Genomic DNA, 55,807 nt, shown 5'->3' on the forward strand with positions numbered 1-55,807 from the left:
CCGACGCCCGGACTTCCGACGCCCGGACTTCCGACGCCCGGACTTCCGACGCCCGGACTTCCGACGCCCGGACTTCTGACGCGCGGACTCCCGACATCCCGCCCGCGCCCGCCACGCCCCCCACGGCGCCCCCGCCCCCGGGCTTCCCGCCGACCGAGCACACCGCCCAGATCCCGGCGTACGCCATGACCGGTCACGGCTCATCCGGCGGCGGCTGGGGCCAGCCCCCGTACGGCAGCGGCGGCAGCAGTGGCGGTGGCGGCAACCCGTGGGCCGTCCCCGGTACCCCGTCCGCCCCCAAGAAGCGCAACGGCGGCCTGATCGCCGCCATCCTGGCCGCCGCGCTGGTCGCCGGCGGGGTCGGCGGCGGCATCGGCTACTGGGCCGCGGGCCGCGACGGCAGCTCCTCGACGACGGTCTCCGCCTCCGGTGACGCCGGCGCGCTCAACCGCAAGCCCACCTCGGTCGCAGGAATAGCGCAGAAGGCGCTGCCCAGCGTCGTGACCATCGAGGCACAGGGGGTCACCGGTGAGGGCGGTACGGGCACCGGCTTCGTCTACGACAAACAGGGCCACATCCTCACCAACAACCACGTCGTCGCCTCCGCGGCCGGCGGCGGGCGGCTCACCGCCACGTTCTCCAACGGCAAGAAGTACGACGTCGAGGTCATCGGCCGCGCCCAGGGCTACGACGTCGCCGTGATCAAGCTCAAGAACGCCTCCGACGCCACCCTCAACCCCCTCCCGCTCGGCAAGTCCTCCGCCGTCCAGGTCGGTGACGCCACGATCGCGATCGGCGCGCCCTTCGGCCTGTCCGGCACGGTCACCACCGGCATCGTCAGCGCCAAGGACCGCCCGGTGGCTTCCAGCGACGGCGGCGGCACCAGCGCCTCGTACATGAGCGCCCTGCAGACGGACGCGTCGATAAACCCCGGCAACTCGGGCGGCCCGCTGCTGGACGCCGCCGGTAACGTCATCGGCATCAACTCCGCCATCCAGTCGGCCGGCAACGGCGGAATGGGCCCCGAGTCCAGCCAGTCCGGCAGCATCGGCCTCGGCTTCGCCATCCCCATCGACCAGGCCAAGCGAGTCGCCCAGGATCTGATCAAGACGGGCAAGCCGGTCTACCCCCAGATCGGCGTCCAGGTCGCCATGAGGGACACCGGCGGCGGCGCGACCATCGCCCAGACCGGCAACAACGGCTCCGACGCGGTCGCCCCGAACGGCCCGGCCGACAAGGCGGGCCTCAAGCCCGGCGACACCATCACCAAGCTCGACAGCACCGTCATCGACAGCGGCCCCACCTTGATCAGCGAGATCTGGCGGCACAAGCCCGGCGACACCGTCACCCTCACCTTCGAGCGCGCCGGCAAGGAGCACACCACCCAGGTAACCCTGGGCCAGCGCACGGGCGACAAGTGACGCGCTAGTCTGATCCCCGCGGCACCCGCGCCACGGCGCGCCGGCGTCGCGGGGAGGCTTGCCCGAGCGGCCTAAGGGAACAGTCTTGAAAACTGTCGTGGCGGCGACGCCACCGTGGGTTCAAATCCCACAGCCTCCGCAGGCGGACGGCCCCTGACCAGGGATTTCCCGGTCGGGGGCCGTTTTTGTTCCCGCTCGCCGTGTATCCGTGGCCGACTGCTCTTGGCGGCGTCCGACCGTTCCTTGGCGGCATCCGACCGCCCTTGGCCGCGTCCGGCCGCCCTTTCCGGCACGGATCCGGCACGCGCAGAAGCCGTGACCCAGCGCTGCTCGGATATTGCAGTGCGCCCTGCTTGCCGGGCCGTTTTGGCTCCGCGAGGTAATTACACGACCTCTTGCTGGCCCTGGTGGGGCTGGTCGAGTTGTTGCTCGCGTTTGCGTTGTTCGATGGCGTCGGCGGTCTGCTGGAGGTTGAAGCCGCGCTCCTTGAATTTGAAGTAGCCCATCACCGAGGTGATGACGGAGACGGCGGCTGAGCAGAGGATGAGCGTCCACTGGAGCCAGTTGTGTCGGCGGCGGTAGGTTGCGCTCTCGGTGCGCAGCCGGTCGATTTCCCGGGGGATGGCGTCCCGGTAGGAGTACTGGCGTTCGCGGGGCTCCGATCCACGCGGTGAGGCACCGGCACCTTCGTCGTCGTTGCTCAGAGGTCCTCACAAAGGCTTGTGGAGGCCTGTGGGGGACTGTGGGGCCGCGTGAGGTCGTCAACTCCCGCTCATCAAGCGGTACATGCCGATCGAGTCATGTCCGGCGGTGTCGGCGAAGCCGAACTTCTCGTAGAGGAAGCGCGCAGGGCCGTCCGCGATCAGTGAGACGTAGGCGGTCGCCGGCGCCCGGCGCTCCAGTTCCTCGGTGAGCGCGGCCATGATGCGCTTGCCGAGGCCGCGGCCTTGGTGCGCGGGGTGCACGCAGATGTCGACGATCTGGAACGCGGTACCGCCGTCACCGATGATCCGTCCCATGCCGATGGGCTCGCCCTCGTGGTGGAGGACCACGCCGTGCCACGTGTTGGGCAGGGCGAGCGCGACTGCCTCGGGGGTCTTGTCGGAGAGACCGGCGTCCGTGCGCAGGCGGCGGAAAGTCTCGACGGAGGGCACGCCCACGCGCACCTCGTAAGGGTCATTTATCGAGTCCATGGATTACATGGTAAGGGGCTGGTCGAGGGCCGGCCCAGTGAAGTAGCTGGTCAGGAGGTCAGGAGGTCAGGAGGTCAGGAGCCAGGAGGTCAGGAGTCAGGAGGTCGGAAGGGGGTCGAATCGCCAGGCGAGGAGGGAGACGTTGGTGGGAAAAATCGCTGGCGGGGTGGAGGGGCTGCGGCGACCGTGGGGGTATGAGGCGATCGTTTGAGGAACTGGTGGCCGAGGCGGAGGCCGTGTCCGTCGCGGGGTGGGACTTCTCATGGCTGGAGGGGCGGGCCACGGAGGAGCGGCCCTCGTGGGGGTATCAGCGGGCGATGGCGGAGCGGCTGGCGCGGGCCTCGGCCGCACTGGACATCCAGACGGGAGGCGGGGAGGTGCTCGCCGGGGCGGCGAAGCTGCCGCCGGTGATGGTCGCCACCGAGTCCTGGCCGCCGAACGTCGCCAAGGCCACCGCGCTATTGCATCCGCTCGGCGCGGTGGTGGTGGCCGACGAGGATGAGCCGCCGCTGCCGTTCGGCGATGCGGCCTTCGATCTGGTGACGAGTCGCCATCCGGTGACGGTGTGGTGGGAGGAGATCGCTCGTGTGCTGCGGCCGGGCGGTACGTACTTCTCCCAGCAGGTCGGCCCGGCGAGCGTGTTCGAGCTGGTGGAGTTCTTCTTGGGGCCACAGCCGGAGGACGTACGGCGAGCCCGGCATCCCGACGATGCATGCCGGGCGGCGGAGGCGGCCGGGCTGGAGGTCGTCGATCTGCGTGCTGAGTCGCTGCGGACGGAGTTCTTCGATATCGGGGCGGTCATCTACTTTCTGCGGAAGGTGGTGTGGATGGTTCCGGGGTTCACCGTGGAGGAATACCGGGAGCAGTTGCGGGAGTTGGATGCCTTGATCCGGAGGGACGGGCTGTTCGTCGCGCATACGACACGGTTTTTGATCGAGGCGCGAAAGCCGGACGGTGTGTGACGTCCGGTGGTGTGTGACGTCCGGCGGTGTGTGAGGCGCGGCCTAGCGGTGGGCGGCTGAGGCGATGGTTGATCGTGCTTCGGCTTCGGGCAGGCCGGTGTGGTGGGCGGCGTCCAGGAGTCTGGCGGCCAGTTCCTGGCCCAGGCCGGATTCGTACGCCCGGCAGGCCGCCCAGAACAGGCGGGCATTGCGCTGGCCGTATGGGGAGGTGCGTACGAAGTGGACGAGTGCCGCGGCGGGATGTGGGGATAGGGGTGGGGGTGGCTGTGAGGCCAGGGGCGGCCGTGGCGGTGGGGGCGTCAGCAAGGTGAGTAGGGCGGTTGGTGCGGGTGCGGGTGCGGGTGCGGGTGCGGGTGCCGGGGCGCCCGGGGCGTCTGGTGCGAGGACGTAGCGTCCACGGGTGGTGAGCGAGCCGGGGCCGACGAGATAGCCGCCCAGGCCGCGGACGTCGATGCCCGGGGCGAGTCGACCGGCCGAGTTGGGGACGGGCGGGCAGGGCGGGCCGGTGAACCAGAGGTGGTGGCCGCCGCTCGGAGTGCGGACCACGATGGTCGGCGGGATCTCGAAGCCGTGCTGTTCGGCGAGGAGCCGGAGCGCGGTGAGGCCGTCGGCGCCGTTCTTGGTGTCGAGGTCGATGCCGATGAGGTGGTGCGGGGGCAGGCCGCACGCGATGCCGTAGCCGGTTGCCCAGGGCGCGGCGGCGAACAGCCGGCGGATCAGGAGCGGGTCGGTGCTCGCGTCGTGGACGCCGTGCCCGATACGGCCGCAGCCGCCGCGGCAGGGCGGGACCTCGGGGTGGCCGCGGTGCGGGGACCTTACGGCGGGGAGTTTGCTGCGGGTCAGCGGGATGACCGGGTAGCCGCGCGCGGCGGCGCACAGAGCGTGGGCGAGTGCGGCGAAGTGCATGTCGGCGGGATGCGTGTCGGCGGGGTGTGCGCAGGCTGGGTGTGCGGCGTCGGGGTGCGCTTCGGCATGGCGTCGGTGCGTGGCCATGACGCTATTTTCGTACGAATGTTCGATGGAGGGAAGGGGGAGCAGGAAGGGGAGCGGGGGCGTGGGGGGTGGTGTGCACGCCGGGGGGCGTGGGTGAGGGGGCACCTGCGAGGGGCGTGATGCGGCAGAGGTTTACCGCGGAGTCCTCATGCTTGCGGGGGAAACGCCCCTGCGCGGCGGATTCGCCGGGGATTCGGTGGGCAATCCTGGGGTCGCGACGTCGTGGCAAGCATCGCGGCAGTCGGCAGTCGAGCAGTCGGCATTCGGCAGGCCAACTGCGTGATGGTCAAGTGGAGTTCATGCAATCCGGAGTGAGATCGGATGGGTTGGATGGGTCGGGTGATGTGGATGGGCCGGACGGATCGGGCGCGTGGATCCGGCAGGCCGGATCCGGGTGATCGATCCAGGAGGCCCATGCGGGAGATCCGGAATTTGTGTTCCGTGGGAGGAATAGACATGGCAAATACCCGTACCGCCCGCGCCATCGCCGCGGCCGCCGCGCTGCCCTTCGCGGTCACGGTGCTTTCCGGTGTGGCGCAGGCCGATAACGGCGGCTTTGCGGATCATGGGTCGAACTCGCTGGTCACGAGCCAGGGCGGGACCGAAATCGGTGGCACCAACAACGGCAACTCGACCACCGGCCAGCTGGTCGCCAACGGTGCCGGTGCTGCCACTCCGAACAGCACCGCGAGCGTGAGTGGTGACGGATTCACCCACGTCTACCAGACCAATGCCACCCTCAACTTCGGGGGCGACAAGGGCTGACCGGGCGCCGCCAAGGGGAGCGGCCGACTGAAGGGTGATTGTCGGGGCGGCGCGGAGAGCGATGGGGTCGCTCTGGGGTTCATGGCGTCGGCCTTGACAGTGAGCGGGTTTCTGACGGACAGTCAGGAACCCGCTCACTCGTTTGTCGGTGCGTCGGGGCGGTGCGCTGGTGTGCGTCGGCAAGGCGGCGCGTGGTGGCGAGCGCGTCGGCGGTGCGGCTGGGGATGGAGGGGGCGACGGTGTGACGAAGTCGGACGGTCTCCGTGCTCCGGGTGAGCGTCATGAGCGGGATGATCTTTACGGGCGGTTGAAGGCGTTCGAGGGGGTGTCGGCCGCCACCACAGGCGTCGGCAAGGACCCGGTGAACGCCCCGATGATCCGGCACTGGTGCGAGGCGATGGGCGATGCCAACCCGGCGTACGACGGACCGGATGCCATCGCCCCGCCGACGATGCTCCAGGCCTGGACGATGGGCGGCCTCTCCGGGCACGCCGACCGCTCGCCCGCGTACGACGGACTGTTCGGGCTGCTCGACGGCGCGGGCTACACCTCCGTGGTCGCCACGGACTGCGAGCAGGAGTATCTGCGGCCGCTGCGGCCGGGTGACCGGATCACCTTCGACGCGGTGATCGAGTCGGTGTCGGAACGCAAGGCGACGAAGCTGGGGGCGGGGTACTTCGTCACCACGCGGATGGATATCCGGGCGAATGGGGAGCCGGCGGGGAAGCACCGCTTCCGTATCCTCAAGTACGCACCCGTGCAAAGGGGGTCGGAAGTCCAGGAGGCGGGCCACCCCGGAGCCGAGCGATCCCAGCCGCCGCTGCCGTCTCTGCCGCCCCCGCCGCCCCTGCCGCCCCTGCCGCCCCTGCCGTCCTCGTCACCCCCGCCGCCCCAGCAATTCCAGCAACCTCCGCGTCCCCGGCGGCCCCGCCCCGTGATCAACCGGGACAACGCCGGCTTCTGGGAGGGCGTGTCCCGGCACCGGCTGCTGATCCAGCGGTGCGGCGGCTGTGGCACCCTGCGCTTTCCCTGGCTGCCCGGCTGCCACGCCTGCGGGTCGCAGCGCTGGGACACGGTCGAGTCGTGCGGGGACGGCACGGTCTACTCGTACGTCGTCATGCACCACCCACCCTTCCCGGCCTTCGCCCCGCCCTACGCGGTGGGGCTGATCGAGCTCGCCGAGGGCGTGCGGATGGTCAGCGACGTGGTGGGGGTGCCGTACGGCGAGGTGCGGATCGGTATGCCGGTACGGCTGGAATTCCGGCAAGTGGATGAGGAGTTGGAGCTTCCGGTCTTCCGGGGCGTCGGTGGGGAGGGCGAGAGGTGCGGGGAAGGCGAGGGGCGTGGGGAGGGCGAGAGGTGTGGGGAGGAAGCGTGAACGTCGGAGACGTTCTGCCGCCGCTGGAGATCCCGGTCACCCGCACTCTGATCGTCTCGGGCGCCATCGCCTCCCGGGACTACCAGGACGTGCACCACGACGCCGAGCTCGCGCGCGCGAAGGGGGCACCGGACATCTTTATGAACATCCTGACGACCAACGGGCTCGTCGGGCGGTACGTCACCGACTGCCTCGGGCCGGCCACCGTCCTGCGCAAGGTCGCGATCCGTCTCGGCGCGCCCAACTATCCCGGGGACACCATGACTCTGCGCGGCACCGTCGTCGCCCGTGACGGGGACGTCATCGACATCCGCGTCGTCGGCACGAACGGCATCGGCCACCACGTCACCGGCACGGTCAGGGCAAAGACGGCACCGTCAGAGGGGACGGCGGGACGGATGCTGGAGCGGACGCCGGAGGGGACGACGGAGGCGACGGCGTGAGCCTGCGCAGTGCCGATGCCCTCTCCGGCCGAGCCGCCATCGCCGGTGTCGGCGCGACCGAGTTCTCCAAGGACTCCGGCCGCAGCGAGCTGAAGCTCGCCGTGGAGGCCGTACACGCCGCCCTCGACGACGCCGGTCTCGCCCCGCCCGACGTCGACGGCCTCGTCACCTTCACCATGGACACCACCCCCGAGATCACCCTCGCGCAAGCAGCCGGCATCGGCGAGCTGTCCTTCTTCTCCCGCGTCCACTACGGCGGCGGCGCGGCCTGCGCCACCGTCCAGCAGGCGGCGCTGGCCGTGGCCACCGGAATCGCCGAAGTCGTCGTCTGCTACCGCGCGTTCAATGAACGTTCGGGCCGCCGATTCGGTTCCGGCGTCCAGCACCGCGAGCCGACGGCCGAAGGCGCGGCGCTCGGCTGGTACCTCCCCTTCGGCCTGCTCACCCCCGCCTCCTGGGTCGCGATGGCGGCCCGGCGCTACCTCCACACCTACCGCCTGACGGCCGAGGCGTTCGGCCGGGTCGCCGTCACCGGCCGCCGCCACGCCGCCCGCAACCCGGCCGCGTACTTCCACGGCAAGCCCATCACCCTCGCCGACCACGCCGCCTCGCGCTGGATCGTCGAGCCGCTGCGCCTGCTGGACTGCTGCCAGGAGACGGACGGCGGCCAGGCGCTCGTCGTGACGACCCCCGAGCGGGCCCGGGGTCTCCGCCGTCCGCCGGTCCTGATCACCGCCGCGGCCCAGGGCGCCGGCCGCGCTCAGGAGCAGATGACCAGCTTCTACCGCGACGACCTGACCGGCCTGCCGGAGATGAACGTGGTCGCCCGCCAGCTCTGGCGCACCTCGCGCCTCACCCCGGCCGACATCGATGTCGCCATCCTCTACGACCACTTCACCCCGTTTGTTCTGATGCAGCTGGAAGAATTCGGCTTCTGCGCCCCCGGCGAGGCCGCCGACCTCGTCGCCGCGGACGGCCTCCCCCTCAACACCCACGGTGGCCAGCTCGGCGAGGCGTACCTGCACGGCATGAACGGCATCGCCGAGGCCGTACGCCAACTCCGCGGGACGTCCGTGAACCAGGTCCCGGACGCCGCCCATGCCCTGGTCACGGCGGGGACGGGAGTCCCGACGTCGGGGCTGATCCTCACCGCGAGCCGCTGACCCACGGCGTCCCCCACCCTGAGATGTCCCGCCCCCGCCCATCCCCCCAAAGGAGGTGGGGGCACCCCTACCCGTACGCCTTGAGACGGAGGCGGCTTCGGCACCTGGGGCCGATCCGTTGGGACCCCCCTCGCTTCTAGCGTGGAATCCATGACCACGCCTGTGTGCACCAGCGCTTCGACCGCCGCTGTGTTCCCGTCGTTCTCGTCCTATGTACGGGCCCGGGGGCCGGTTCTGCTGCGTGCCGCGCGGTCGCTGTCCGCCAACCCGAACGACGCCGAGGACCTCCTCCAGACGGCGCTGGCCAAGACCTTTGTGGCCTGGGAGCGCATCGAGGACCACCGCGCCCTGGACGGCTATGTCCGCCGCGCGCTGATCAACACCCGCACATCCCAGTGGCGCAAGCGGAAGGTCGATGAGTACGCCGTCGACGAGCTCCCCGAGCCGGATCCGCTGCCCGTGCCGGACCCGGCCGAGCTGCAGGGGCTGCGCGATGCGATGTGGCGAGCGGTGATGCGACTGCCCGCCCGTCAGCGGGCCATGGTCGTCCTCAGGTATTACGAGGATCTCAGCGAGGCCCAGACCGCCGAGATCATGGAAGTCTCGATCGGGACAGTCAAGAGCGCCGTCTCCCGCGCCCTGGCCAAGCTCCGGGAGGACCCGGAGCTGGCCATGATCGCCTAGGGTGCCGACAGGGCGGGCGGATCGTCTTGGGCTTCAACAGGGACGTGGTACCTAACGGGTGTGTACGGCCGGGGGGTTGAGGCGGGCGAATCCCTCCTGCCGCTCATAGGGGAAGTGGGGGTACGGGGCGTCCTTGGCGCTCGCGGCGTCGAGCCTCGCCACCTGTTCGTCGGTCAGGCTCCATCCGACCGCACCGAGGTTCTGCCGCAGCTGGGCCTCGTTGCGGGCGCCGATGAGGACGGACGAGACGGTCGGGCGCCGCAGTAGCCAGTTGATGGCGATCTGGGGCACGGTCTTTCCGGTCTCCTGCGCGATCTCATCCAGCACGTCCACCACCCGGTACAGCAGCTCGTCCGCCACCGGAGGGCCGTAGTCCGCGGTCTGGTGCAGTCGGCTGTCGGCCGGCAGCGGCTGCCCGCGGCGGATCTTGCCGGTCAGGCGTCCCCACCCCAGCGGGCTCCATACGACGGCCCCGACGCCCTGGTCCTGGGCGAGCGGCAGCAGATCCCACTCGTAGTCGCGGCCCACGAGGGAGTAATAGACCTGGTGGGCCACGTAGCGCTGATAGCCGTGCCGATCCGCCGCGGCGAGGGACTTCATCAGCTGCCAGCCTGAGAAGTTCGAGAGCCCGGTGTAGCGGAGCTTCCCGCTCCGGACGAGGTCGTCGAGTGTGGAGAGCACCTCCTCGACCGGCGTTCCGGCGTCGAAGGCGTGCAGCTGGAAGAGGTCTATGTAGTCCGTGCCGAGGCGGCGCAGCGCATCGTCGACCGCCCTGATGAGGCGCGAACGGGATGTCCCCGCGTCGCCCGGCCCGTCCCCCAGCGGCAGGCCGGCCTTCGTGGAGATGATGACCTGCTCACGGCGGCCCTTGATGGCGGCGCCGAGCACTTCTTCGGAGGCGCCGTTGGAGTAGACGTCCGCGGTGTCGAACATGGTGACCCCGGCCTCCAGGCAGATGTCCACCAGGCGGCGCGCCTCCGCCGCTTCGGTGGTGCCCCAGGCGCTGAAGAGCTCGCCCTGCCCGCCGAACGTGCCCGCACCGAAGCTCAGCGCGGGAACCATCAGACCCGACGCGCCCAGCCTTCTGTACTCCATGTGCTCCACAGCCGATCCCTTCCGCACGCCTTGCCTTGCCTTGCGTTGTCTTGCCTTGCGTTGCCTTGTCGGCATTGCCGTGCCTCGGCAGGCGGGCGCGACTCCCTTAACGGGATTGGGTTCCCGTTAATATGTGGTCTCAAGGTAGCAGAGGTGGACCTCTTAATGGAATAGGAGTCCCGTTATGGAGTCAGGAAGCATGCCGGAGCCGGAGGCGGTACGTCCGGGACGAGATCCGGGGGGCGTACGTCCGGGTGCTGTGCGCCCAGGAGGGCGGACGGCGCGTGTGCGCACCGCCGTGCTGCGAGCCGCTGGAGACATGCTCGCGGAGGGCGGTCTCGCCCAGCTCGACCTCGGGGAGGTGGCGCGCCGCGCCGAGGTCGGGAGAACGACGGTCTACCGCCGCTGGGGAACGCCGGCCAACCTGATCGCAGACCTGCTGGTGGATATGGCCGAGCAATCGCTGCCGCGCACCGAGACGGGGGCACTCCTCGGCGACCTGCGCGCGAACGCCCGCCTCGTACAGCGAACGCTCGCGGACCCGCGCCAGGGCGCACTCTTCAAGGCCGTGATCGCCGCCGCAACCTGCGACGACCAGACGGCCGCCGCCCTCCACCGCTTCTACGGGACCCGCGTCGAGGAGTGGGAACCCTGCGCTCGGCAGGCCGTTGAGCGCGGCGAACTGCCCGTGGGGACGGACACGCGCGAGGTGATCCGCGCCGTCTCCGCCCCCCTCTACTACCGCCTGCTGACCACTGGTGAACCGCTCGACGAAGCGAGCGCGGACCGTGCCGCCGAAGCCGCGGCCGCGGCGGCACGGGCGGGAGCCTTCGTCAGCCCGACGGCGACGGCTTGACGAGCTTCATTGGCTTCGTTCGGCTGTGTCGTCGGTCTCCGCCGCTCCAGTTGTCGCGTCGCCCGCCTCGGTCGCGCTCACTCCGTCGTCCGCTTCGGCCGTACCCGCCGCGTCGTCGGCGGTGCCTTCCGCGGCTGCCGCGGCTTCCGCCGCCAGCTTCTCCCGGCGCTTGCGCTCCGCCAGCTCGGCCGCGAACTGCTCGGACCGGAGTCGCATTTCCGCTTCCGCCTTGAGGTCGAAATTCTCCACGGTTGATCCCCTACTCCCCAGAGCCGCCTGGACTTCTGCCGACCTGCCGAATCTGCCGAATGTGTCGAATGTGTCGATCTGCTGATCCGCCGGTACCGCTCCTGTCAGGGTTCCCGCCACGTCCGCCCTGACCCGGCTCTTGCCGCGACGGAGGCCAGTAGCCGTTGCGCATGCGAGCCGCTACGCGCCGTTGCGCACGCTCCGGCGTGAAGGGCGCTCGGTGCATCCAGTATGTCCCACTTTGTCGCCAATTCGGCGCCCGTCTGGACCGTGCCGATCAGCTCCCCCGCAGTGCGTCGGCTCACCCGCACGGCGCAGTCGAGGCTGCCCTTCCGTCTGCGGGGTGCGTTCCTGGAAGCGCGAGTTTCTTCGACTGATGGAGGCAGTATGGCTGGCACGTTCGAGATGTATCAGGACAAAGCAGGCAAGCACCGCTTCCGGCTGAAGGCGAGCAATGGGGAGATCATCGCCGTCGGTGAGGCGTACAACTCCAAGGCCGCTTGCCAGAACGGCATCGACTCCGTGAAACGGAATGCGCCGACCGCACCGGTCAAGGAGGTGCGCAGCTCGGAGATGGCTTGAGTGCCGGCCGATTCCCCGGCGGGCCGGACTCTTCGACGTCGGCCCGTCGGGGGGCGCAAACAGGCCCCGTCGGGGGCGGTCGCATGCGGGGGTAGGGCGTTTCTCGCTCCTTGTCGGACTCGTTGGGCCGGATGCATGTCATCCGATAATCCGCATCCGACCACCTCGGGAGACCGACACGCCATGCGTCCGCAGATCATGTTCCATGTACTCGCGTCGGCGGCCGTCGCCGTAGGGGCCGCGCTCGTCCTGGCGCCGGCTGCCTCGGCTGCCTCCGTCCCTTCAGCCTCCTCGGTCGCTTTAGCTCCCTCCGCAGCCCCAGCCGCCCCAGCGGCGTCCGGGCGGGATGGGCATTACGGGCCCACGCCCGCGGAGTTCGTGGCGAGGGGAGGCGTTATCAAGGTCTGTACCCGGGGGACGCTCTTCGACGGGATGGCCAACCTGGGGTGCCGGGCGCCCCATGTGCTCGATGCCCGGACCACATGGCAGGACCTGCGGCAGGAGGAGGACGCGGTGGCGCCGATGCTCTGCAAGCCGTCCGTGGTGAACCGGGCCTTCGAGGCCACGGAGGTTGCCTGGCTGGGGGCCGGTGCCGCGTTCCAGTGCACTCCTGTGCCGGCCGCCTGGGGGCCGTGACGTAGCCGATGCGCCGATTCGGCGGCGGCGCCGGTTCCGTGTTGCGTAGTTCGTCCAGCAGGCGACCCGCTGGGCGCTACGCAACACGCGACCGGACAGCGGGAAGAAACCAGCCTCGTGCTTGTCGACTAGTGACGTACCACCGGATACGCCAGCAGAATCACCTGGCAGTTACGCCCGCTACCTCCGCGTAACAGCCGGGATCCATTCTGGCTCTATCTCTGGGAATCTCTGGGAGGCCCTGGTGTACAGCACGATGCAGGACGTACCGCTGCTGATCTCGCGGATTCTGGACCACGGTTCGACGGTCCACGGTCAGTCCCAGGTGACGACCTGGACGGGCGGCGACGGTGAGCCACATCGTCGCAGCTTCGCCGAGGTCGGCACCCGCGCCGCACAGCTCGCGCACGCTCTGCGCCACCTCGGAGTGGCGGAGGGGCAGGCCGTGGCGACGCTGATGTGGAACAACGCCGAGCACATGGAGGCCTACCTCGGCATCCCCTCCATGGGCGCGGTGTTGCACACCCTCAACCTGCGGCTGCCCGCCGAGCAGCTGGTGTGGATCGTCAATCACGCCGAGGACCGGATCGTACTGGTCAACGGGAGCCTGCTGCCGCTGCTGGCCCCCCTGCTGCCGCAGTTGCCGAAGATCGAGCACATCGTGGTCGTCGGTCCGGGGGACAGGTCCGTGCTGGAGGGCGCGCGGGCCCGGGTGCACGACTACGAGGAGCTGATCGCCGGGCGGCCGGAGAGCTATGCCTGGCCGGAGATCGACGAGCGGGAGGCCGCGGCGCTCTGTTACACCTCCGGGACCACCGGAGACCCCAAGGGCGTGCTCTACAGCCACCGTTCGCTCTATCTGCACTCGCTCCAGGTCAACAGCGCCGAGGCGTTCGCGCTCACCGCACGCGACATCACCCTCCCCGTAGTGCCCATGTTCCATGTGAATGCGTGGGGTCTGCCGCACGCCGCGTTCATGGCCGGGGCTTCGCTGCTGATGCCGGACCGTTTCCTGCAGCCCGCCCCGCTCGCCGAGATGATCGAGACCGTACGCCCCACCGTCGGCGCCGCCGTCCCCACCATCTGGCAGGGCCTGCTCGCCGAACTGGACGCCAAGCCACGCGATGTCGCCTGTCTCCGTACGGTCGTCATCGGCGGCTCGGCCTGCCCGCCGGCCCTGATGCGCGGCTTCGAGGAGCGGCACGGCATCCGCGTCGTACACGCCTGGGGCATGACCGAGACCTCCCCGCTGGGCACGATTTCGCACCCGCCGGCGGGCGTCGGCGAGGACGAGGAGTGGGGCTACCGGGCCACCCAGGGACGCTTCCCCGCCTCTGTCGAGGCGCGGTTGACCGGGCCGGGCGGGGAAGAACTCCCCAAGGACGGTGCGTCGGCCGGTGAGCTGGAGGTACGAGGTCCGTGGATCGCGGGCGCGTACTACGGAGGCGCGAACGGCGAACCGCTCCGTCCCGAGGACAAGTTCAGCCCGGACGGCTGGCTGCGCACCGGCGATGTCGGCACCATCACCCCCAACGGCTATCTGACCCTCACCGACCGCGCCAAGGACGTCATCAAGTCGGGCGGTGAGTGGATCTCGTCGGTCGAGCTCGAGAACCATCTGATGGCGCATCCGCACGTCGTGGAGGCCGCGGTGGTCGCCGTACCGGATGACAAGTGGGGCGAGCGGCCGCTGGCGACCGTGGTGCTGAACCAGGGAGCCACCATCGCGTGCGAGGAGCTGAGGGCGTTCCTCGGTGAGCGGATCGCGCGGTGGCAGCTGCCGGAGCGGTGGGCGGTGATTCCGGCGGTGCCGAAGACGAGCGTGGGGAAGTTCGACAAGAAGGTGCTGCGCAGGCAGTACGCGGAGGGGGAGCTGGATGTGACGCTGCTGGCGTGAGGGTTTCGGGGTGGGGGTTTCGGGGTGGGGTCGGGGTGTTGGGGTCCAGCTGGGGGGCGGTGGGGCCTCGGCCGTCGGCCTGGGCCCCACCGCCCCTACTTCGCGACCGCCGTCAGTTCGTGCCGATCTTGGCGAGGAGGTCGACGATGCGGGACTGCACCTCGGTGCTCGTCGAGCGTTCCGCGAGGAAGAGCACCGTCTCGCCGGCCGCCAGCCGCGGCAGCTGGGCCGGGTCCATGTCGGCGGACGTGTAGACGACCAGCGGAGTGTGGTCCAGCCGCCCGTTGGCACGCAGCCAGTCGACGATGCCGGCCCGTCGACGGCGTACCTGCATCAGGTCCATGACGACGAGATTCGGCCGCATCTGCGCCGCGAGGGTGACCGCTTCGGTGTCCGCGCCGGCTCGTGCGACCTGCATGCCGCGCCGTTCCAGCGATGTGGTCAGCGCGCCCGCGATGGCGTCGTTCTGCTCGATCAGCAGCACGCGCGGCGGGTGCGCCTCGCTGTCGGGCGGGGCCAGCGCCTTGAGCAGGACGGCCGGGTCCGCGCCGTACGCGGCCTCCCGGGTGGCCTGCCCCAGGCCGGCGGTCACGAGTACGGGCACCTCGGCCGCGCCCGCTGCCTGGCGCAGCGACTGCAGCGCGGTACGGGTGATCGGCCCGGTCAGCGGGTCGACGAAGAGCGCCGCTGGGTAGGCGGCGATCTGCGCGTCCACCTCCTCCCGGGAGTTGACGATCACCGGGCGGTAGCCACGGTCGCTCAGCGCCTGCTGGGTGGCGACATCGGGCGCCGGCCAGACCAGCAGCCGGCGCGGGTTGTCCAGTGGCTCCGGCGGCAGCTCGTCGTCCATCGGCGGCGGCTGACGGTCCAGCACCTCTACGGCGCCGTTCGGGCCGTCCAGCGGCTCGGGGCCTTCGCTGCCCTCGTCGGGCGCGGAGATCGCGAAGGCCCGGCCTTCGGTGGCGTCCATCAGGTGCGACTGGTGCGTCTGGTGCGGCTGATGTGATTGGTGCGGCTGAGGTAGCTGATGCGGGTGACGCTGCTGGGGCGGTGACGGCTTCCGGTCCGGCTGCTGGTCTTGCGAACCGGCCGGGTGCGGGCGCGCCTCGGCCTGCGCGGCGTCGGCGGCGGTCCTCCGCTCCCCGTCCTGCGGCGGCGTGGCGAGCTTCCGGCGGCGGCCCGAACCGGCGGACGTCCCTCCGGGCGGGGTACTGCCGGGGGGCGTCCCGCCGGTCTGGGGGGTGCTGCCGGGCGGCGGCACCGGCGGGCGCTGCGGGTCGGCGAGCGGGCGTCGCGGATCCGTCAGCGGGCGCTGCTGGTCGGTGGTGCGCTGCGGGTCGGTGAGCGGGTGGGCGAACGGCACGCCCTGGCCAAGGGTGCGCACGCTGAACGCCCGCCCGCCGGGGAGGTGCCCGTCGTCCTCAGCGGTGGGCGGCAGCGGCTGCTGGTGCGGTGCCGGTCGGCCGGGTGCGGGCGTGCCGGTCTGGCCCGTGGCCTCTTCGGCGGGGCTGGGACGACCGCGGCGGCGGCCGGTGGGGGCGGGCGCCTGAGTGGGGGACTGCGTGGTGACGTCGGGCGCCTGGGGCGTGCCTCCGGTCGGGGAAGCAGCTCCGGGACGAGCGGCGCCTCCGGGCTGAGCGGGGTCTTCAGTGGGGGGCGTGCCTCCGAGCTGAGCAGCGCGTCCAGTGGCGGGGGCGGGCGTGCCTCCGGCGAGGGGCAGGTCTCCCGTGGAGGGCGTGTCTTCAACGGGTGGCGCGACGACGCCGGGTGGCGCGACGACGTCGGGTGCCGTGCCGCTGGCCGTATCGGTTCCCTCAGCCGGGACGTTGGGGCCGACGGACCCGGTCGGTGCGGTGGGACCGTCCGGCTGTGCCTCCAGCCCGTCCGGGCCGGCGACGAAGGTGCCGGACGACTCCGAGTCGGCCATCGCGGCTGCCGCCCGCTCTTCGGCCGCGGCGCGCCTGGCCCGTCGACGGCCGGTCGGCTCGGCGCCCCAATCCCCTTGCGGAGCAGGAGCGGTGTGATGGGCGTGGGAGGGGCCGGCGGCAGGGCTGGAGCTCGGGCCGGGGCCGGTAGGGGGATGGGGGGTGGCGTCCGGACCGGTGGCCACCGGCCGGCGCGCACGGCGGCGCCCCGTCCCGGCGCCGACCTGCGGATTGGGCGCCTGTGCCGGTACCTGCTCGGCCGCTGCGGGCAGCGCCGGCCGCCCCGACCGCGCCGACTCCGGCGTCTGGTCCGCGGCGGCGGGCGGCAGCGCGAAAGCGGTACGCGCACCGGCCGACGGCTGGGCCGTGCCGGTTGCCCGTACGGAATGCTCGCTCTGCTCCGAATGCCCGCTCGGTACCGAATGCTCGCCCTGTGCGGAAGGCTCGGCCTGGGAGGAGCGATGCTCGCCCTGGGCGGAGCGCTGGGGTGCCTCGGCCAGCGCCCGGCGCGCTCGACGGCCGGTCGGCTGTACGGGCCCCAGCCCCTCCGGCCTGGCCGGAACCTGCGTCTGTCCGGGGATGTGCGTCTGCCCGGGGACGGGTGCCTGGCTGTGGGCCTGCGCCTGGTGATGGGCCTGCGCCTGGCCGTGGTCATGTGCCGCCTGGCCCGGAATCTGTGCCTGTCCCGGGGCAGGCTGCTGCTGCGCTGCCCCTGAGGCGTGGCCCGCAGTCGGGGCCTGACCCGCCGCCGGGGCCTGGGCCGGGATATGCGGGCGTGCCGGAACGGCGGCCGAAGTCGCCCCGGATCCCGGCCGCCCGGGCGCCTGGTCGGGTACCTGGGCTGCCCGATGCGCCTGGTTCGCCCGACCTGCCTGGTCTGGCTGGTGCGCCTGCTGGTCTGGCTGGTGTGCCTGGGCCGCGCCGGTCGGCAGCTCAGGCAATCCGCCGCCCTCCGTCGCACTCTGCCGGGCCCGCCGCCGCCCGGTCGGCGGTACGGCCTCGGCCCCCGCGACGCCCGACGGCAGCCCCGTACCGTCCGCACCCTGCCGCCTGCCCTGGCCACCGCCCTGGTCGGCGTCCGCCGCCCGCGAGCCGTCCGCCGCTGCCCGGTCGCCCTCGGCTCCGGCACCCTGCGGGCCCTCGGCACCCTGGTCCGCGGCCGGGCGCCGGGCCCGCCGTCCCGTCGGCCGCGCCGTGCCCTCCGTGCCGCCCGCGCCGTCCGCGTTGCCCGAGGCGCCGCCCGTACGGCCCTGGGCACCCTGAGCATCCTCGTTACCCCGGTCGCCCTGGGCGCCGCCCCGCGACTCGGCGGCCGACCTCCTGGCCCCTGTCGCCCCTGTCGTCTCCGACGACTCCGCCTTCTCGGCTTCTCCGGACCCTCCGGATCCCCCGGACCCTCCGGCCTTGCCCGTCCCTCCGGCCTTGCCCGTCCCTCCGGCCTCTCCGGCCTGCGCGCCGACCAGCCTGGCGCCAACACCTACCTGCCCCACCGAGCCCGTAACCGCTGAGCCCATGCCCGCCGAGCCCATGCCCGCCGAGGTCGTGCCCGCCGAGGTCGTGCCCGCCGAGCCCGCCTCCACGGCATCCGGAGCATCCAGCGTCGCCGCGCCGTCCGCCGCTACCGGCAGCTCCAGCACGTACGCGCTGCCGCCCGCGCCCGGACCGCCCGGGCTGCCGCCCGGCACCTCGTGCGTCTGCATCAGCCCGCCGTGCCGCCGTACGATCCCGCGCACGATCGGCTCATGGACCGGGTCGCCGCCGCCGAACGGCCCGCGCACCTCGATCCGTACGACATCGCCGCGCTGGGCCGCCGCCACCACGATCGTCGAGTCACCGGGGACCACAACCGGCCCCGTCCCGGTCCCCGCTCCCGTCGTCGTCCCCGTTCCCGGCCCCGTCCCCGTACGCCCGCTCGCGCCGAGAGCGGCCGCACTGCCCGGCCCGCCGAGCGGCATCCGCCCCGTCGAGTCCACGCCCGCGACGTCCGCGATCAGATGCGACAGCGCCTGCGCGAGCCGCTCCGCGTCCACCGTCGCTGCTATCGGCGGCGCGTGTACCGCGAACTGCGCCCGGCCGGGGCCGATCAGCTCGATCGCGCCCTCCACGCCCGCTGCGACCACGGCATCCAGCGAAACCTTCGTGCGGTGGAGCTTCTCCTTGCCGGAGTCCAGACGCTGGTAGCTCAGGACGTTGTCCACCAGCGTCGTCATCCGGGCGTGGCCGGCCGCGAGGTGGTGCAGGATCTGGTTCGCCTCCGGCCACAGCTGGCCTGCCGGGTCGGACGCGAGCGTGCCCAGCTCGCCCTTCAGCTCCTCCAGCGGCCCGCGCAGCGCCTGTTCCAGCACGGCCAGCAGCTGCGCGTGGCGCGCCGCCAGCGCGTCGTACGGGCGCCGGTCGGTGAACGTCATCACCGCGCCGACGAGCTGATCGCCGTCCCGTACCGGCGCCGTCGTCAGGTCGACGGCCACCGCACGCCCGTCCTTCGCCCACAGCACCTGTCCGCGCACCCGGTGCTTGCGCCCGGATTTGAGCGTGTCGGACAGCGGGGTGTCCTCCCACGGCAGCGCCGTGCCGTCCGCCCGCGAGTGGTGAATGAGCGGGTGCAGCACCTTGCCGCCCAGCTCGCTCGCCCGGTAGCCGAGGATCTGCGCCGCGGACGGGTTGACGAGGACGACCTTGCCCTCGGCGTCGACGCCGACCACACCCTCGGCCGCGGCCCGCAGGATCATCTCGGTCTGCCGCTGCTGGCGGGCCAGCTCGGTCTCGGTGTCCAGAGTGCCGGTCAGATCGCGTACGACGAGCATCAGCAGCTCGTCGCCCGTATAGCCGTTGCGGTGATCGGCGTATGCGGCCTCGAAGGCGGACTCGTACGGGGTGCGCCCGTCCTCCAGGTTGGCGCTGGTCACCTCGACCAGCAGCTCGGTCCCGTCCGTACGCCGCGCCACCATCCGCGTCGGCTTCGTCCGGCCGCCTTCGCTCTCCTCGTCGTGGCGCCGCATCGAGCCCGGAATGCGCTTGGAGTCGAACGACGGCAGCAGATCCAGCAGACCGCGCCCCACCAGGGCCGTGCCCGGCGCCTCGAAGGTCTCCAGCGCGATGGCGTTGGCGTTGACGACCGTTCCGTTGCAGTTGACGAGCAACAGGGCGTCGGGAAGGGCGTCGAGTATGGCTGCGAGGCGAGCAGCGCCTCGGGATGGCCTGCTGCTCACGAGACGCTTTCCTCCCTCTTACCGCACCGTGCCGGTCCGCCGTGGCGGACCGCTGGGATGGAGTCTACGGGCACTTCGCTGCGACGCGGAGGCGGATGACGGGGCGGATGGCGGGGCGGTGACGCGGTGGAGATGTGGTGGGGATGCGGTGGCGACGCGACGGCCGGGTGCGACTCACCGCACGCCCGACATGTGCCGCTCATATGCCCCTCGTCCTGACCTTTCGCACCACTCCCGCAGGAAAGAGGTACACCGGGCTGGTCACGACAAGGGGTTCGAACCGGTCGTCGTGGGGAGCAGCGGCTCGAAGTCGTTCCAGCGGCTGACCTCGCACCCATTGGTGCGCTTGAAGTGGGCGTTGACGCGCCGACCCGCCCAGGTCCCGGTGACTCGCGCGGTGGCCGGGCCGCCATAGATCATCGTGCATTGCGCGCTCTGCGGTGTGGGGGCGAACGGATCCTTGCCCCACTTCGTCATGCGGTCCAGCTTGGCGCAGGCGCCTTTGGGGTCGCGGTGGGTGCTGCCGTTGCTCGGGTGGCAGTACAGCTCGAAGGTCCCGTTCGCGCTCGACGAACCGGAGTGGTGGACGGTGACGGTGAGGTGGTCGACGGGGGCGTGCGGCACCAGCACGTCGTGGTGGAAGGGCAGACGGTCGTCGCCGGCCACTCCGGTCCAGGCGGGTACGTCGGGTGGGACGGGCGAGCCTTGAGCCCCGCGCGAGCCCCGGCCGCCGGGGCTGCTGTGCCCCCCGTGCCCCTGGTGCCGCCTGTGCCTGATGTTCTCGGGGTTCTCGGGGTGATCATCCAAGCCGTAGAGGAAGCCGAGCACCCCGCGGTTCGGACGCTCCGCACCCACCTGACCTGCGTCTGCCCGATCGCCGCGAGTCCCATGATCACTGCGGTCACCGAGTCGGTAGCGGTCGATGGGCGCCGGGTGGCCGGCAGGGAGGGCCATGGCTCTGTGGTGGCCCGCGCCCGTGACCCCGTTCTCGGACACATGGCGAGGCAGCGGGACCGGGGCGGCCGACACGGTGGCCGATGCGGTGGCCGATGCGGTGGGTGCCGCCAGGCCCAGCATGGCGGTGGCGGCAGCCGTGGCGACGATGGGCAAGATCCGCCGGTACGTCTGTCGGTACGTCCGGCAATGCGTTCGGTGGTGCGTCCACTGGTACGGCATCACAGTCTCCAGAGAGGCGAGTGCGGGGCGGTACGCGGTCCATACGCGCCGGGGGCGCACGACACAAAGGTCGACACGGCCCCACACACCTAACGCGTTGCCGCCCCCGACGTTTCGCCGCAGGAACGTCTTTGCCGGGTGGCCCGCGCGCCTAGTACCGTAGGGGGCGATTGGTGACAGCCCTTGGGACTGTGCCATCATCTGGACACGCCACAGTGCGCATGCGCGCGTGGGGTGTGTGGAGGCGTCGCCTAGTCCGGTCTATGGCGCCGCACTGCTAATGCGGTTTGGGGCTTACCCCCCATCGAGGGTTCAAATCCCTCCGCCTCCGCTCTCTTTAGTTCAGGCCCTGGTCATCCCGACCAGGGCCTGACTGCTTTCCGCCCGCAGGACGCTCACCCGCGCACAGCGCCTCTCCTGGCCCACCGAGTGCCCCTCCTAGCCCAGCGAGTGCCTCTTCCTGGTCCACTCAGCCGAGGGGCGTGGTGCCCGTCACAATCGGCACTGATTCCGTCGAGGCCGCCCTCGGGCAGAGTGCGCCCCGATCCCCGCCCTAAGTGCATATCCGCAGGTCAGCGGGGGTGAGGCGAACGGATTTCGCCTCACGGCGCAGGTCATGTAATGTTGTTCCCGCAACGCCGACCGGCAAGAAAAACCGCCGGAAAGCCAAGCGCTCGTAGCTTAACGGATAGAGCATCTGACTACGGATCAGAAGGTTGCAGGTTCGAATCCTGCCGAGCGCACAGTAGGTCAAAGCCCCTCCGGGATCTTCCGGAGGGGCTTTGTCGTGCCGTACGGCGGTCCGCCCGGGGGGCGCGGCGAGCCCCGGGCGGCTATTGCACCTGGCTTACGGGTGGTCGCTCATGGTGATGGGGCGTGGGGCCGTGGGGCTGGGAGGGCGGAGCATGGACCAGGTGCGGGGGCCGTTGCCGGGGAGGTGGAGGGTGGCGGTGATCTGGAAGCCCAGGCGTTCGTAGAAGCGGACATTGCCTTCGTCGGAGGTTTCCAGATAGGCCGGTACGCCTGCCCGCTCCGCCGCTGCGATGCCCGGACGGATGACCGCACGGCCCAGACCGCTCCCCTGGCGGTCGGGGGTGACGCCTATGGTGCCGAGGAACCAGGCCGGTTCGGTCGGCCGGTGCGGCAGCAGGGCCGCCTCTGCCTCCTCGTACGCCGTGAGGCGGTCGCCCGCCAAGGCGGCGAATTCCGGTGCCAGTTCGGCGAAGACGGCCTCGGCGTTCACCGTTTCCGGGGTCGTCCAGACGGCTACCGCATCGCCGTCGTCGGCGACCCAGACGCGGCCGTGGGCCAGGCCGACACGGGTCAGGAAGATCTCCTGGAAGCGTTCCATGCGGTGTGCGTGGTCGGCGGCGTCCACGGTGTGCCGGGTCCATGGGTAGTTGGCGAAGGCCTGGGTCAGCGTCCGGACGGCGCGGGGGACGTCTTCGGCGGTGGCCGGCCGGACGACGGCCCTGGCTTCGGGGCCGGCTTCGGGGGCGGTTGCGGTGCCGGCTGTGGGGTCGGCTTTCGGGGTGGTTGTGGTGCCGGGTGCTGGGCTGCCGTTGTGGTTCCCGGTCATGGGTGGCCTCCGCTCTGTGACGTGCGGGCTGTCTGCGTCCTCGTCGGGGTCGCGATGCTGGGCTGGTCTGGGGGCTGGGCTGTTCTGGGACAGTAAGGCCACTTCTGGGGCATGCGGCTGCGGGGCGGAGACAATGCGCCACCGCCGGTCGGGGTCGGGACGCGGCCATGACCGTCGCACCGGGAGAAACGATTAGGCGTGGGCGTGACAGTCGCGTAAGGTTGGGGCTACCGACGCGGGGTGGAGCAGCTCGGTAGCTCGCTGGGCTCATAACCCAGAGGTCGCAGGTTCAAATCCTGTCCCCGCTACTGATGCCGTAGGCCCAGTGGACTGATGTCCGCTGGGCCTACGGCTTTTTGTGCTCTCGGTGTTCTCGGTGCCCTCGCTGCGCTCGCAGTGCTCAGTGCCCCGCTGTTCTCGGTGTTCTCGGTGTCGGGGTCAGGGGTGTGCGGGGGGTGGTGGGGAGGTGTAGTGGGCGCCGGGGCCGGTGGGGGCCGCGGGGAGGTGGGGGTGGAGGAGGAGCTCGTCGTCGTAGTCGCCGGTGTTCTGGTGGCGGAAGGGGAGAGGGGGAGTGGTGGGGAGGGTGAGAAGGCGGTCGCGTAGGCGGGTGGCGGCGGTTTCGTAGGTGGTGGCGGTGGTGCGGTCCGCGCTGGGGATCGGGAGGGGAGGGACGACGGACATCCCGGTGTACCAGAGGGTGCCGTGCTGGAGGGGGAAGAGGAGGTCGTTGAGGTCGCCGTTCACGCCGCGCGGGCCGAGGGTTGCGGCGCGGGCGCCGGCGGTGGTGATGACCATGGCCCGTTTGCCGGTCAGCCGGCCGTCGCCGTAGCGGCGGTGGTGGCCGGTGGCAGGGTCGGTGAGGCCGAAGCCGAAGCCCTTGACGAGGACGCGGTCGAACCAGCCCTTGAGGATGGCCGGCATTCCGTACCACCAGAGGGGGAACTGGACGATCAGGGTGTCCGCCCAGGTGACCTTCTCCTGCTCGATGACGATGTCCGGGCTCAACGTGCCTTGCCTATAGGCACGTTCGGAGGCGTCGCCCACGAAGAAGCGGTCGGCCGGGTTGTGGTCGTAGTCGGTGGCGTCGACCACGGGATTCCACTTCATCGCGTAGAGGTCGGAGACGCGGTGCTGGTGGCCGTGGGCTTCGAGGGTGCGCAGCCCCTCGGTCTTGAGGGTGCCGCTCAGGGAGCGCTGGTCGGGGTGGGCGAACAGCCAGAGGACCTTCATGGGGTCCGAGGTGGGGATCGTGCACCGGATCTTCGGGGAGGCGCGGTCCGCGCACGGGGAGCGGCTGTACGAGGTGGTGACCTGTGCGCCGGCGCCCGGTGAGGTGCGTACGGACACCGACTTCACGGTCAATGTGGCGTACGGGCCGGAGGCGCTGGCGGAGGCCGACACCGTGGTCGTACCGGCGTCCGACAACGACTACGACCTGGGGAGGGTGCGGTGTGACGGGCGGCTGAGCGAGGGCATGGCCGACGCCCTGGGGCGGATCCGGCCGGGTGCCCGGATCGCGTCGATCTGCACGGGGTCGTTCGCGCTGGCCGCGGCCGGTCTGCTGGACGGGCGGCGGGCCACGACGCACTGGCGGTCGGTGGATGACTTCCGGCAGCTGTTCCCCGCGGTCGAGCTGGACGCGGGCGTGCTGTACACGGACGAGGGGGAAGTCCTGACGGCCGCCGGGGTCGCGTCGGGGATCGACCTGTGTCTGCACATGGTCCGGTGTGATCACGGGGCGGCCGTCGCCAACGAAGTGGCCCGCGTCGATGAGCGTACGGACGTTCACCCGGCGGTTCCGGGAGGAGGTCGGGGTCTCTCCGCTGCAGTGGCTGACCGGGCAACGCGTCGAACGGGCGCGGCAGTTGCTGGAGGAGACGGACCTGCCGGTGGATCGGGTGGCGGCGGAGGCGGGGTTTGGGACGGCGGCCTCGTTGCGGGCACATCTGCAGTCGGCGCTGGGGGTGTCGCCGCGGGCCTATCGGAGCACGTTTCGGGGGTGAGGGGAGGGCCGGGAGAGTGGGTGGGGATGGGGGAGCGGGCAGGGGAGAGGCGGGGGGGTATGTCCGAGGCCGTTGTCAGTGGGGGGTCGTACGCTGGCGATGTGTGGCGATGTACGGGGCCGCGCTGGTCAGGTGGCGGGTCGGCGGGCAGGCCGGATGGCAGGTCCGGGGCGGGAGCGGAGGCTGCGCCGGGGGCGGCGCGGGGGCAGGTGCCGGGGGCGGGGCTGGAGTGGGGGTTCGCACAGCGGCTCGGCTGGTACTGCGCCGAGCGCGGGGAGGCGCGGGTCAGCATGCTGCCCGCGGGCAAGCGGCTGGCGTTCGCCGCGCTGGGGGAGCGGCGGTGCCTGGGGGTGTGGCGGGCCGGTCGTTGGATCGTGTGCCCGTATGCGGCGGTGCTCGACGGGGCGAGTGCCAGGGACCAGTGTGCGCGCTGTGCCCAGCTGGATCGTTCGCGGTCGGTGGCTGCCGACACGATGGCCGACGATCCGCGTCCGTACGGCGTCTATCTCGCGTACTTCGGTCCCGGTCTGCTCAAGGTGGGGATCACGGCGATCGGGCGGGGGCCGGCGCGCCTGGTGGAGCAGGGGGCGGTGGCGTACGCGTGGCTGGGGCGCGGGCCCCTGATGGCGGCGCGGCGAGCAGAGGCGCTGCTGGGAAGCGCGCTGGCGGTGCCCGACCGGTTCGGGAAGGCGGCGAAGAGGGCGGCGCGCGGGGCGCTGCCGCCGGCGCCGGAGCGGGTTGCCGAACTCGCCCGACTTCACGATGCGGCCTGCGGGTTGGCGGGCTGGCCCGAGACGCTGACGCCGGTGGAGTTCGCCTGCACGGATCATACGGAGCTGTTCGGGCTCGACCGGATTCCGGGCGAGGTGGCGGAGCTGGGCGGACTGACGTCGGGCGCGGAGATCGTGGGGGAGGTGCTGACCGGGGTGGGGGCGGACGTGTATCTGCGGCTGGCTGGGGCCGAGGAGGCCGGCGGGGTGGTTGCGGTGCTGGATGCGCGGATGCTGTCGGGGTGGGTGCTGGGGGCGGCAACGGGGCGGACGACGACCGTCCCGTTGCGGTCCGCGGTGCGTGGGGCGGGGGAGCGGCAGGCCCCTCGGCGGGACCAGCAGGAGCATCGGCAGGCGGGTCGGCAGGAGGGGCTGTTCTGATGGGAGTGGGGGAGCAGGGGAGTAAGGGAGTAGAGGGAGCAGGGGAGTGGAGGAGGGGCTCGGGTGGCGGATGGTGATGAGCGGGTCGGGGCGTTCTGGCGGGGGTTGGGGCTGCCGGGGCTGATCGATGTGCATACGCACTTCATGCCGGAGCGGGTGATGGCGAAGGTCTGGGCGTACTTCGATACGGCCGGGCCGCTGGTGGGCCGGGAATGGCCGATCGCGTACCGCTTCGAGGAGGCCGGGCGGCTGGCGGTGCTGCGCGGCTTCGGCGTACGGGCGTTCACCTCGATGATCTATCCGCACAAGCCGGGGATGGCCCGGTGGCTGAACGGCTGGGCGGCCGAATTCGCGGCCCGTACGCCGGACTGTCTGCGGACCGCGACCTTCTATCCGGAGGCCGGTGCCGAGGCGTATGTACGGCACGAACTGGCCGAGGGGGTACGGGTTTTCAAGGCGCATGTGCAGGTGGGGGCGTACGACCCGGCCGATGTGCGGCTCGATCCGGTGTGGGGGGCCGTCGCGGAGGCCGGTGTGCCGGTGGTCGTGCACTGCGGGTCGGGGCCCGCGCCCGGGGAGCACACCGGCCCTGAGCCGATCGCACGGGTGCTGGCCCGTCACCCTCGGCTGCGGCTGGTCATCGCCCACATGGGCACGCCGGAGTACGCCGAATTCCTGGACCTCGCGCAGCGCTATCCGGGTGTGCACCTTGATACGACGATGGCCTTCACGGACTTCGCCGAACGGGCCGCACCGTTTCCGAAGGAGGAGCGCGGCCGGCTCGCGGACCTCGGCGGCCGGGTGCTGTTCGGCAGCGACTTTCCGAATATCCCCTATGGGTACGCCCATGCGCTGGAGGCGCTGGAGCGGTTGGGCATGGGGGAGGAGTGGCTGCGCGGCGTCTGCTACGGGAATGCGGCGCGGCTGTTCGGGGTTGGCCGGTCCCGGGCGTGATTGTGCAGGTCAGGGCGATTGTCAGTGGTGGGTGCCATGCTTGGGGAGTGGTGATCGACCTGGACCGCGCGGGGGGCGGCCCAGGTTGTTCGGTAGGGAGGAGTTCTCAGGAGATTCACAGGAAGGGGCAAGGGAGTTCTCACGGGGGTGGGCCAGAGTCGGCGGTATGACCGTGACCTCTTCGTCCTCAGTGTCCATAGCGTCCAGCGGTGCGCCGGGCTCGGCCACGTCGTCGTCCAGGGGTGCGTCCGCGCAGCAGTCGGAGCGGTTGCGGCGGGCCGGAGTGGTGGCCGCGCGGAGCGAAGCGCGGCTGACGGTGGGCGATCTGGTGCTCGACGAGGACAGTCGGGAGGTGTGGCGGGGCGGTCAGGAGATTCATGTGACAGCCACCGAGTTCGCGCTGCTGCGTTATCTGATGCGCAATCCGCGGCGGGTGCTGAGCAAGACGCAGATCCTCGACCGGGTCTGGAGCTATGACTTCGGGGGCCAGGCGAACATCGTGGAGCTGTACATCTCGTATCTGCGGCGGAAGATCGACGCGGGGCGGGCACCGATGATTCACACCCGTCGGGGAGCGGGCTATCTGATCAAGCCGGCGGAGTAGGCGGGCGGGCCGGGGGAGTGCGGGCCCAGCCCCTGTGCAGGGCTGGGCCCGCGTGGCTCAGCTGCGGGGCTTGGGCAGTTCCAGGTTCATCCGATGGACGTCCTCCCGGTACAGGGTGCCGACCGAGGCGGGCGACAGGTCGACGGTCGAGGCGCGAACAGAGCTGATCCGCCCGGGGAAGTAGTCACCAGCGGTCCCGGCCCACTTTCCGCGGCCGATGACGAAGGCGCCCTTCGCCTCCCAGGGCTTCTGGGCCAGCTTGACCGGGGCGCCTTGGGGGCGGCCGTTGACGTACAGGCTGATGGTGTTCGTGGCGGCGCTGTAGACACCGGCCAGATGGGTCCACTCGGTGCCGGCGGGTGCCGTCGAGAGGACACCTGCGTTTCCTTGCGGGGAGGCGGAGTCCTCGCTCATCCGCTTGAACGCCCACTTCTTCGCCGTGGCGTCGTACTGGAGGTGGAAGCCGCTGGTCTGTTTGCCGTCCTGGCTGACGAGGGTCCGGTTCCAGGGCTGGTCGACGGAGTCCAGCTTCACCCACGCCGACACGGTGAAGTTATCGGAGGTGTTCACCACCGGCTTGTCCGCGGAGCAGGATCCGCTGGTGCCGTCAAAGCGGGCGGAGACGCCCCTGACGGTGTCATCCGTCCAGTCGGCACCGTTGGTGCACGTCAGAGTCAGATCGTGGGTCGTGCTGTTGGCGTTCCGCGCGGTCATCGGCTCGGTGGAGGGCTTGTCGAGGTCGGCCGGGTCCATGAGCCGGTCATGCAGCGGCCATTCGGCGGACACCGGAAGCGTCCAGACCTCCGCGGGCGTGTCGATGCACTGGTAGATCTCCAGGCGGGCCGACTCCGCTGTGGAGGCGTGGGAGATGTGCAGGCATTTACCGGAGTTGGGGTTGCGCAGTTTGCCGTCCTTCTGGGCGACCCACTGCTGCGCGCCGGAACCGTTGCACTCATAGAGTTGTACCGGTGTGCCGTCGGTGGTGCCCGAAGTCCGGACGTCCAGGCACTTGTCCGCCCCGAGCGCACTGCGCACCGTGCCGTCCGTCTTCACACTCCAGCGCTGCGCCGGATTGTTCTTGCAGTTGAGAGTCTGCAACGGGGTGCTGTTGGCGGTGGAGGCGCCGACGACGTCGATGCACTTGTCCCCCGCGTACGGGCTGCGGATGGTGCCGGTGGCTTCCACCAGAGGCCGCTTGGGCTGGTAGAGCCGCACATAGTCCACGTACATCTTCTGCGGGAAAGATGTCTCGGGGGGCGGGTCCTTGGGCCACCCGCCGCCGACGGCGAGGTTCAGAACCACATAGAACGGTCGGTCGAATACCCAACTGCCCTGTGGCACATCGGCTTTGCGCTGTTCGTGGATCAGCATGCCGTCCACGGAGAAGGTGACGCGATCCGGGAACCAGTCCATCGCGTAGACGTGGAATTCTTCGGAAAGCTGCTTGTTGGTCAGTTTCTGGAATTTGTTCTTGCTGCCGTTGCCCCAGTGGTGGCTGAAGCGAGCATCGCCGGACTGCGAGTCGACAAGCCTGTTGGGCCCGATCAGGCCGCTGCACACCAGGCATTCGGGCTTGGCGACGGACTCCAGGATGTCCATCTCGCCGCCGTTGGGCCACCCCTGGCTGGTGCCGAGTGCCCAGAAGGCCGGCAGCAGGCCTTTTCCGCCGGGCAGTTTGATACGCGATTCGATACGGCCGTACCGGGACTGGGCGAAGGGGGCGTTCTGCGTGGTGATGCGGGCGGAGGTGTAGTCGCAGTCGGCTTCTTTGCGCTGTGCCGGATCCGGATTGTCGGCCTGTGCCCGGCCAGGGTTGTCCTCGCGTACGTATGCGCACTTGAGGCCTTTGGACCCGCGCCGGGCGGTGATGACGAGGTTGTCACCGTCCGTCTGAGCGTTGTCCGCGTCCTTGGTGTAGTACTGCAGTTCCTTGTTGCCGGAGTTGTAATTTCCTGCGTTGCCGACCTCATAGGTCCACGCGTCGCCGGGCTGGTGCGGGGCACCGTTGAATTCGTCGGCCCAGGCGAGCTCCCACTGCTGGGAATCCGCCTGTCCGGGGAGCGCGGCAGCGGGGGACGCGGGAAGAGCGAGGAGGCCTGCGCAGAGCGATGCCGTAAGGGCGGCTCCTGATATGCCACGCAGGATTCTTCGACGGGTGCTTCTCATTCCGGCATTTTCCCTTATTCACACTTTGTGCCCGTATGGGGGGTGTCGACCTCAGTTCTCGGTGGCTGCCGCGATGGTTGGGGGCGACCCTCGCTCCTCCGGCCCCTCGCTCCTCCGGCCCCTCACTCCTCCGGCCCTCACCCCTCCGGAGAAAAGAGATGTACGGCGTATAACTCACGCTGTACGGTGTATGGCATCCGCTCGCACCGTACAGGGAGCCCGTATGACCGCCGTGGCCTCCGACGCCACTCCCACCCCCTCGTCCACCTCCACCCCCACATCCACCCCCACTCTCCAGCCGCCGGGCCGGCACGCCGCCCGTTGGCTGATCCTGGCCGTCATCTGCGTCGCGCAGCTGACCGTCGTCCTCGACAACACCGTCCTCAACGTCGCCATCCCCTCCCTCACCACTGAGCTGGGCGCGACCACCGCCGACGTCCAGTGGATGATCAACGCCTATTCGCTGGTCCAGTCCGGTCTGCTGCTCACCGCGGGCAACTCCGCCGACCGTTACGGCCGCAAGAAGATGCTCGCCGTCGGTCTGGTGCTCTTCGGGCTCGCCTCGCTCGGCGCCGCCCTCGCCCAGTCCCCCGGTCAGCTGATCGCCGCCCGCGCCGGTATGGGCGTCGGCGGTGCGCTGCTGGTCACCACCACCCTCGCCGTCGTCATGCAGATCTTCGACGACGCGGAGCGCCCCCGGGCCATCGCGATCTGGAGCTCGGTCAACTCGCTCGGCTTCGCCGCCGGACCGCTGATCGGCGGCGCGCTGCTGGACCACTTCTGGTGGGGTTCGCTGTTCCTGGTCAACATCCCCGTCGCCGTCATAGCGCTGGCGTCCGTCGTCACCCTCGTCCCGGAGTCCAAGAGCCGAGAGGGTGAGCGCCCGGACCTGCTGGGCGCCCTGCTCTCCATGATCGGTATGGGTGCGGTGGTCTTCGCGATCATCTCCGGACCGCACGCCGGCTGGTGGTCCGGACGGGTGGTGATCTCCGCCGCCGTCGGGATCGCGGCGCTCGCCCTCTTCGCGGGGTGGGAGCTGCATGTCCCGCACCCCATGCTGGACATGCACTTCTTCCGGAACCGCCGCTTCATCGGCGCGGTCTCCGGCGGCATCCTCGTCGCCTTCGGGATGGGCGGCTCGATGTTCCTGCTCACCCAGCACCTCCAGCTGGTGCTCGGTTACGGCCCGCTGGACGCCGGTCTGCGGATGGCGCCGCTCGCGGTGACGGTCATCCTGATCAATTTCACCGGCCTGAGCGCCCGCCTGATGCCCAAGCTGGGCACCCCGGGAATGATCGTCACGGGGATGTCGCTGCTCGCGGCCGGTCTCGCGGCCATAGCGCTGCTCGGCGGCCACAGCTACGGCGGCATGCTGTCCGGCCTGATCGTGATGGGCGTCGGCGTCGCGCTCGCCATGCCGACCATGGCCAACGCCATCATGTCCGCGATCCCGCCGGCCAAGGCGGGCGTGGGCGCCGGCGTCAACGGCACGCTGATGGAGTTCGGCCAGGGCCTCGGGGTCGCCGTCCTCGGTGCGGTCCTCAACTCCCGCTTCGTGGCCCTGCTTCCGCTGGTCGCCGCGGGCGCCGGGTCACTGCCCGCGGCGCTCGGCAGGACCCGTACGGACGCCGAACGGACGGCCGTACAGGATGCCTTCGCCTCCGGCATCGGCACCAGCCAGCTGGTCGGCGCGGCCGCGGTGTTCCTCGGCGGGCTGCTCGCCGCCGTACTGCTGCGCCGGGCCGAGCGCGCGGGCCAGGAACCAGCGGCCGCCGGAGCGCAATAGCATCGACGCTGTACGTGATCGCGACCGCCATCGAGAACATCCCGTACGGACCGGACAACCCGGAGCGGTCCGTACGGGCAGGAAGGGGCCCCATGGCAGCGACGGACGGGCGCGTCGGAAAGCGGCCGCACAGCGTCTGGCTGACCGAGCGGCCCCCACTGAAGCGGAAGGCGGACCAGCCGGCCGGACTCGACCTCGACAAGATTGTCGCGGCGACGGTCCGGCTGCTGGACGCCGAGGGCCTGGCGAAGTTCTCGATGCGCCGGCTCGCCGCGGAGCTGGGTGTCACCGCGATGTCCGTCTACTGGTACGTCGACACCAAGGACGACCTGCTGGAGCTCGCCCTGGACAGTGTCATGGCCGAGATCCGACTGCCGGACGAGCCCGGCACGGGCACTGGCACTAGCACTGGCACCGGCACTAGCCCCGGCCCCGGCACCGGCACCGGCACTGGCACCGGAACCGGCGGGGGCGCGAGCGGGGACTGGCGCGACCATCTGCGGGCCCTGGCCCACGAGTACCGGGCGCTGCTGACCGGCCACCCCTGGGTGGCGCGGCTGATGGGCACGTACATCAACATCGGCCCGCACTCCCTCGCCTTCTCCAACGCCAGTGTGCGGGTGATGAGGGAGAGCGGGCTGTCGCTGGAGCAGATCACCGGCGGGCTGTCCGCCGTCTTCCAGTTCGTCTACGGCTTCGCCACCGTCGAGGGCCTGTTCAACGCCCGCTGCGCGGAGGCCGGGATGCCGGTCGACGAGTACCACCAGCAGGTGATGTCCGCCGTCCGGGGCCGCCCGGAGTTCGCCGAAACGGTGGAGAACACCACGCAGGTCATGGAGGCCCGCGGCGGCCGGACCATCGCGGAGATGCGCGACCGGGACTTCACCTTCGCCCTCGACCTCCAGATCGCGGGCATCGAGGCGATGCAGTCCCACGCGGCGGGGCGCTAGCGGTGTGCTGGCGGCGCGCTAGTCGACAGGCCCGGGCCTGTCGTCCTCGGGGCGGTCGGCCCAGGCCACGCCTTGCCAGTCCACATGGTCCCCGTCCCGGTGCTCGGTACGCACGCAGGGGCGGGGATTGTTGCACTCTTCGGGACGGGTGGCCCCGCACAGCTGAGGCGGCGCCGGCATATCAGGCCGCCGCCGATCGCATGGTGAGCAGTACGTAGGGACGTACTCCGGTGACGGTGTCCGTGAAGGGTTCGTCGGCCGCCGCGTCCCGGGCGTACGGGCTCTTGTGCGTCGGCAGACCTGTACGACGGCGAGGCCGCGGTAGCGGACCGGAGGTCGTCGCGGGGGACGTGGCGCAGTGCCGCCCGGTCGCCGGGAACAGCCGCTCGGCCCAGCGGACCAGAACGCTCCGGACCCGGCCAGGTTGCGGAGGTCTCACGTGTCCTTACCTTCCGATGGCTGTGCCGTCTGGAATGTCGCGACAGGGACGTCGTCATGGCGGGGGTGACGCCGGAGCAGCACCCGGTGGTCGACGGCTCTTGAGTGGTCGCCGATGTGGAGGGCACGTTCCAACTCCACTTTGAGCCAGGCGCACTCGGCGCACTCGGGGGCGCCCTCTTCCTGCTCAGCCATCCGAACTCCTCACTGAATGTGGCCGATTGGTCACAAGGATGCAGTAAGGGTCGGTAGCGTGGCGGATATTCGGCGCCCGATCAGAGGGTTGAGTAGCTGGGCATATGCCTCGCTGGCTGACCTGCGGGAAAGCCGACTCGCTGTACATGATCAGCCATGTGGTCAGGGGGAGTGATGGGCGAACAAGGAGAGGTCACTGGCGGCGAGGTTTCGGACCCTCGACGACGCTTCGCCGAGGAGTGCCAGAGCGCGCGAGAGCTCTACCCGGAACGAAAGCTGAATCAGGACCAGCTGGCCCGCAAGCTCCGGACGTCGCGGTCCACGATCAGCCGTGTGGAGACGTGCCGTGGCCCGATTCCGCCGGACCTGCCGCCGCTCTTGGACCAGGTGTTCTCGACGGACGGGCTGTTCAAGCGGCTGTACGAGGAGATCGTGGCGCAGTCTTTCCCGGCGCAGTACCGACGCGGGGTGGCGTTGGAGCGCGAGGCAATAGTCGTACGACAGTGGTCCCCGACGGTCGTGCCCGGCCTCCTCCAAACCGCGGACTACGCCCGAACCCTGCTTCGGGGTGGGGCACCGCGAGCCAGTGAGGAGGAGATCAAAGCCTCGGTCGCCGCCCGGATGGCTCGGCAGGACATTTTGAAGGGGGAAGCCCCTCCCGATGTGCACCTCGTGCTCTGTGAGTCCGTAATCCGGCGACAGATCGGCAGCCGCGACATCATGCGTGGGCAACTCGCCGCGCTGTTGACCCAGGGCGCCAAAGCCACTGTCCGGATTCAGGTTCTGCCGTTGGATGCAGAGGCGCATCTGTTCGTTGATGACGGGGCCAGGTTCCTCACAGGGCCACATCATCTGACGGTTGTCTGCGTCGAGGGGTACCGCACGGTGGCGATTATTGACGACCCGGAGCATGTGCGGGAAGCACTGCGTGCCTACGATGGACTGACAGGGGAGGCGCTTTCACCCCGGGAGAGCGCGCGCCTGATCAGGGGACAGATGGAGGCACTGACGTGACCACAGGCTCTGCCGTCCGCGAGTGGGTGAAGTCCAGCTACAGCGGCGCCCAACATGGTAGCGACTGCCTCGAATGGGCTCCCAGCAGCGCCCCCGTCGGCGTCGTCCCCGTACGGGACTCCAAGAACCCCGGGCCGGAGATCCACTTCTCGACGGAGGCCTGGACGACCTTCGTCCGTCTGGTCCGGCGGTGATACGGCATTGGTCCGAGCAAGGGAGCCGGCTCGCGGGAGCGGCACCCCGGTGCGCTGGACACGGCCACCGAAGCATCCGGCGTCCCTGGGCTGGTGAAGAGGGCACTTCAGGTGCTGAGCCGCCACTCGACCTGGCGGGACTGGGCCTGGGCCCAGGTCTCCCTCGTGGCGAGCTGGTTCCTCGCGGTTGTCCCCCTCCTGCTGTTCGCGATGGGCCTCTTCGGCATCCTGATGCCGGTCCTGTGGGACCCGTGGGTCTCCACCTGGGACAACAGCTGGTACGGCTTCATACGGCTGGAGACCGCCCGCTCGGCGAACTGGGCGGCCGGACTCGGCGCAGTGTGGCTCCTGCTGGGCCTGTGGATCGGACCGTACGCACTGCGCGGCCAGGCCAAGCTGGCGCGAGCGGTACTGGGCCGCTGATGCCCGAGGGACCCCGCGGCGCTTTCCAGGGGTCCCCTCGTAATCGGGCCCGCTGTCGCTCAGCCCATCGGCAAGGCGTCGCCCTGCACCGCCTGTACGTCCAGTTCGACCTTCAGGGTGGTGCCGATGGCGGCGATGCCGGCGGCTACGACCTGGTTGTAGTTCATTTTGAAGTCCTCGCGGTGCAGTTCGGTCGTGGCGCGGAAGGCGGCGCGGGTGCCGCCCCACGGGTCCGGGCCGGTGCCGAGGTAGCTCAGGTCGAGGTCCACCGGGCGGCTGACGCCGCGCAGGGACAGTTCGCCGTGCACCGTCCAGCGGTCCGGGCCGGCCGGTGACAGGCCCGTGCTGCGGTAGGTGATGTGCGGGTACGCCTCGATGTCGAGGAAGTCCTCGTTGCGGAGGTGCCCGTCCCGCATGCCGTTGCCGGTGTCGATCGAGGCGGCGGCGATGACCGCCTCGACCCGGGACTGGGCCAGGTCCTCGGCGATGTCGATCCGGCCGCTGAACTCGGCGAATCGGCCGCGCACGCTGGAGATCCCCAGGTGCTGGGCGACGGCGGCCACGGTCGAGTGCATGGGGTCGATGGTCCATGGACCCGGCGGTGGCAGTTCGGCTCCGCCCTGGCGGGCCAGTACGACGGTGCCCACGTCCATCCGGCCGCTCGCCGTCACGATCGCGCTGGACGCGGCCGGCGCATAGCCCACGGCCGTCACGATGACCGTGTACGGGCCGGCGGGCAGCGGCTGCGTGGTGCGGAGGGCGCCGTCCTCGTCCGCCGTCGCGCGCAGCACCTGCGTGCCCGTCATGTCGGTGACGGTCAGTACGGCGTGCTGGACGGCCCAGCCGTCCCGCGTGCGGACCTGCGCCCTGACGCCCGCAGTTCCCGCTCCCGCGCCCGTCGAATCCACTGCTGCTCCTGTGTGTCGCTTGCCTCGTGTGTGTCGGGCTCCGGGCGGCGGCGGGCAGGCCGTCCCCTGCCTGTGCGCCGCGCCGCCGCCGGAGCCCTGGTGCCGGGCCGGGGCGCGTCTCCGCTCGACGCGCGCCCCGGCCCGGGGCTGTGGTGCTCCCGGAGAGGGAGCCGTCCGGGTCAGTCCCCGGGGTGGGCGAGGTCGATGTCGTGGGCGTCGACCCCGCTTGCGTCGACCGCCAGGCCGGTGGCGACCGGCGGGTAGCCGCTCGCGATGACCGTGTAGTCGCCCGCGTCCAGGTCGGTGAAGGCGTACGCACCGTCCTCGCCGGTCGTGGACGTCGCCACGACATTGCCCGCCGCGTCCACCAGCGTCACCCGCGCATCGGCCAGCGGCTGCGGGCTCCCGTCGCGGCCGCCCGCCCGTACCGTGCCCTGCACCCGCGCGCCGGACAGCAGCTCGACCTCGATATGGGTCGTGCCCTGGCCGCCGACCTCGATCGGCAGCGCCGCCGGGCGGTGGTGGGCGGCGTTCACCGCGAGGGTGAAGGTGCCGGGCGCCAGCTCGTCGAAGGCGAAGTAGCCCTCGGCGCTGGTCTTCCCGGTGGCCAGCACCTCCCCGCGTACGTCGGTGACCACGACCATCGCCCCGTCGACCGGCTCGCCGGCCGCCGCGCTGCGGACCTGGCCGGCGAGGCCGCTGGTGCCGCTGAGCAGGATGTCGTAGCTGTGCGGCTGGTCGCCGACGACGACCGTGGCGGCCTGCGGCTGGTGCCCGTCGGCCGCGGCGATCAGGACGTACGAGCCGGCGCCGGGGGCGGTGAGCGCGTACGAGCCGTTGGCCTGGGCGACCACGCGGGCCAGCTGACGTCCGCTGAGCGAGATCAGCGTCACCGCGGAGCGCGGGACGGGGTTGCCGTCCGCGTTACGGACGAAGCCGTGGACGGACGGGCCGGAGGGGTCGGGCGGGGTGCCGTTTCCGGTGTCGGCCGAGGCGTACGCCTGGAGCGACTGCGACGGCAGTCGTGCCGGCTGCGCCCAGGACGGCGGGGTCTTCGTGCCCTTCGTGCCCTCGTCGCCGTACGGCTCCGGATCCGAGTGGTCCGAGACGGCCGTAGCTCCCACCAGGGCGGGCTCCCGCTCGCCATAGGCCTCATGAGCGGCGGGAGCGCCGGGACCCGCGTTCTCCGCATTGCCCTGCACACTGCCCTGGGCAGCACCCTGTTCGCTGCTCTGGGCCAGGCCGCCGCGCGTCTTCAGCGCCACCTCCTTGATGAACAGGGTGAGGAGGAAGGCGAGCAGCGCGCAGGGCGCCGCGTACAGGAACACATCGCCGACGCCGTGCCCGTAGGCGCTCTCCATGACGGTGCGCAGCGGCGCCGGGAGGGCGTCCAGGTCCGGGATGCCGCCGCCGCTGGTGCCCCCGCCGTGCGCGGCGGCCTGAGCGGCCCGGGGGCCGAGTTCGGCCAGCCCGTCCTTGACGTAGTGGGTGACGCGGTTGGCGAGCACCGCACCGAGCGCCGAGACGCCCACCGCACCACCGAGGGAGCGGAAGAAGGTGACGACGGAGGAGGCCGAACCGAGGTCTTCCGGGGCCACCTGGTTCTGGGTGGCCAGGACCAGGTTCTGCATCATCATGCCGATGCCGAGGCCCATCAGCGCCATGAAGATCGCGATGTGCCAGTACTCGGTGTCGTAACGGATGGTGCCCAGCAGGCCCAGGCCGGCGGTCAGCAGCGCGCCGCCGGAGACCAGCCACGCCTTCCAGCGTCCGGTCTTGGTGATGATCTGGCCCGAGACGGTGGAGGAGACGAACAGCCCGCCGATCATCGGGATGGTCATGATCCCGGACATCGTCGGCGACTTGTCGCGCGCCAGCTGGAAGTACTGGCTGAAGAACACGGTGCCGGTGAACATCGCGATACCGACGAACAGCGAGGCGGCCGAGGCGAGGGTGATCGTCGGGTTGCGGAACAGCCGCAGCGGGATGATCGGCTCCTTGGCCTTGGCCTCGACGAGGACGAAGACCGCGCCGAGCAGCACCGCGCCGCCGACCATCGCGAGGGTCTGCCAGGACAGCCAGTCGTACTTGTCGCCGGCCAGCGTCACCCACACCAGCAGCAGCGAGACCGCCGCGGTGATGAAGAACGCGCCCGCCCAGTCGACCCTGACGCCCTCGCGCCTGACGACGGGCAGCTTCAGGGTCTTCTGCAGCACGATCAGCGCGATGACCGCGAAGGGCACGCCGACGTAGAAGCACCAGCGCCAGCCGAGCCAGCTGGTGTCGGTGATCACGCCGCCGAGCAGCGGGCCGCCGACCGTGGCGACGGCGAACACCGCGCCGAGGTAGCCGCTGTACCGGCCGCGCTCGCGCGGCGAGATCATCGCGGCCATGACGATCTGGGCCAGGGCGGACAGCCCGCCCACGCCTATGCCCTGCACCACGCGGCAGGCGATCAGCATGCCGGTGTTCTGCGACAGCCCGGCGACCACCGAGCCGGCGACGTAAATGATCAGTGCGACCTGCACCAGCAGCTTCTTGCTGAACAGGTCGGAGAGCTTGCCCCACAGCGGTGTGGAAGCCGTCATCGCCAGCAGCGACGCCGTGACCACCCACGTGTACGCGCTCTGCCCGCCCTCCAGGTCATGGATGATCTCCGGCAGCGCGTTCGACACGATCGTCGACGAGAGAATGGCGACGAACATGCCGAGCAGCAGCCCGGACAGCGCCTCCATGATATGACGGTGCGTCATGGGCGCCCCGTTGGAGGGGCCGTGGCCGCCTCCATGCTTGGCGTGGCCGCCCCGCACACCGGCTGGTGTGGTCGTAGCCATGTCGTTCCTTTTCGTTCCTCGGGTGTACGGGTCTGTGCGGCCTTACGGGTCAGTCCGTCTTCACGGGGTCAGTCCGTCGGAGCAAGGGTGGTTCGGCTGTCGTGCGTCGCCCGGGGGTCGGGGACGTGGTGGTGTGCTCCCCGGGGCCGGCAGTCGCCAAAGCTCGTACGGAGCCGTGCCAGCAGCGCGTTGAGGCACCCGATGTCGTCATCGGTCCAGTCGCTCAAGTACCGTGCCAGCGCGGCCGTATAGCGCTCGGCGAGCTCGCCGAGGAGCTCCCGGCCGCTCGGGGTCAGCCGCAGCAGCCGCGACCGCCGGTCCTCGGGATCGGCCTTCCGCTCGACCCACCCGCGCTCACACACATGCGCGACGTGCCGGCTGGTCACGGACGTGTCGATCGCCAGCAGCTCGGCCAGCTGACTCATCCGCATCTCGCCGTGCCGGTCGAGGAGCGTCAGCACACCGGCCGAGGCGGGCGGGCAGTCCTGCGGCAGGATCCGCCCCATCTCGCGCTTGACGGCTCCGATGGCGCTGAGTTGCCGTGCCAGCTCCTCGTACTGACTGTGGGCGGCCACGGGCTCCTCCAGGCATCCCTGCACGCGTACATCCCTGCGCGCAGGCATGCACACTCTTGCTCTCTTCGTTGCTTGAAGCAACCATAAGCAAGGTTGGTTGCTGAAGGCAAACGATTCGGTGTCCTGTGCAGGTAAAAATCCGACAAAGTGCCCAGGGCTTCCGCTGGGCCGCACGGCCCGTTCTCCCAAGGGCCCCAGGGGTGCCCCCGGCCCCCTGGTTCGCTAGGGTCCTCCCCCATGGCGACCAACCCGCAGAACCAGGCCGAGGGCAACTACGACCCGGCGGGCAGCACGCAGATGTTCCGCGCCTTCGTCGACGAGGGCAGCACCCCCCAGGCCGCCGGCGGCCGCCGCGCCCCGGCCCCTCAGCAGTCGGCCGGCCCGCGCGTGGGCATCATCCTGGGCGTCATCGTGGCCATCCTGGCCGTTGCGGGCGCGGTGTGGCTGGCGCTTTCCTGATCAGCCTGGAACAGGGCGTAGGCCGTGGGATGTAGGTGCGGCTGGTCCTCTCCGCCGATGCCACGGGCCGATCAACCTTCCTAGGCTCGGAACAGCCGGGGCGACCAACCCGAGGCCCGACCCCGAGCCCGAGCCCAGGAGGAGATCCAGTGATCGCAGTGACCGGTGCCACCGGCAATGTCGGCCGCGCCCTTGTCGGGCGTCTCGCCGCCGCGGGCCGGCCCGTGCGGGCGGTGAGCCGTAACCCGGAGGGCGCCGCGCTGCCCCCGGGGGTGGAGGTGGCGCGTCCCGAATCGGCCGGGCTCTTCGACGGGGCGTCGAAGCTCTTCCTCCACGTGCAGGCGGCCGAGGGCCGTATCGGCGCCGTCCTCGACGCGGCCCGCGCCGCCGGCGTACGGCACGTCGTCCTGCTCTCCTCGGGAATCATCCAGGAAGGCGCCGACGAGACCCACCCCATCCATGTGACGCATGCGCGGGCCGAGCAGCTGGTCCGGGACAGCGGTCTGGAGTGGACCTTCCTGCGCCCCAACGCGTTCTCCGTCAACGCCCTCCAGTGGGCCGGGCAGATCCGCGCGGGCGACACCGTGCGCGGCCCCTTCGCGGACGCCGTCAGCGCGCCGATCCACGAGGATGACATCGCCGCCGTGGCCGAGCGCGCCCTCCTCGACGACGGACACATCGGTGCGGCGCACCGGCTCACCGGGCCCGAGGCGGTGACCCACGCGGGGCAGATCGCGGCCATCGGGCGGGCGCTCGGCCGGGATCTGACCTACGTGGAGGTGCAGGGGGAAGAGGCGGAGGCCGCTTTCCTCCCGCATGTGCCGAAGGAGGCCGTGCGGGCCTTGCTGAAGTCCTTCGCGGCGATGGTCGGTACCGAACCCGAGATCACGTCCACGGTCGAGGAGATCACGGGGCGCCCGGCGCGTACGTTCGCCGCGTGGGCCGAGGACCACCGGGCGGATTTCGCGGCCTGAGCCGAGCCGGCCGGCCGCTGAGCCGCGAGCCGACCGGCCGCTGAGCCGCGAGCCGCTGGGCGGCCGGCCGTTCAGCGGGCAGTGGGTGCGGAGAGGGGGACGGGGGCGGTGACGGGGGCGTCCTGGGCCTGGGCGCGGCGGTAGAAGTCGAACTGGGTCACCCCGTTGTAGCCGTAGCTCTCGGGGTGCAGTTCGTGGAGTGCGACGCCGGAACGGGGGAGGGGGCCGAGGACGTTCGACAGCAGTTCACCGGCGGCGGCGATGAAGTCGGCCTTCTCCGTGGCGCTGTTGGTCCCCGCGGTGATGCCGGCCTCCACGTGCGCGTCGCGTGCGCCGGTCAGGGGCTCACCGCCGATGAAGTAGCGGCCCGGCGGGACGAGGTCGAGGTGGACGATGGTGCGCGCGCTGGACTTGCGGAGGACCGAGACCGCCAGCCGGGTCAGGCCATCGGCGAGGGCGCGCTGGGCGTCGGCCGGCAGGTCGGGGTCGGTGATGGTGACGCGGAAGTACGGCATGTCTCTCCTCTGTCCTCTGTTCCTGTGCCGGAGCCGGCGGTACGGAGGACCGGGCCGGCGGGCGGGTAGGAAGCAAGCGTCGCCGGGCTGCCACTATAGATCCAACGCATAGCTGTCATACGTATATGAGGCGGCCTCATGACCGTGAACCTTCCCCAGCTGAGGGCCTTTCTCGCCGTGGTTGACGCGGGCGGCTTCAGCGCGGCCGCCGTGGAGCTGGGTATGAGCCAGTCCGCGGTGTCGCACGCCGTCGCCTCCCTGGAACGGGAGTTGGCCGCCCCGCTGCTGGTCCGTGCCAACCCGGCCCGGGCCACGGCACTCGGGCAGCAGGTCCTGCCGCACGCCCGCACCGCGCTCGCGGGGGCCCGGGCCGTGGAGCAGATCGCGGCCGAAGCCACCGAGACCCTGACCGGCACTGTGCGGTTGGCCGCCACGCCAACGGTCTGCCAGGGCCTGATCCCGGTTCTGCTCCGGCACTGGCGCGAGGACCAGCCGCGCATCACGTTGCGGGTCTTCGAGGGCGACAGCGCGGAGGTGTCGTCCTGGCTGGACGACGGGACCGCCGACGCCGCGGTTCTCATCGACCCTCCGCCCGGCCCCGGCATCCAGCTCGCCCTGGACCACTACCGGGCCTTGCTGCCGCGGGACCACCCGCTGGCGGATGAGCCGTCCGTCGACATCCGTGACCTGGAGGACGACCAGTTCCTGATCTCGCCCAACGGCTGTGAAGCCCGCATCCGCGCGATCCACGATCTGGCCGGGCTGCGCTTCACACCGACTCACCGGGTACGGGATCTGGCGACCCTGATCAGCATGGTGCAGGCCGGTCTCGGTGTGACCATCCTGTCCGAGGTCTCGTGCTCCCTGATCCCCGACGATCTGGTGCTGGTGCCGCTGGAGCCCCGGACCTCGCGTCGCCTCGTCCTCACCGGGCCGCCGGCCCGCCCCTGGCATCCCGCGATCCGCACCTTGGCCGAGTCGGCCGTCGGCCGGCTGGCCCGGATGCCGTAAGCGCCGACGAAGGGTGCGAAGGGTGCGTCGAAGGGGGCCCGGTGCCTATGGCGCGGCGTCAGCGTCGTCGTCGGCGGCGGCCTGTAGTGCTGCGAGGTCGATCTTCTTCATCCCGAACATGGCCTTCATGGCGCGGGCGGCACGCTCCTGGTCCGGATCGTTCAGCAGGTCCGCCATATCGCCCGGTGCGACCTGCCAGGACAGGCCGTATTTGTCCTTGAGCCAGCCGCAGGGGCCCTCCTCGCCGCCTTCGGAGAGCTTGGTCCAGTAGTAGTCGATCTCGTCCTGGTCGGCGCAGTTGATCAGCAGCGAGACCGCTTCGTTGAAGGCGAACTCGGGGCCGCCGTTGAGCGCGGTGTACGGCTGGCCGTCGAGCTCGAACTCCACGGTCAGTACGGTGCCGGCCGGGCGTGGGCCCGCCGCGTTGTAGTAGGTGACGTTCGTGATCTTCGAGTTCGGGAACACCGAGCAGTAGAACGCGGCGGCTTCCTTGCCCTGGGTGTCGAACCAGAGGTTGGGGGTGATCTTCGGCATTTCTTCTCCCTGTGCCGGAGGCTGGCCGGGTCCTGTGCCGGCAACGGTGGCGTGTGCTGCCTCTCCGTAGACCGTGGCACCGGCCGGGCGCTACTGCCAGGTGAAGGTTGCGTCCTGGGTGTCGATGCGCATGCCCGGGGGGACTCGCCAGGCGGCTACACACACCCGCCAGGTGCCGGATTTCCGCTCGCCGGGGTTGAGCGGTAGCGGGAGCTTGTGGCGGGAGGTGGCGGTGGCCCAGTCGATGCCGAGCGGGCCGATGAGGTGCGTCCCGAAGGTGACCGTGCCGGCCGTGACGGGTGCGCTGCCGGTGTTGAGGAAGTCGAGGGTGACTCGCTCGCACCAGCGGACGTCGGTGTCGGCGAGGCGGGGCTTGCCGATGAGGAGGCCGTCGGGGGCGTTCGGGCCGGCGGGGGTGGTGGGGAAGGGCGGCTTGGGGGAGCCGGAGGGGCTCGTGGGGTCTGAGGGGGGCGAGGGGCTTGAGGGGGCCGGGGGAGCGGGGGAAGGGGGTGAGGGGGGTGTCGGGGGCCGGGGGTGGCCGTCGGTGTCGGGCCCGGTGGGGGGTGTGGAGGGGCCGGGGCGGCCATTGGCGCTCGCTATGCCTCCGCCAGGCCTGCCAGGCCCACCAGTCCTGCCAAGCCCGCCAGGCCCACCAGTCCCGTCAGGGGTACTTCGTTGGCCCTGGCCGGCACGGCCGCCCGGGTCGCCCTGGTTTTCCAGGGGGGTCAGCTGCACGCCGTCCTGTGGCGGTATGGGGCGCGTCGGCGCGTCCTCGTCGCCGGGGCCCGCGGCGCCCAGCGCGGCATAGCCCTTTTCGGGCGTGCTGCCGCAGCCGGTGAGCAGGGCACCCAGACACAGCAAGGCCGCCGAGGCGGCGCCGAGGGTCGATGTCGTCCGTCGTCGTCGCATCGGCACAGTGTTACTGACGAAGCGTCAGGTTAATAGCCCATAGCCCATAGCCCATGGGGCGCGGGGCTCCGCGGCAGCGCTGGCGCTCCGCGGCTGTCCGCCGAGTGGCGCGGAGGCGGCACCCGTTGGCGGCGCCCGCCCCTCGGCGGACCGTTCCTCAGTCGGAGATCAGGCCCTCGCGCAGCTGTGCCAGGGTGCGGGTGAGCAGGCGGGAGACGTGCATCTGGGAGATGCCGACCTCCTCGCCGATCTGGGACTGGGTCATGTTGGCGAAGAAGCGCAGCATGATGATCTGGCGCTCACGGGCCGGGAGTTTGGCCAGCAGCGGTTTGAGGGACTCGCGGTACTCGACGCCTTCCAGGGCGCTGTCCTCGTAGCCGAGGCGGTCCGCGAGGGAGCCCTCGCCGCCGTCGTCCTCCGGGGAGGGGGAGTCGAGTGAGGAGGCCGTGTACGCGTTGCCGACGGCCAGGCCGTCGACGACGTCCTCCTCCGACACCCCGAGGCAGAGCGCCAGTTCGGGGACGGTGGGGGAGCGGTCCAGCTTCTGGGAGAGCTCGTCACTGGCCTTGGTGAGGGCGAGCCGGAGCTCCTGGAGCCGGCGCGGGACCCGTACCGACCATGAGGTGTCACGGAAGAAGCGCTTGATCTCACCGACGACGGTCGGCATCGCGAACGTCGGGAATTCCACCCCGCGTTCGCAATCGAAACGGTCGATCGCCTTGATCAGACCGATCGTTCCGACCTGGACGATGTCCTCCATCGGTTCGTTGCGGCTGCGGAAGCGGGCTGCCGCGTAGCGCACGAGCGGGAGGTTGAGTTCGATGAGTGTGTCACGGACATATGTCCGCTCCGCGCAGTCCTTGTCGAGCGAGGCCAGCCGCAGGAACAGGGAGCGGGAGAGCGTGCGGGTGTTGATGGCGTCGTCGTCGTGCATGTTGTCATGCACGTGCGGTGCGGGCGCGGGAATCGCGGAAAGCACCTTCGAGCTGCCCAGTTCTACGGACATGCCACCCCCTTGAGGTCGCGGACGGGTCGCTGCGGCATCCCGGCCCGAGGCGGACCGGGAACGTATACCTCCACCTGAATACCGGAGGCAGCGCTACGGCAAACGCGGTTCCTGCAGAATGTCACATGTCGGCAACACGCTGTAGCGCCTTGTCGACATATCTGCGCAGGTGCGCCGGGTGCCGGTAGCCCGTCCCGGTTAGGCGTCGATCCTGTTTGCGGATCGCAGACGGGCGAAGCTCCGCGACAGTAGCCGCGACACATGCATCTGCGACACCCCCAGTTCGGCACTGATCTGGGACTGCGTCAGATTGCTGTAGTAACGCAGCAGAAGGATCCGTTGCTCGCGCTCGGGCAGCTGGACGAGGAGGTGCCGTACGAGGTCACGGTGCTCGACGCCGGCCAGTTCGGGGTCCTCGTAGCCGAGGCGGTCGAGCAGGCCGGGCAGGCCGTCGCCCTCCTGGGCGGCCTCCAGAGATGTGGCGTGATATGAGCGGCCGGCCTCCAGACAGGCCAGCACCTCGTCCTCGCCGATCTTCAGGCGTTCGGCGATCTCGGCGGTGGTGGGGGTGCGTCCGTGCAGCACCGTCAGGTCCTCGGTCGCGCCGTTGACCTGGACCCACAGCTCGTGGAGGCGGCGCGGTACATGGACCGTACGGACATTGTCCCGAAAGTAGCGTTTGATCTCACCGACGACCGTGGGCATGGCGAAGGTGGGGAACTGGACTCCCCGGTCGGGGTCGAACCGGTCGATGGCGTTGATCAGGCCGATGGTGCCGACCTGGATGACGTCCTCCATCGGTTCGTTGCGGCTGCGGAAGCGTGCCGCGGCGTAGCGGACCAGCGGCAGATTGGCCTCGATCAGTGCGGCACGGACACGGGTGTGCTCGGGGGTGCCGGGCTCCAGATCCGCCAGCTCCGCGAAGAGCACCTGGGTCAGCGCCCGTGTGTCCGCGCTCCGGCTCTCGCGGGACGGAGCCTTCGGCGCAGTACGGGCCGTCACGGTCACGCCACCCTTCACAGTGCTCGCAGTGCATGGACTCGCAGTGCAGATATCCGGCAGGTGGACCTGCACCGGCGACGGGGCCGGTAGGGCAGCCGGCACCGGCGGAGGAGCCGGCGCCAGCAAAGGAGTCGGAACCGGTAAATGGTCTGGCAAAAGCGGTCATAGCATCACAATTAATGTGCACTGTGCGCAAGCACCCATAACGCCGTGTTGGTAGAGAGAGTTGGGTTGCGGGAGGGGAGTTGTGGCGGAGGCGCGCGGGGCGGCCGGAGGGTCGTACCGGCCCGGTGTATGGCTCAGCCCCCCGCCTGTGAGGCGAGGGGCTGGTGAGGAGCCGAGGGGGCGGGCGTCCCGCCGCTCAGAACTCGTAGTCGGCGATCACCCAGGTGGCGAATTCGCGCCATTGGGCGGCGGCCGCTTGGTGGGCCGGGTGCTCCAGGTAGCGCTGGAGGGCGTCCTTGTCGGCGACGGCCGAGTTGATCGCGAAGTCGTACGCGATCGGGCGGTCGGTGATGTTCCAGGCGCACTCCCAGAACGTCAGCTCGGCGATGTCGTCCTTGAGCGTTTCGAAGGCGCGGACGGCGGTCCGGACGCGCTCCTCGTCACGGGAGACGCCGTCGTTGAGCTTGAACAGGACCAGGTGGCGGATCACTGGGGCCTCCCGTACGGCGGACGATCACCGGGGCGGCCGGCGGCCGGTGCCTGCCGGCGGCCCGGACGTCCCTAGCGGATCAGCTGGGTCATGAACTCGCCGACGCCCTGAGCGGCGGACGAGATGCCCTCGAAGCCTACTTGGACCATCTGGGCGGCGCGCTGCGGGGAGGTGATGATCGTGTACAGCACGAAGACGATAAGTAGGTACAACACGATCTTCTTCGCCTGCGCCATCGTCCTGTCTCTCCCCTGTGGCAGTCCTCGCGGCAGTCGCCCGTGCGGCGGTCTCTGCGGCGCCGCCCTGTCCGCATGCGGGCGGCTGGATGCAGTCGGGCGAGTGTAACCACACGTGTTCGATCACGGGAGCCGGATGTCGGAGCATTGATCCGGACTTTATGGACCAAAGGCCCGCCAAGGGAGGCCCTTCGGCGGCCTGCTGGGGCGCGCCCCGGAGGCACCATGAGGAGGAGGCCCGGGGGATCTGGCAGGAATCCACGGGCCCCGGGACCAGGGCCCCTCTGCGGGGTCCATGCCGCGTGCTTCCCCCTGACTGCGGCGTGGACTTTGGGGTTCGGTCCTCATCGGGGGGAGCGGTGACGCCCCCCTGTACGCCGCTTCCCCCGACCGACTTCCAGCCCCGCCTCCGAGCCGACCCGACCCGGCCCAGAGGCGGGGCTTTGCCGTTCCGGGAACCCGCGGCCTCGGCGCCTCGCGGCCTTGGCACCCCGCGGCCTCGGCGCCCCGGGGATGTCACCGAGGCCGGCGCTCCACCGCCGTCCCGGACGTCAAGATCTCGGCCGGGGTGAGCGCCCCGGCCCATAATGGAGGGGATGTCTGAACCAGAGGGGGGACCCACGACATGCCCATGAACTCCACCCGGCCCCAGTCCGATTCGTCCGGTGTCACACCCGCCCGGCGGGCCCTGAAACCGCGTCGGCCGGCCGTCGTCCTGGCGCTGCTGGCCGGTCTGCTGGCGGCGGCCGTCGCCCCGGCGCAGGCCGCCGCCGTCACGTTCGAGAAGCCGGACACGACGTACACGGCTGGCGCGACGCACACGTCCGGTACGACGCACACGGCCGGCGCGGCCAACGTGGCGAACGCGGCCAACGTGGCGAACGCGGCCAACGTGGCGAACGCGGCCAACGTGGCGAACGCGGGCCAGGTGACCGACACGGCCCGTCAGGTCCACAAGGTCAAGAAGGCCAAGTGGAAGTCGAAGGACGACTCGTCCAAGAAGAAAAAGAAGGGCGGCTTCTTCAAGAAGCTCGGCATCTTCCTGATCGTGCTGCTGGTCGTCTTCCTGGTCGTCGTGATCCTGGTGATCTGGCTGATCGTCCACTTCATCCGCCGCGCACTGCGGGGCCGGCGCAACAGCTGATCCTCGCCGGCCCGAACCACGCGCTGTCCTCGGGTACTTCCCGGGGTACGGGTACTTCCCGGGGTAGGGGAAACCCCCGTGCCGGGCCACGGTTTTCCGCACTGTGCGACGGAGGCCCGCCGGATGGATCCCAGGCGCGCGGGGCGAAAGCCTGGGGTCATGAAACGGCACGGCACACGCCACTGGAAACCGCACGGCAAGCGGCGCTGCACCGCAGCTGTCCTGGGTCTGCTGCTGGGACTCGGCACGGCGACGGCAGGGGCGCCGGCAGGGGCGCCGGAGGCCGCGGCCGCCGGTTCGGCGTCCGCTGCCCCGGACGCCTCCGTCGGCCCGGTCGTCGCGGCACTTGAGAGGGCGGCCCGGCCCCTGCGGACCGTTGAGCCGCAGGGGGACGGCAGCCGCGATCTGCGTCCCGTCGGCAGCATGATCGGCGAGGCCCGGGTCGTCGGCGTCGGTGAGGCCACGCACAGCTCGCACGACTTCTTCGCCCTGAAGCACCGCCTCTTCCGGCACCTCGTCGAGGAGAAGGGGTTCCGCACCTTCGCCCTGGAGGCCAGCTGGAGCACCGGACTGCGCCTCAACGCCTATGTGCTGCACGGCACGGGCGATGTGCGGCGCATCATGAAGGACGAGTTCCAGGGCGGCTACCTGTGGTGGAACAACACCGAGTACCTGCGGCTCATCGAGTGGATGCGCGCGTACAACGTCCGCCATCCGCACGACCCGGTCCGCTTCATGGGCGACGACATGGCCTGGAGCGGGCCCGAGCTGTACGACGCGGTCACGGGCTATGTGGCCCGCGCGTACCCGGAGTTGAGCGCCCGCCTCGATGAGCTCTACCGCGGGCTGCGGCCCACCGTGGCGACGGGCACGTACCTGGATCAGTACCTGAAGAAGCCGTACGGCGAGCGCAAGGAGATGGCGGAGCGGACGGGGCGGGCCCTCCAGCTGCTGGAGTCGGTGGAGCCACGGGAGCCGGTGGAGTCACCGGAGCCGGTGGAGCGGCAGGCTGCGGGCCACGCGGGCCGCGGGGCCCGCGGGGCGTACGAGCGGGCCGTGCAGAACGCGCGGGTCATCGATCAGACCGCCCGGCAGTACGCCTATGACTTCGAGGACCCCGCGCAGGTCGCCGCGAGTATGCGCTACCGCGACGCGGCGATGGCGGCCAATGTGGTCTGGTGGCAGCGGCACACGGGCACGAAGGTGCTGCTGTCGGCGCACGGTGCCCATGTCGCCTACGAGACGCGGGACCCCGCGAACTACCCGAAGGTGCAGGGCGCGTTCCTGCGGGACAGCCTCGGCTCCGGGTACGTGAGCGTGGGCCTCACCTTCGAGCAGGGCTCGTTCAACGCCACCGGCCCGGACGGTGCCGTCCACCGGTGGGCGCTCGGCCCGGCGGGCCCCGGCAGCAACGAGCGGACCCTGGACCGGGTCCGGTACCGGGACTACGCGGTCGACCTGCGGGCCGTCGGCGCTCCGGCCCGCGGGTGGCTGGCCGCGGCCCGGCCGACGCGCAGCATCGGCACGGACTATCCGGACGGCCCGTACACGGTCGCGCTCGGCCGCAGCCACGACGTCCTCATCCACCTGCACCGCGTCGAGGCGGCGTCGTTGCGGGACCGGCCCGTCAGCAGCGCCCTGGGCCCGGTGCCGGGTCAGTAGGACGTCGAGTCGTCGCGGAGGTGGGCGAGGACGGCCAGGACGCGGCGGTTGCCGTCGGTGGGGTCGAGGTCGAGTTTGGCGAAGATGTTGCTGGCGTGTTTGACGACGGCGGCCTCGGTGACGGACAGCCGGTGGGCGATGGTCTGGTTGTTGAGGCCCTCGGCCATGAGGGCGAGGACCTCGCGTTCGCGCGGGGTGAGGCGCCGCAGGGGGTGGTCGGCGGTCTGGCGGGTGAGGAGGACCCGGACGACCTCGGGGTCGATGACGGTTTCGCCGGCCGCGATGCGGCGCAGATCGGTGAGGAATTCGGAGACCTCGCCGACGCGGTCCTTGAGGAGGTAGCCGAGCCCTCCGGTGCCCGTGCCGCCGCTGAGGAGCTGGGTGGCGTAGGCGGTGGCCACGTACTGGGACAGCACCAGGACGGCGAGTCCGGGGTGGCGGGTGCGCAGGTCGAGGGCGGCCTTCAGGCCCTGGTCGTCGTAGTCCGGGGGCATCCGGACGTCGGTGACGACGAGGTCCGGGCAGTCCTCGTCCACGGCGCGGGCCAGCGCCTCGGCGTCGCCGACCGCGGCGATGACCTCGTGGCCGCCGCGCGTGAGCAGTTCGACGAGGCCGGCCCGGAGCAGGACCGAGTCCTCGGCCAGGACTACACGGAGCACGGGACCTCCACACGCAGCTGGGTGGGACCGCCGACGGGGCTGGACAGCACGAGCCTGCCTTTCAGAATCGCTACTCGGTCGGCCAATCCTTGCAGGCCGGTGCCCGCCGCGGGATCGGCGCCTCCTGCCCCGTCGTCGGTGATGAGCAGGGTGAGGCGGCCGTCCTTGAGGGAGCCGACGACGCCGATGTGGGTGGCACCGCCGTGTTTGGTGGCGTTGGTGAGCGCCTCGGTGACGGCGAAGTAGGCCATCGTCTCCACCGGGGCGGGCAGGCGGTGCGGGAGGCCGATGTCGACGGTGACGGGGACGGGGCTGCGGGACGCGATCTCCTCGACGGCGGCGGCGAGGCCGTGGTCGGTGAGGACCTGGGGGTGGATGCCGCGGACGAGGTCGCGCAGCTGGCCGAGGGCCTGACGGGCCTCGGCGCGGGCGCGGCGGACCAGTTCGCCCGCGCCGGAGTCGCTGCCCTGGAGCTCCATCTCGGCCAGCCCCAGGGTCATGGTCAGCGCGACGAGCTGCTGTTGGGCGCCGTCGTGCAGATCGCGTTCGATACGGCGCCGCTCGGCCTCGAAGGCGTCCACCAGGCGGGCCCGGGAGCGGGTCAGCTCCACCACCCGGCTGCTGAGGTCCTCGTCGCGGGCGGCCAGCAGGAACCACGCGGTACGCGCCTGCAGCCCGGCCAGCAGCCCGCCCGCGTACGCGCACACGACCAGGCCCAGCAGGCCGACGGCCGCGGCCGGCAGGGCGGCGACGGGGCCGGAGACCGGCTCACCGGGGATCAGCATGACGGTGTCGGGAGCCACCGCCGCCACGATCACCGGTGCCGCCAGCAGCAGGCAGGAGAAGGCCAGCAGCGCCGCGAAGCCGATGCCGGTGGCGGTGAAGACCAGGCAGAACACGGCGGTGTAGCCCAGTTCGCGCCAGGTGGCGCGCTCGCGCAGCCGGCTGCGCAGCCAGTACCAGGGGCCGGTACCGGGGAGGGTGCCGTGCGGGTCGGGTACCGGTGCCGGTTCGACCAGCCGCAGCCGGCGGCGTTCCACGGCGGCGACGGGGATGCCGAGGACCGCGGCCACCGCCAGGATCAGCAGGCCGACGCCGACGACGGAGAGCACCACCCCGACGGCGATCAGGGCGTAGAGGACGAGCAGGGTGAGCGCGCCCAGCACCGTCCCGCTGAGCAGATACGCCCAGCAGCGCCAGGGCCAGGACGAGACGAGGAAGCGCAGGGGGCGGCTCCGGACCGCGTCCCATACGGCTATGCGTGGTTCCACGGCGAGGACCCTAACGTGTGGCGGGGCGGGTGGTCCGGGGTGGCGAAGTCAGGGAGAAGGTAGGGAAAACCCGACCGTGAACTCTCGACATAGGTGTCGTGACCTGCGGTGTTGCCCTGGGATGCAATGACGGGGTGAGCACCTACCGAGTCCTGGACCGATCCGCTGCGCTGCCGGTGGCCGACCGCCGCCGGTGGGACCGGCGCGGTGCCTGGGCCCTGGGCTGGCTGGCCGCCGCCGGGTGGGCGGGTGCCTTCCCGGTCGTCTCGGCACTCACCACCCACCGGACGTGGGGGCTGTGTGCCGCCGTCGGCTATGTCCTCGCCGCTGCCGCCGTGTGGTGGCTTCCGGGCCGCCGGGCGCGCGCGGCGTCGGTGGTGCTCGCACTGGCGGGTGCGGTGGTGGTACCGCTGCTGCTCCTGGTCCTCAGCGGGGCCCAGCAGTCCGAAGTGGGCGTCATCGAGCGCTCGATGACGCAGCTGCTGGCGACGGGCAGCCCCTACCTGCCCGACCCGCGGGGCCTGGCGGACTACAACCCGTACCTGCCGGGGATGGCGCTGCTCGGCCTGCCACGGGCGGTGTTCGGCGAGGGCACCTGGGTCACCGCGCTGCTCGGGGACGCCCGGGTGTGGTGCGCGGTGGTGTTCCTGGGGTGCCTGGCCGCCGGGCGTGCGGTGCTGCGGACCGCCGGCCGCAGCCCGTACGGCCTGGGGATGGCCGCGCTGATCGCCTCGCCGGTGGTGGCGCTGCCGCTGTGCGTCAGCGGGGTGGACCTGCCGCTCACCGGGGTCTGCTGTCTGGCACTGGCCTGCGCGGCGCGCGGGCGGGTGCTGGGGGCCGGGGCGGCGCTCGCGCTGGCCTGTTCCTTCAAGTGGACGGCCTGGCCCGCGCTGCCGGTCGCGCTGGCGGTGCTGGCCTGCCTGTACGGGTGGCGGGCGGCGGCCAGGTGCCTGGCGGTGGCGGGTGCGGGCGCGGCCGTACTGATCGTGCCCGGTGCGCTGCTGACCCCGGCCGCGATGGTGGAGCACGTCCTGGCCTTCCCCACCGGGCGGGGCGCGGTGCCCACCCCTGCGGGCAGCCCGCTGCCCGGGCACCTGCTGGCCGGGCTGGGCCCCGGCGGCTGGCTGGCGGCGGTGGTGCTGCTGGGCGCGGCGGCGCTGGCGGTGGCCGGCTCGCTGGTGGTGCGGCCGCCGGCCGGTGTGGTGGCCGGCGCGGACCGGCTGGCACTGGGCCTCACGGCGGCGTTCCTGCTGGCGCCGGCGGGCCGGTTCGGGTATCTGGCGCTGCCCGTCGTGCTGGTCGTCTGGTCGCGGCTGGCCGCCGGGTCGTGGGGCCGGGCACGGCCGGGGCGGGGCGTGGTACCCCCCGGTGCACAGGGTGGGGAGGGGTATAGCAGCATAGGGGGCAAAGCGGCCAGCGCTACCCATGTAGGTGGCGCAGGGGCGTGTGCCGCGGCTCTGGCCGGCGCGCGGCGCACCCCTGAGGCAGTGTCCGCCCCTGCCCGTCAGGCACCAGTTCGCCGGCCCGCCGTTCTCGGCTCCCTCCCACGGTCGTCGTGCTTGTCGCGGGTGCGTCCTGCCGCCGTCGTCGGTTCCGTACCGCAGGCCCCCGTTCACGCGGCTCAGCCGCCCCGACCGAAAGGCAACTGAGACCAGTCATGGGCTCCACCCTCGTCATCACCAACGACTTCCCGCCCCGTCAGGGAGGGATCGAGACCTTTGTCCACGCGATGGCCACGCGGATGCCGAAGGACGAGGTCGTCGTCTACACCTCGCACGAGCCCGGTGCCGCCGCGTACGACGCGACGCTGCCGTTCCCGGTCGTCCGGGACACCACCCGCATGCTGCTGCCCACCCGCCGGGCGACCCGGCGGGCCGTGGAGATCGCCCGGGCGCACGGCTGTGACCGGGTCTGGTTCGGGGCCGCGGCGCCGCTGGGGCTGATGGCGCCCGCACTGCGGCGCGCCGGGGTCCGGCGGATGGTCGCCACCACCCACGGCCACGAGATCTGGTGGGCCAAGACGCCCGGGGCGCGGCAGTTGATGCGGCGGATCGGCACGGGCGTCGACGTGGTCACGTACCTCGGGGAGTACACCCGGACGCGCATCGAGCCCGCGCTGGGGCCGCGGGGGCGGATGAGCCGGCTGGTGCCGGGGGTGGACGCCGGCGCGTTCGCCGCGGACGCGGTGGACGATGCCGCCGCCGAGGCGCTGCGCACGAAGTTCGCTCTGCACGGCAAGCGCGTGATCGTGTGTGTCTCGCGGCTGGTGGAGCGCAAGGGGCAGGACGCGCTCATCAGGGCACTGCCGCAGATCCGGAGCCGGATACCCGAGGCGGTGCTGCTGATCGTCGGTCAGGGGCCGTACGAGAAGCGGCTGCGGGAGCTGGCCCGGGAGCACGGGGTCGAGGGGGCGGTGCGCTTCGCGGGCGGGGTGCCGCACGCCGACACCCCCGCCTGCTACGCGGTGGCGGACGTCTTCGCGATGCCCTGCCGTACCCGCAAGAAGGGGCTGGAGGCCGAGGGGCTGGGGATCGTGTTCCTGGAGGCCGCGGCGAGCGGGCTGCCGGTCGTGGTCGGCGACTCGGGAGGGGCGCCGGACACCGTGCTGGACGGGCGTACGGGGCACGTCGTGGACGGGAACGAGCCGTCGGCGGTGGCCCGGGCGCTGACCGGCGTCCTCGACGACCCGGCGCGGGCCGCGGAGATGGGGGCGGAGGGCCGCCGCTGGGTGGCGCGGGAGTGGTCCTGGGACGGCTCGGCGCGCCATCTGATGCGGCTGCTCACCCCCGAGGGCGAGGGCGAACACCCCGCGCAGCGGACCGATGCGGTGTCCGCGCGCCACTGAGCAGGCCCCGGGTGCGGATTCCCCCGCCGCGCCCGGGGCCGTACGTCCTCCGGCCGCCGCTCCCGTTGTCCGGCGCCGCACCGCCCCGGCGGCCCACGCTTCGACAAGGACCTGATTCCCGTGACCATCCCGACCGACATCCGCCTGCCCGCGACCCAGCTGGCGGGCGTGTCCAAGAGCTATGAGAGCGCGTCAGGCCCGGTGCCGGTGCTGCGCGAGGTCTCGCTCGGCTTCCCGCAGGGGGCCATGACCGCCGTCATGGGCCCCTCGGGGTCGGGCAAGACCACGCTGCTGCACTGCGCCGCCGGGCTCGACCGGCCCACCGGCGGGCAGGTGCTGCTGGGCGAGACCGACCTGGGCGCGTGCGACGAGCGGGAGCTGACGCGCATCCGGCGGGACCGGATCGGGTTTGTGTTCCAGCAGTTCAATCTGCTGCCGATGCTCACCGCGTACGAGAACGTCGCACTGCCGCTGCGGCTGGGCCGCCGCGCCCCCAAGCGGGCCGTCGTCATGGAGGCGCTGCGCCAGGTGGGGCTGGAGGGCAAGGAGAAGCGGCGGCCCGCCGAGCTCTCCGGCGGGCAGCAGCAGCGGGTGGCGATCGCCCGCACGCTGGTGGCCGAGCCGGAGATCGTCTACGCGGACGAGCCGACGGGCGCGCTGGACACCGCGGCCGGCCGCCGGGTCATGGGGCTGCTGCGCCAGGCCGTGGACCGGGCGGGCCGCACGGTGGTGATGGTCACGCACGACCCGCACGCCGCGGCCTGGGCGGACCGGGTGGTCTTCCTCGTGGACGGGCGGATCGTCGGCAAGCTCGACCACCCCACCGCGGAGCAGGTCGCCGCCTACATCAGCGGCTGGGACCGGTGAGCGGGATGTGGCAGCTGTCCGTGCGTTCCGCGCGCCACTACTGGGCGCTGTTCGCGGGTGCCTTCGTCGTCCTCGCCCTGGGGGTGGCGCTGATCGGGACGACGGCCGCCGCGCTGGCCGCCACCTGGAACGCGCAGCGGCCGGCCGGCGGGCCCGCGGTCACGCTCAGGGACGGTACGGGGGCGAGCCATACCCTCTCCGCAGGTGAGGTGGACCTCGGCGGGGTGCAGAGCGTGCTGGCGATGGCCGGGGTGGTCTCGGCGTTCGTGACGGTGTTCGTGATCGCCGGGACGTTCGCGTTCGGTGTGGCGCTGCGCGGCCGGGACATGGGGCTGCTCCGGCTGGTCGGCGCGGGCGGGCCGCAGGTGCGGCGGATGGTACTGGGCGAGGCGCTGGCGGTGGCGGTGCCGGCCGCGGCCGCGGGCTGCGCGCTGGGGGCGGTGGCCGCGCCGTGGGCGGTACGGGCCCTGAACGGAACCGGGCTGACGCCCGTGGAGCTGCGGGCCGGGCCGTTGGGCGGGCCGCTGCTGTTCGCCGCGGGCAGCGGGCTGGTGATCGCCGTCCTGGGGGCGCTGGCCGCCGCCCGCCGGGCCGCCCGGGTGGGGCCCACCGCGTCGCTGCGCGAGGCCGATCTGGACGCGAAGGCGATGACCGCCGGGCGGTGGATCTCCGGGCTGGTCCTGCTGGCCGCGGGCGGGATCATGGTGGCGCTGGCGCCGAACGCGGGGCCGGAGGCGGCCACGCCGCTGGCGCTCTTCGGGCCGCTGGCGCTGACGCTGGCCGCCACGGCGTGGGGACCGCTGTATCTGCCGTTCCTGGTACGGGCGTTGACCGCGCCGCTCACCTGGTCGGGGTCGGTGTCCGGGCGGCTGGCCGGGGCGGCGGCGGGGACGGCCAAGCGGCGAACCGCCGCGCTGGTGGGGCCCGTTCTGGCGATCGTGGCCATCGTGGGCACCTTCACCTCGGTGATGGCGACCACGGGCGCCGCCGCGGCCGCCGACGAGCGGGCCCGCACCCTGGGACAGCTCGTGGTCGAACCCGCCGACGGGAGCGGGGAGCTGAGCGGGCGGGCGCTGGCCGCACTGCGCGGTGACCCCCGGGTGCGGGCCGTCTCGGCGCCCGCGCCGGTCGAACTCGCCGTGGCCGGACCGGACACGGTGTGGCGGGAGCAGGCCGCGGTGGCCGACCTGCAGGCGCTGGCCCGTACCCACCGCCTCACCGCCGTGCAGGGCGCCGTCCGGGAGCTGGCGCCCGGAACGGTCGCGGTGTCCCGGGAGTTCGCCGACTGGTACGGGTACCGCGTGGGCGGCCGGATCACGTACGGGTTCTTCGGCGGGCAGCCGGTGAGCGCGCGGGTGGTGGCGGTGCTGGACGGCGGCGCGGCGGTGCCGCATCTGCTGCTGCCGGAGGCGGAGCGCGCCCGCGCGGCGGCCCCGGAGCGGGCCACGGTGCTGCTCGCGGACCCGTCCGGCGGTGCCGGGGCGGCGGCCGGGGGACTGGCGGACGCCCTTCGTGCACAGGGCGGGCAGCCGGTCGCCGTGACCCCCACCGCCGAGTGGTACGCGGGCCGGGCCACCGAACAGGACCGGCTCAACGACCTGGTGCTGGTGGTGCTGACCGGGCCCGCCGCCGTGTATGCCCTGATCGCCGTCGCCAA

51 protein-coding genes, 4 tRNA genes and 2 pseudogenes (1 of these 57 only partly in view) are annotated in these 55,807 nt (G+C 71.4%); 33 read left to right on the top strand and 24 right to left on the bottom strand.

What is annotated here, in order from left to right; translation table 11 throughout:
• Positions 1-1,421, top strand: a 1,421-nt coding sequence (locus tag AZE13_RS10625; protein ID WP_258527702.1) for a S1C family serine protease, incomplete at its 5' end; no start/stop codon positions are given.
• A gap of 52 nt (positions 1,422-1,473) precedes the next feature.
• Positions 1,474-1,560, top strand: a tRNA-Ser gene (locus AZE13_RS10630).
• 244 nt (positions 1,561-1,804) lie between these two features.
• On the opposite strand, the gene AZE13_RS37960 is transcribed toward AZE13_RS10630, so the two are convergent.
• On the bottom strand, positions 1,805-1,927 hold the full coding sequence (locus tag AZE13_RS37960) for a hypothetical protein (RefSeq protein ID WP_258527703.1): 123 nt from the start codon (positions 1,925-1,927) through the stop codon (positions 1,805-1,807).
• A gap of 255 nt (positions 1,928-2,182) precedes the next feature.
• Positions 2,183-2,614, bottom strand: coding sequence for a GNAT family N-acetyltransferase (locus AZE13_RS10635; RefSeq protein ID WP_066929377.1), 432 nt, complete (start codon positions 2,612-2,614; stop codon positions 2,183-2,185).
• A gap of 194 nt (positions 2,615-2,808) precedes the next feature.
• On the opposite strand from AZE13_RS10635, the gene AZE13_RS10640 reads away from it, so the two are divergent.
• Entirely contained in the window at positions 2,809-3,576 is a 768-nt protein-coding gene (locus AZE13_RS10640; RefSeq protein ID WP_066929379.1) for a class I SAM-dependent methyltransferase, read from the top strand.
• 42 nt (positions 3,577-3,618) lie between these two features.
• Here AZE13_RS10640 and AZE13_RS10645 read toward each other — a convergent pair whose 3' ends face one another.
• Positions 3,619-4,482: a bifunctional DNA primase/polymerase gene (locus AZE13_RS10645; protein ID WP_066929609.1), complete on the bottom strand. Its 864-nt coding sequence runs from the start codon at positions 4,480-4,482 to the stop codon at positions 3,619-3,621.
• Positions 4,483-5,025: 543 nt separating this feature from the next.
• On the opposite strand from AZE13_RS10645, the gene AZE13_RS10650 reads away from it, so the two are divergent.
• From AZE13_RS10650 to AZE13_RS10670, 5 genes are all read left to right on the top strand, one after another.
• Complete coding sequence (locus AZE13_RS10650) at positions 5,026-5,334, top strand: hypothetical protein (protein ID WP_066929381.1); 309 nt, start codon at positions 5,026-5,028, stop codon at positions 5,332-5,334.
• Positions 5,335-5,575: 241 nt separating this feature from the next.
• A complete protein-coding gene (locus AZE13_RS10655; RefSeq protein WP_066929383.1) occupies positions 5,576-6,712 on the top strand; it encodes a bifunctional MaoC family dehydratase N-terminal/OB-fold nucleic acid binding domain-containing protein in 1,137 nt (378 codons plus the stop codon).
• Positions 6,709-7,155, top strand: a complete 447-nt coding sequence (locus AZE13_RS10660) for a MaoC family dehydratase (RefSeq protein ID WP_079123874.1) — start codon at positions 6,709-6,711, stop codon at positions 7,153-7,155. The genes AZE13_RS10655 and AZE13_RS10660 overlap by 4 nt, the downstream gene beginning before the upstream one ends.
• Complete coding sequence (locus AZE13_RS10665) at positions 7,152-8,318, top strand: lipid-transfer protein (protein WP_066929387.1); 1,167 nt, start codon at positions 7,152-7,154, stop codon at positions 8,316-8,318. Before AZE13_RS10660 ends, AZE13_RS10665 begins: the two co-directional genes overlap by 4 nt.
• Positions 8,319-8,468: 150 nt before the next feature.
• On the top strand, positions 8,469-9,002 hold the full coding sequence (locus AZE13_RS10670) for a SigE family RNA polymerase sigma factor (RefSeq protein WP_066929389.1): 534 nt from the start codon (positions 8,469-8,471) through the stop codon (positions 9,000-9,002).
• A 51-nt stretch (positions 9,003-9,053) separates the two neighbouring features.
• Here the strand turns inward: AZE13_RS10670 and AZE13_RS10675 are convergent, their stop codons facing one another.
• On the bottom strand, positions 9,054-10,097 hold the full coding sequence (locus AZE13_RS10675; protein ID WP_066929611.1) for an aldo/keto reductase: 1,044 nt from the start codon (positions 10,095-10,097) through the stop codon (positions 9,054-9,056).
• 199 nt (positions 10,098-10,296) lie between these two features.
• Between AZE13_RS10675 and AZE13_RS10680 the strand changes: the two genes are divergently transcribed.
• Positions 10,297-10,953: a TetR/AcrR family transcriptional regulator gene (locus tag AZE13_RS10680; protein WP_066929391.1), complete on the top strand. Its 657-nt coding sequence runs from the start codon at positions 10,297-10,299 to the stop codon at positions 10,951-10,953.
• 6 nt (positions 10,954-10,959) lie between these two features.
• Here AZE13_RS10680 and AZE13_RS10685 read toward each other — a convergent pair whose 3' ends face one another.
• A complete protein-coding gene (locus AZE13_RS10685; RefSeq protein WP_066929393.1) occupies positions 10,960-11,202 on the bottom strand; it encodes a hypothetical protein in 243 nt (80 codons plus the stop codon).
• Positions 11,203-11,589: 387 nt separating this feature from the next.
• On the opposite strand from AZE13_RS10685, the gene AZE13_RS10690 reads away from it, so the two are divergent.
• The 3 genes from AZE13_RS10690 to AZE13_RS10700 all read left to right on the top strand — a co-directional run bounded on the left by AZE13_RS10690 (position 11,590) and on the right by AZE13_RS10700 (position 14,317).
• Positions 11,590-11,784, top strand: coding sequence for a YegP family protein (locus tag AZE13_RS10690; protein ID WP_066929395.1), 195 nt, complete (start codon positions 11,590-11,592; stop codon positions 11,782-11,784).
• A gap of 432 nt (positions 11,785-12,216) precedes the next feature.
• Positions 12,217-12,420, top strand: a complete 204-nt coding sequence (locus AZE13_RS36285; RefSeq protein WP_147264638.1) for a hypothetical protein — start codon at positions 12,217-12,219, stop codon at positions 12,418-12,420.
• A 244-nt stretch (positions 12,421-12,664) separates the two neighbouring features.
• A complete protein-coding gene (locus AZE13_RS10700; protein ID WP_066929399.1) occupies positions 12,665-14,317 on the top strand; it encodes a long-chain fatty acid--CoA ligase in 1,653 nt (550 codons plus the stop codon).
• A 112-nt stretch (positions 14,318-14,429) separates the two neighbouring features.
• On the opposite strand, the gene AZE13_RS10705 is transcribed toward AZE13_RS10700, so the two are convergent.
• Positions 14,430-19,451 carry a PAS domain-containing protein gene (locus AZE13_RS10705; RefSeq protein ID WP_066929400.1) on the bottom strand — a complete coding sequence of 1,674 codons (5,022 nt, stop codon included), beginning with the start codon at positions 19,449-19,451 and terminating at the stop codon, positions 14,430-14,432.
• A 261-nt stretch (positions 19,452-19,712) separates the two neighbouring features.
• Positions 19,713-20,117, bottom strand: a complete 405-nt coding sequence (locus AZE13_RS39230; protein ID WP_398780130.1) for an SSI family serine proteinase inhibitor — start codon at positions 20,115-20,117, stop codon at positions 19,713-19,715.
• A 750-nt stretch (positions 20,118-20,867) separates the two neighbouring features.
• Here AZE13_RS39230 and AZE13_RS10715 point away from each other — a divergent pair.
• Both AZE13_RS10715 and AZE13_RS10720 read left to right on the top strand, forming a co-directional pair.
• Positions 20,868-20,958 (top strand) — tRNA-Ser (locus AZE13_RS10715).
• A 339-nt stretch (positions 20,959-21,297) separates the two neighbouring features.
• Positions 21,298-21,370 (top strand) — tRNA-Arg (locus tag AZE13_RS10720).
• Positions 21,371-21,474: 104 nt separating this feature from the next.
• Here the strand turns inward: AZE13_RS10720 and AZE13_RS10725 are convergent.
• Entirely contained in the window at positions 21,475-22,206 is a 732-nt protein-coding gene (locus AZE13_RS10725; protein ID WP_066929402.1) for a GNAT family N-acetyltransferase, read from the bottom strand.
• 234 nt (positions 22,207-22,440) lie between these two features.
• Between AZE13_RS10725 and AZE13_RS10730 the strand changes: the two genes are divergently transcribed.
• Positions 22,441-22,514: transfer RNA gene (locus AZE13_RS10730), tRNA-Met, on the top strand.
• A 130-nt stretch (positions 22,515-22,644) separates the two neighbouring features.
• Here the strand turns inward: AZE13_RS10730 and AZE13_RS10735 are convergent.
• On the bottom strand, positions 22,645-23,436 hold the full coding sequence (locus tag AZE13_RS10735; protein ID WP_066929404.1) for an NAD(P)H-dependent oxidoreductase: 792 nt from the start codon (positions 23,434-23,436) through the stop codon (positions 22,645-22,647).
• On the opposite strand from AZE13_RS10735, the pseudogene AZE13_RS10740 reads away from it, so the two are divergent.
• The 4 genes and pseudogenes from AZE13_RS10740 to AZE13_RS10755 all read left to right on the top strand — a co-directional run.
• Positions 23,435-24,209, top strand: a pseudogene (locus AZE13_RS10740) (GlxA family transcriptional regulator). The gene AZE13_RS10735 and the pseudogene AZE13_RS10740 overlap by 2 nt on opposite strands.
• Before the next feature lie 290 nt (positions 24,210-24,499).
• Positions 24,500-25,360 carry a DUF2797 domain-containing protein gene (locus tag AZE13_RS10745; protein WP_079123897.1) on the top strand — a complete coding sequence of 287 codons (861 nt, stop codon included), beginning with the start codon at positions 24,500-24,502 and terminating at the stop codon, positions 25,358-25,360.
• A 63-nt stretch (positions 25,361-25,423) separates the two neighbouring features.
• Positions 25,424-26,314, top strand: a complete 891-nt coding sequence (locus AZE13_RS10750; protein ID WP_066929406.1) for an amidohydrolase family protein — start codon at positions 25,424-25,426, stop codon at positions 26,312-26,314.
• A 268-nt stretch (positions 26,315-26,582) separates the two neighbouring features.
• Positions 26,583-26,918 (top strand): annotated as a pseudogene (locus AZE13_RS10755) (winged helix-turn-helix domain-containing protein); the annotation flags it as partial.
• 57 nt (positions 26,919-26,975) lie between these two features.
• Here AZE13_RS10755 and AZE13_RS10760 read toward each other — a convergent pair.
• Positions 26,976-29,084 carry a LamG-like jellyroll fold domain-containing protein gene (locus tag AZE13_RS10760; RefSeq protein ID WP_066929408.1) on the bottom strand — a complete coding sequence of 703 codons (2,109 nt, stop codon included), beginning with the start codon at positions 29,082-29,084 and terminating at the stop codon, positions 26,976-26,978.
• Between the two features lie 223 nt (positions 29,085-29,307).
• Between AZE13_RS10760 and AZE13_RS10765 the strand changes: the two genes are divergently transcribed.
• Together AZE13_RS10765 and AZE13_RS10770 are read left to right on the top strand one after the other, a co-directional pair.
• Positions 29,308-30,870, top strand: coding sequence for an MFS transporter (locus tag AZE13_RS10765; RefSeq protein ID WP_258527705.1), 1,563 nt, complete (start codon positions 29,308-29,310; stop codon positions 30,868-30,870).
• A gap of 92 nt (positions 30,871-30,962) precedes the next feature.
• Entirely contained in the window at positions 30,963-31,820 is an 858-nt protein-coding gene (locus AZE13_RS10770; protein WP_066929410.1) for a TetR/AcrR family transcriptional regulator, read from the top strand.
• Positions 31,821-32,001: 181 nt separating this feature from the next.
• On the opposite strand, the gene AZE13_RS36290 is transcribed toward AZE13_RS10770, so the two are convergent.
• Entirely contained in the window at positions 32,002-32,259 is a 258-nt protein-coding gene (locus AZE13_RS36290) for a hypothetical protein (RefSeq protein WP_147264639.1), read from the bottom strand.
• Positions 32,256-32,453: a hypothetical protein gene (locus tag AZE13_RS10775; protein ID WP_066929412.1), complete on the bottom strand. Its 198-nt coding sequence runs from the start codon at positions 32,451-32,453 to the stop codon at positions 32,256-32,258. The genes AZE13_RS36290 and AZE13_RS10775 overlap by 4 nt, the downstream gene beginning before the upstream one ends.
• Positions 32,454-32,627: 174 nt before the next feature.
• Between AZE13_RS10775 and AZE13_RS10780 the strand changes: the two genes are divergently transcribed.
• The 3 genes from AZE13_RS10780 to AZE13_RS10790 are packed head-to-tail and all read left to right on the top strand — an operon-like array spanning position 32,628 to position 34,084.
• The gene (locus AZE13_RS10780; RefSeq protein ID WP_066929414.1) at positions 32,628-33,467 is read left to right on the top strand and encodes a Scr1 family TA system antitoxin-like transcriptional regulator; all 840 of its coding nucleotides are present in this window, start codon (positions 32,628-32,630) and stop codon (positions 33,465-33,467) included.
• Positions 33,464-33,661, top strand: coding sequence for a DUF397 domain-containing protein (locus tag AZE13_RS10785; protein WP_066929416.1), 198 nt, complete (start codon positions 33,464-33,466; stop codon positions 33,659-33,661). The genes AZE13_RS10780 and AZE13_RS10785 overlap by 4 nt, the downstream gene beginning before the upstream one ends.
• A gap of 54 nt (positions 33,662-33,715) precedes the next feature.
• Positions 33,716-34,084, top strand: a complete 369-nt coding sequence (locus AZE13_RS10790) for a sensor domain-containing protein (protein ID WP_258527730.1) — start codon at positions 33,716-33,718, stop codon at positions 34,082-34,084.
• 59 nt (positions 34,085-34,143) lie between these two features.
• Here AZE13_RS10790 and AZE13_RS10795 read toward each other — a convergent pair whose 3' ends face one another.
• The 3 genes from AZE13_RS10795 to AZE13_RS10805 all read right to left on the bottom strand — a co-directional run bounded on the left by AZE13_RS10795 (position 34,144) and on the right by AZE13_RS10805 (position 38,401).
• Complete coding sequence (locus tag AZE13_RS10795; RefSeq protein ID WP_066929420.1) at positions 34,144-34,992, bottom strand: YceI family protein; 849 nt, start codon at positions 34,990-34,992, stop codon at positions 34,144-34,146.
• A gap of 179 nt (positions 34,993-35,171) precedes the next feature.
• Positions 35,172-37,826: an MFS transporter gene (locus AZE13_RS10800; RefSeq protein ID WP_066929422.1), complete on the bottom strand. Its 2,655-nt coding sequence runs from the start codon at positions 37,824-37,826 to the stop codon at positions 35,172-35,174.
• Positions 37,827-37,894: 68 nt separating this feature from the next.
• Positions 37,895-38,401, bottom strand: a complete 507-nt coding sequence (locus tag AZE13_RS10805; protein WP_066929424.1) for a MarR family winged helix-turn-helix transcriptional regulator — start codon at positions 38,399-38,401, stop codon at positions 37,895-37,897.
• Positions 38,402-38,638: 237 nt separating this feature from the next.
• Between AZE13_RS10805 and AZE13_RS10810 the strand changes: the two genes are divergently transcribed.
• Together AZE13_RS10810 and AZE13_RS10815 are read left to right on the top strand one after the other, a co-directional pair.
• Positions 38,639-38,860: a hypothetical protein gene (locus AZE13_RS10810; protein ID WP_066929426.1), complete on the top strand. Its 222-nt coding sequence runs from the start codon at positions 38,639-38,641 to the stop codon at positions 38,858-38,860.
• A 149-nt stretch (positions 38,861-39,009) separates the two neighbouring features.
• Complete coding sequence (locus tag AZE13_RS10815; protein WP_066929428.1) at positions 39,010-39,834, top strand: NAD(P)H-binding protein; 825 nt, start codon at positions 39,010-39,012, stop codon at positions 39,832-39,834.
• A gap of 71 nt (positions 39,835-39,905) precedes the next feature.
• Here the strand turns inward: AZE13_RS10815 and AZE13_RS10820 are convergent, their stop codons facing one another.
• Complete coding sequence (locus AZE13_RS10820; RefSeq protein ID WP_066929430.1) at positions 39,906-40,349, bottom strand: tautomerase family protein; 444 nt, start codon at positions 40,347-40,349, stop codon at positions 39,906-39,908.
• Positions 40,350-40,487: 138 nt separating this feature from the next.
• Here AZE13_RS10820 and AZE13_RS10825 point away from each other — a divergent pair, with 138 nt between their 5' ends.
• Positions 40,488-41,360 (top strand): LysR family transcriptional regulator, encoded by an 873-nt coding sequence (locus tag AZE13_RS10825; protein ID WP_066929432.1) that lies wholly within the window; start codon positions 40,488-40,490, stop codon positions 41,358-41,360.
• A 45-nt stretch (positions 41,361-41,405) separates the two neighbouring features.
• On the opposite strand, the gene AZE13_RS10830 is transcribed toward AZE13_RS10825, so the two are convergent.
• The 6 genes from AZE13_RS10830 to AZE13_RS36820 all read right to left on the bottom strand — a co-directional run bounded on the left by AZE13_RS10830 (position 41,406) and on the right by AZE13_RS36820 (position 45,702).
• Entirely contained in the window at positions 41,406-41,894 is a 489-nt protein-coding gene (locus tag AZE13_RS10830; protein ID WP_066929434.1) for a VOC family protein, read from the bottom strand.
• Positions 41,895-41,984: 90 nt separating this feature from the next.
• A complete protein-coding gene (locus AZE13_RS36815; RefSeq protein WP_181690307.1) occupies positions 41,985-42,803 on the bottom strand; it encodes a hypothetical protein in 819 nt (272 codons plus the stop codon).
• 157 nt (positions 42,804-42,960) lie between these two features.
• Positions 42,961-43,809 carry an RNA polymerase sigma factor SigF gene (locus tag AZE13_RS10835; RefSeq protein WP_066929435.1) on the bottom strand — a complete coding sequence of 283 codons (849 nt, stop codon included), beginning with the start codon at positions 43,807-43,809 and terminating at the stop codon, positions 42,961-42,963.
• A gap of 198 nt (positions 43,810-44,007) precedes the next feature.
• Positions 44,008-44,817 (bottom strand): RNA polymerase sigma factor SigF, encoded by an 810-nt coding sequence (locus AZE13_RS10840; protein ID WP_066929614.1) that lies wholly within the window; start codon positions 44,815-44,817, stop codon positions 44,008-44,010.
• 355 nt (positions 44,818-45,172) lie between these two features.
• Positions 45,173-45,466, bottom strand: a complete 294-nt coding sequence (locus AZE13_RS10845) for a Dabb family protein (RefSeq protein WP_066929437.1) — start codon at positions 45,464-45,466, stop codon at positions 45,173-45,175.
• 71 nt (positions 45,467-45,537) lie between these two features.
• Positions 45,538-45,702: a hypothetical protein gene (locus AZE13_RS36820; RefSeq protein ID WP_181690308.1), complete on the bottom strand. Its 165-nt coding sequence runs from the start codon at positions 45,700-45,702 to the stop codon at positions 45,538-45,540.
• Positions 45,703-46,333: 631 nt separating this feature from the next.
• On the opposite strand from AZE13_RS36820, the gene AZE13_RS33920 reads away from it, so the two are divergent.
• Together AZE13_RS33920 and AZE13_RS10855 are read left to right on the top strand one after the other, a co-directional pair.
• Positions 46,334-46,846, top strand: a complete 513-nt coding sequence (locus AZE13_RS33920; protein ID WP_258527706.1) for a hypothetical protein — start codon at positions 46,334-46,336, stop codon at positions 46,844-46,846.
• Between the two features lie 159 nt (positions 46,847-47,005).
• Positions 47,006-48,508 (top strand): erythromycin esterase family protein, encoded by a 1,503-nt coding sequence (locus AZE13_RS10855; RefSeq protein ID WP_066929441.1) that lies wholly within the window; start codon positions 47,006-47,008, stop codon positions 48,506-48,508.
• Here AZE13_RS10855 and AZE13_RS10860 read toward each other — a convergent pair.
• Positions 48,502-49,167 (bottom strand): response regulator transcription factor, encoded by a 666-nt coding sequence (locus tag AZE13_RS10860; protein WP_066929443.1) that lies wholly within the window; start codon positions 49,165-49,167, stop codon positions 48,502-48,504. The two genes, AZE13_RS10855 and AZE13_RS10860, sit on opposite strands and share 7 nt — an antisense overlap.
• Complete coding sequence (locus AZE13_RS10865) at positions 49,155-50,438, bottom strand: sensor histidine kinase (RefSeq protein ID WP_066929445.1); 1,284 nt, start codon at positions 50,436-50,438, stop codon at positions 49,155-49,157. Before AZE13_RS10865 ends, AZE13_RS10860 begins: the two co-directional genes overlap by 13 nt.
• 134 nt (positions 50,439-50,572) lie before the next feature.
• On the opposite strand from AZE13_RS10865, the gene AZE13_RS10870 reads away from it, so the two are divergent.
• The 4 genes from AZE13_RS10870 to AZE13_RS10885 form a co-directional block, all read left to right on the top strand.
• The gene (locus AZE13_RS10870; RefSeq protein ID WP_066929447.1) at positions 50,573-52,087 is read left to right on the top strand and encodes a glycosyltransferase 87 family protein; all 1,515 of its coding nucleotides are present in this window, start codon (positions 50,573-50,575) and stop codon (positions 52,085-52,087) included.
• A gap of 8 nt (positions 52,088-52,095) precedes the next feature.
• Positions 52,096-53,283, top strand: a complete 1,188-nt coding sequence (locus AZE13_RS10875; protein ID WP_066929450.1) for a glycosyltransferase family 4 protein — start codon at positions 52,096-52,098, stop codon at positions 53,281-53,283.
• Positions 53,284-53,403: 120 nt separating this feature from the next.
• Positions 53,404-54,150: an ABC transporter ATP-binding protein gene (locus AZE13_RS10880; RefSeq protein ID WP_066929452.1), complete on the top strand. Its 747-nt coding sequence runs from the start codon at positions 53,404-53,406 to the stop codon at positions 54,148-54,150.
• A 5-nt stretch (positions 54,151-54,155) separates the two neighbouring features.
• Positions 54,156-55,807: the 5' portion of an FtsX-like permease family protein gene (locus AZE13_RS10885; RefSeq protein WP_066929457.1), read on the top strand. 337 nt of this gene lie beyond the right edge of the window; the window shows 1,652 of its 1,989 coding nt (coding positions 1-1,652); the start codon lies at positions 54,156-54,158; its stop codon lies off the right edge, out of view.

It is taken from the genome of Streptomyces sp. NBRC 110611, from assembly GCF_001590865.1.
In the GTDB taxonomy this organism is placed as follows: domain Bacteria; phylum Actinomycetota; class Actinomycetes; order Streptomycetales; family Streptomycetaceae; genus Streptomyces.

Excerpts from the sequence above, each read along its gene's own strand:
- AZE13_RS37960 (WP_258527703.1), bottom strand. The coding sequence starts at position 1,927 with ATGGGCTACTTCAAATTCAAGGAGCGCGGCTTCAACCTCCAGCAGACC.
- AZE13_RS10635 (WP_066929377.1), bottom strand. The coding sequence starts at position 2,614 with ATGGACTCGATAAATGACCCTTACGAGGTGCGCGTGGGCGTGCCCTCC.
- AZE13_RS10640 (WP_066929379.1), top strand. The coding sequence starts at position 2,809 with ATGAGGCGATCGTTTGAGGAACTGGTGGCCGAGGCGGAGGCCGTGTCC.
- AZE13_RS10645 (WP_066929609.1), bottom strand. The coding sequence starts at position 4,482 with ATGCACTTCGCCGCACTCGCCCACGCTCTGTGCGCCGCCGCGCGCGGC.
- AZE13_RS10650 (WP_066929381.1), top strand. The coding sequence starts at position 5,026 with ATGGCAAATACCCGTACCGCCCGCGCCATCGCCGCGGCCGCCGCGCTG.
- AZE13_RS10670 (WP_066929389.1), top strand. The coding sequence starts at position 8,469 with ATGACCACGCCTGTGTGCACCAGCGCTTCGACCGCCGCTGTGTTCCCG.
- AZE13_RS10675 (WP_066929611.1), bottom strand. The coding sequence starts at position 10,097 with ATGGAGTACAGAAGGCTGGGCGCGTCGGGTCTGATGGTTCCCGCGCTG.
- AZE13_RS10680 (WP_066929391.1), top strand. The coding sequence starts at position 10,297 with ATGCCGGAGCCGGAGGCGGTACGTCCGGGACGAGATCCGGGGGGCGTA.
- AZE13_RS10690 (WP_066929395.1), top strand. The coding sequence starts at position 11,590 with ATGGCTGGCACGTTCGAGATGTATCAGGACAAAGCAGGCAAGCACCGC.
- AZE13_RS36285 (WP_147264638.1), top strand. The coding sequence starts at position 12,217 with ATGGCCAACCTGGGGTGCCGGGCGCCCCATGTGCTCGATGCCCGGACC.
- AZE13_RS10725 (WP_066929402.1), bottom strand. The coding sequence starts at position 22,206 with ATGACCGGGAACCACAACGGCAGCCCAGCACCCGGCACCACAACCACC.
- AZE13_RS10735 (WP_066929404.1), bottom strand. The coding sequence starts at position 23,436 with ATGAAGGTCCTCTGGCTGTTCGCCCACCCCGACCAGCGCTCCCTGAGC.
- AZE13_RS10745 (WP_079123897.1), top strand. The coding sequence starts at position 24,500 with ATGCTGCCCGCGGGCAAGCGGCTGGCGTTCGCCGCGCTGGGGGAGCGG.
- AZE13_RS10760 (WP_066929408.1), bottom strand. The coding sequence starts at position 29,084 with ATGAGAAGCACCCGTCGAAGAATCCTGCGTGGCATATCAGGAGCCGCC.
- AZE13_RS10765 (WP_258527705.1), top strand. The coding sequence starts at position 29,308 with ATGACCGCCGTGGCCTCCGACGCCACTCCCACCCCCTCGTCCACCTCC.
- AZE13_RS10770 (WP_066929410.1), top strand. The coding sequence starts at position 30,963 with ATGGCAGCGACGGACGGGCGCGTCGGAAAGCGGCCGCACAGCGTCTGG.
- AZE13_RS10775 (WP_066929412.1), bottom strand. The coding sequence starts at position 32,453 with ATGGCTGAGCAGGAAGAGGGCGCCCCCGAGTGCGCCGAGTGCGCCTGG.
- AZE13_RS10780 (WP_066929414.1), top strand. The coding sequence starts at position 32,628 with ATGGGCGAACAAGGAGAGGTCACTGGCGGCGAGGTTTCGGACCCTCGA.
- AZE13_RS10800 (WP_066929422.1), bottom strand. The coding sequence starts at position 37,826 with ATGGCTACGACCACACCAGCCGGTGTGCGGGGCGGCCACGCCAAGCAT.
- AZE13_RS10810 (WP_066929426.1), top strand. The coding sequence starts at position 38,639 with ATGGCGACCAACCCGCAGAACCAGGCCGAGGGCAACTACGACCCGGCG.
- AZE13_RS10820 (WP_066929430.1), bottom strand. The coding sequence starts at position 40,349 with ATGCCGTACTTCCGCGTCACCATCACCGACCCCGACCTGCCGGCCGAC.
- AZE13_RS10825 (WP_066929432.1), top strand. The coding sequence starts at position 40,488 with ATGACCGTGAACCTTCCCCAGCTGAGGGCCTTTCTCGCCGTGGTTGAC.
- AZE13_RS10830 (WP_066929434.1), bottom strand. The coding sequence starts at position 41,894 with ATGCCGAAGATCACCCCCAACCTCTGGTTCGACACCCAGGGCAAGGAA.
- AZE13_RS36815 (WP_181690307.1), bottom strand. The coding sequence starts at position 42,803 with ATGCGACGACGACGGACGACATCGACCCTCGGCGCCGCCTCGGCGGCC.
- AZE13_RS10835 (WP_066929435.1), bottom strand. The coding sequence starts at position 43,809 with ATGTCCGTAGAACTGGGCAGCTCGAAGGTGCTTTCCGCGATTCCCGCG.
- AZE13_RS36820 (WP_181690308.1), bottom strand. The coding sequence starts at position 45,702 with ATGGCGCAGGCGAAGAAGATCGTGTTGTACCTACTTATCGTCTTCGTG.
- AZE13_RS33920 (WP_258527706.1), top strand. The coding sequence starts at position 46,334 with ATGAACTCCACCCGGCCCCAGTCCGATTCGTCCGGTGTCACACCCGCC.
- AZE13_RS10855 (WP_066929441.1), top strand. The coding sequence starts at position 47,006 with ATGAAACGGCACGGCACACGCCACTGGAAACCGCACGGCAAGCGGCGC.
- AZE13_RS10875 (WP_066929450.1), top strand. The coding sequence starts at position 52,096 with ATGGGCTCCACCCTCGTCATCACCAACGACTTCCCGCCCCGTCAGGGA.